47 protein-coding genes and 1 pseudogene (1 of these 48 running past the window's edge) are annotated in these 57,155 nt (G+C 72.6%); 23 read left to right on the top strand and 25 right to left on the bottom strand.

Going from position 1 to position 57,155, the window contains the following annotated elements; all coding sequences use genetic code 11:
• Positions 1-1,146 carry the beginning of a hypothetical protein gene (locus AB0898_RS25660; protein WP_366805335.1) on the bottom strand. It extends 1,221 nt beyond the left edge of the window, so 1,146 of the gene's 2,367 nt are visible here — the first part of the coding sequence; it begins with the start codon at positions 1,144-1,146; its stop codon lies beyond the left edge, outside the window.
• A gap of 374 nt (positions 1,147-1,520) precedes the next feature.
• Between AB0898_RS25660 and rox the strand changes: the two genes are divergently transcribed.
• A complete protein-coding gene (rox, locus tag AB0898_RS25655) occupies positions 1,521-2,951 on the top strand; it encodes a rifampin monooxygenase (RefSeq protein ID WP_366805334.1) in 1,431 nt (476 codons plus the stop codon).
• A 276-nt stretch (positions 2,952-3,227) separates the two neighbouring features.
• A complete protein-coding gene (locus tag AB0898_RS25650; RefSeq protein WP_366805333.1) occupies positions 3,228-4,340 on the top strand; it encodes a glutamate--cysteine ligase in 1,113 nt (370 codons plus the stop codon).
• A 36-nt stretch (positions 4,341-4,376) separates the two neighbouring features.
• Here the strand turns inward: AB0898_RS25650 and AB0898_RS25645 are convergent, their stop codons facing one another.
• Positions 4,377-4,820, bottom strand: a complete 444-nt coding sequence (locus AB0898_RS25645; RefSeq protein ID WP_366805332.1) for a universal stress protein — start codon at positions 4,818-4,820, stop codon at positions 4,377-4,379.
• A gap of 352 nt (positions 4,821-5,172) precedes the next feature.
• Between AB0898_RS25645 and AB0898_RS25640 the strand changes: the two genes are divergently transcribed.
• Positions 5,173-6,600, top strand: a complete 1,428-nt coding sequence (locus AB0898_RS25640) for an alkaline phosphatase family protein (protein ID WP_366805331.1) — start codon at positions 5,173-5,175, stop codon at positions 6,598-6,600.
• Positions 6,601-6,887: 287 nt separating this feature from the next.
• Here the strand turns inward: AB0898_RS25640 and AB0898_RS25635 are convergent, their stop codons facing one another.
• A complete protein-coding gene (locus tag AB0898_RS25635; protein ID WP_366805330.1) occupies positions 6,888-7,484 on the bottom strand; it encodes a ScbR family autoregulator-binding transcription factor in 597 nt (198 codons plus the stop codon).
• Positions 7,485-8,006: 522 nt separating this feature from the next.
• On the opposite strand from AB0898_RS25635, the gene AB0898_RS25630 reads away from it, so the two are divergent.
• Positions 8,007-8,729 (top strand): HAD family phosphatase, encoded by a 723-nt coding sequence (locus AB0898_RS25630; RefSeq protein ID WP_366805328.1) that lies wholly within the window; start codon positions 8,007-8,009, stop codon positions 8,727-8,729.
• 152 nt (positions 8,730-8,881) lie between these two features.
• Here AB0898_RS25630 and AB0898_RS25625 read toward each other — a convergent pair whose 3' ends face one another.
• Together AB0898_RS25625 and AB0898_RS25620 are read right to left on the bottom strand one after the other, a co-directional pair.
• Positions 8,882-9,184 (bottom strand): peptidase inhibitor family I36 protein, encoded by a 303-nt coding sequence (locus AB0898_RS25625; protein ID WP_366805326.1) that lies wholly within the window; start codon positions 9,182-9,184, stop codon positions 8,882-8,884.
• Positions 9,185-9,323: 139 nt separating this feature from the next.
• Positions 9,324-10,079, bottom strand: a complete 756-nt coding sequence (locus tag AB0898_RS25620) for an SDR family oxidoreductase (RefSeq protein ID WP_366805325.1) — start codon at positions 10,077-10,079, stop codon at positions 9,324-9,326.
• Positions 10,080-10,188: 109 nt separating this feature from the next.
• Here AB0898_RS25620 and AB0898_RS25615 point away from each other — a divergent pair, with 109 nt between their 5' ends.
• Positions 10,189-10,845, top strand: coding sequence for a TetR/AcrR family transcriptional regulator (locus AB0898_RS25615; protein WP_366805324.1), 657 nt, complete (start codon positions 10,189-10,191; stop codon positions 10,843-10,845).
• A gap of 44 nt (positions 10,846-10,889) precedes the next feature.
• Here AB0898_RS25615 and sbnA read toward each other — a convergent pair whose 3' ends face one another.
• The 7 genes from sbnA to AB0898_RS25580 form a co-directional block, all read right to left on the bottom strand.
• Positions 10,890-11,909 (bottom strand): 2,3-diaminopropionate biosynthesis protein SbnA, encoded by a 1,020-nt coding sequence (gene sbnA / locus AB0898_RS25610; RefSeq protein WP_366805323.1) that lies wholly within the window; start codon positions 11,907-11,909, stop codon positions 10,890-10,892.
• 39 nt (positions 11,910-11,948) lie between these two features.
• Positions 11,949-13,019: a 2,3-diaminopropionate biosynthesis protein SbnB gene (gene sbnB, locus AB0898_RS25605; protein ID WP_366805322.1), complete on the bottom strand. Its 1,071-nt coding sequence runs from the start codon at positions 13,017-13,019 to the stop codon at positions 11,949-11,951.
• Positions 13,016-14,020, bottom strand: coding sequence for a TauD/TfdA family dioxygenase (locus AB0898_RS25600; RefSeq protein ID WP_366805321.1), 1,005 nt, complete (start codon positions 14,018-14,020; stop codon positions 13,016-13,018). The genes sbnB and AB0898_RS25600 overlap by 4 nt, the downstream gene beginning before the upstream one ends.
• 96 nt (positions 14,021-14,116) lie before the next feature.
• Positions 14,117-17,377, bottom strand: coding sequence for an amino acid adenylation domain-containing protein (locus AB0898_RS25595; protein WP_366805320.1), 3,261 nt, complete (start codon positions 17,375-17,377; stop codon positions 14,117-14,119).
• Positions 17,378-17,388: 11 nt separating this feature from the next.
• Positions 17,389-20,019: a Pls/PosA family non-ribosomal peptide synthetase gene (locus AB0898_RS25590; RefSeq protein WP_366805319.1), complete on the bottom strand. Its 2,631-nt coding sequence runs from the start codon at positions 20,017-20,019 to the stop codon at positions 17,389-17,391.
• A gap of 284 nt (positions 20,020-20,303) precedes the next feature.
• Complete coding sequence (locus AB0898_RS25585; RefSeq protein WP_407078405.1) at positions 20,304-21,716, bottom strand: MFS transporter; 1,413 nt, start codon at positions 21,714-21,716, stop codon at positions 20,304-20,306.
• A complete protein-coding gene (locus AB0898_RS25580; protein ID WP_366805318.1) occupies positions 21,709-22,173 on the bottom strand; it encodes a MarR family transcriptional regulator in 465 nt (154 codons plus the stop codon). Before AB0898_RS25580 ends, AB0898_RS25585 begins: the two co-directional genes overlap by 8 nt.
• A 180-nt stretch (positions 22,174-22,353) precedes the next feature.
• On the opposite strand from AB0898_RS25580, the gene AB0898_RS25575 reads away from it, so the two are divergent.
• The 3 genes from AB0898_RS25575 (at position 22,354) to dnaK (ending at position 25,516) form a co-directional block, all read left to right on the top strand.
• Complete coding sequence (locus AB0898_RS25575; RefSeq protein WP_366805317.1) at positions 22,354-23,088, top strand: MgtC/SapB family protein; 735 nt, start codon at positions 22,354-22,356, stop codon at positions 23,086-23,088.
• 49 nt (positions 23,089-23,137) lie between these two features.
• Positions 23,138-23,560, top strand: a complete 423-nt coding sequence (locus tag AB0898_RS25570; protein WP_366805316.1) for a hypothetical protein — start codon at positions 23,138-23,140, stop codon at positions 23,558-23,560.
• Between the two features lie 72 nt (positions 23,561-23,632).
• Positions 23,633-25,516: a molecular chaperone DnaK gene (gene dnaK, locus AB0898_RS25565; RefSeq protein WP_366805314.1), complete on the top strand. Its 1,884-nt coding sequence runs from the start codon at positions 23,633-23,635 to the stop codon at positions 25,514-25,516.
• Positions 25,517-25,527: 11 nt separating this feature from the next.
• Here the strand turns inward: dnaK and AB0898_RS25560 are convergent, their stop codons facing one another.
• On the bottom strand, positions 25,528-25,740 hold the full coding sequence (locus tag AB0898_RS25560; RefSeq protein ID WP_366805313.1) for a hypothetical protein: 213 nt from the start codon (positions 25,738-25,740) through the stop codon (positions 25,528-25,530).
• A gap of 111 nt (positions 25,741-25,851) precedes the next feature.
• On the opposite strand from AB0898_RS25560, the gene polX reads away from it, so the two are divergent.
• On the top strand, positions 25,852-27,651 hold the full coding sequence (gene polX / locus AB0898_RS25555; protein ID WP_366805312.1) for a DNA polymerase/3'-5' exonuclease PolX: 1,800 nt from the start codon (positions 25,852-25,854) through the stop codon (positions 27,649-27,651).
• Positions 27,652-27,696: 45 nt separating this feature from the next.
• On the opposite strand, the gene AB0898_RS25550 is transcribed toward polX, so the two are convergent.
• Together AB0898_RS25550 and AB0898_RS25545 are read right to left on the bottom strand one after the other, a co-directional pair.
• On the bottom strand, positions 27,697-28,356 hold the full coding sequence (locus AB0898_RS25550) for a dienelactone hydrolase family protein (protein ID WP_366805311.1): 660 nt from the start codon (positions 28,354-28,356) through the stop codon (positions 27,697-27,699).
• 142 nt (positions 28,357-28,498) lie between these two features.
• Complete coding sequence (locus AB0898_RS25545; RefSeq protein ID WP_366805310.1) at positions 28,499-29,500, bottom strand: mechanosensitive ion channel family protein; 1,002 nt, start codon at positions 29,498-29,500, stop codon at positions 28,499-28,501.
• A gap of 245 nt (positions 29,501-29,745) precedes the next feature.
• Here AB0898_RS25545 and gcvH point away from each other — a divergent pair, with 245 nt between their 5' ends.
• Positions 29,746-30,129: a glycine cleavage system protein GcvH gene (gene gcvH, locus AB0898_RS25540; protein ID WP_366805309.1), complete on the top strand. Its 384-nt coding sequence runs from the start codon at positions 29,746-29,748 to the stop codon at positions 30,127-30,129.
• Positions 30,130-30,146: 17 nt separating this feature from the next.
• On the opposite strand, the gene AB0898_RS25535 is transcribed toward gcvH, so the two are convergent.
• Complete coding sequence (locus AB0898_RS25535; RefSeq protein ID WP_366805308.1) at positions 30,147-30,725, bottom strand: TspO/MBR family protein; 579 nt, start codon at positions 30,723-30,725, stop codon at positions 30,147-30,149.
• Between the two features lie 108 nt (positions 30,726-30,833).
• Between AB0898_RS25535 and AB0898_RS25530 the strand changes: the two genes are divergently transcribed.
• From AB0898_RS25530 to AB0898_RS25510, 5 genes are all read left to right on the top strand, one after another.
• Positions 30,834-31,877 carry a glutathione S-transferase C-terminal domain-containing protein gene (locus tag AB0898_RS25530; protein WP_366805307.1) on the top strand — a complete coding sequence of 348 codons (1,044 nt, stop codon included), beginning with the start codon at positions 30,834-30,836 and terminating at the stop codon, positions 31,875-31,877.
• A gap of 46 nt (positions 31,878-31,923) precedes the next feature.
• Positions 31,924-32,229: a DUF4235 domain-containing protein gene (locus AB0898_RS25525; RefSeq protein ID WP_366805306.1), complete on the top strand. Its 306-nt coding sequence runs from the start codon at positions 31,924-31,926 to the stop codon at positions 32,227-32,229.
• Positions 32,230-32,465: 236 nt separating this feature from the next.
• Positions 32,466-33,251 carry a hypothetical protein gene (locus AB0898_RS25520; protein ID WP_366805305.1) on the top strand — a complete coding sequence of 262 codons (786 nt, stop codon included), beginning with the start codon at positions 32,466-32,468 and terminating at the stop codon, positions 33,249-33,251.
• 144 nt (positions 33,252-33,395) lie between these two features.
• Positions 33,396-33,803 carry an FKBP-type peptidyl-prolyl cis-trans isomerase gene (locus AB0898_RS25515; protein WP_366805304.1) on the top strand — a complete coding sequence of 136 codons (408 nt, stop codon included), beginning with the start codon at positions 33,396-33,398 and terminating at the stop codon, positions 33,801-33,803.
• Positions 33,804-33,933: 130 nt separating this feature from the next.
• Positions 33,934-35,310, top strand: a complete 1,377-nt coding sequence (locus AB0898_RS25510) for an MFS transporter (protein ID WP_366805303.1) — start codon at positions 33,934-33,936, stop codon at positions 35,308-35,310.
• A gap of 51 nt (positions 35,311-35,361) precedes the next feature.
• On the opposite strand, the gene AB0898_RS25505 is transcribed toward AB0898_RS25510, so the two are convergent.
• From AB0898_RS25505 to lnt, 4 genes are all read right to left on the bottom strand, one after another.
• Entirely contained in the window at positions 35,362-37,314 is a 1,953-nt protein-coding gene (locus AB0898_RS25505) for a GAF domain-containing protein (RefSeq protein ID WP_366805302.1), read from the bottom strand.
• Positions 37,315-37,420: 106 nt separating this feature from the next.
• The gene (locus tag AB0898_RS25500; RefSeq protein WP_366805301.1) at positions 37,421-38,233 is read right to left on the bottom strand and encodes a 3-hydroxybutyrate dehydrogenase; all 813 of its coding nucleotides are present in this window, start codon (positions 38,231-38,233) and stop codon (positions 37,421-37,423) included.
• Between the two features lie 55 nt (positions 38,234-38,288).
• Positions 38,289-38,768, bottom strand: coding sequence for an NUDIX domain-containing protein (locus tag AB0898_RS25495; protein ID WP_366805300.1), 480 nt, complete (start codon positions 38,766-38,768; stop codon positions 38,289-38,291).
• 66 nt (positions 38,769-38,834) lie between these two features.
• Positions 38,835-40,439 (bottom strand): apolipoprotein N-acyltransferase, encoded by a 1,605-nt coding sequence (lnt, locus tag AB0898_RS25490; RefSeq protein WP_366805299.1) that lies wholly within the window; start codon positions 40,437-40,439, stop codon positions 38,835-38,837.
• A gap of 375 nt (positions 40,440-40,814) precedes the next feature.
• Between lnt and AB0898_RS25485 the strand changes: the two genes are divergently transcribed.
• Positions 40,815-41,876 carry an O-antigen ligase family protein gene (locus AB0898_RS25485; RefSeq protein ID WP_366805298.1) on the top strand — a complete coding sequence of 354 codons (1,062 nt, stop codon included), beginning with the start codon at positions 40,815-40,817 and terminating at the stop codon, positions 41,874-41,876.
• 208 nt (positions 41,877-42,084) lie between these two features.
• Here AB0898_RS25485 and AB0898_RS25480 read toward each other — a convergent pair whose 3' ends face one another.
• Both AB0898_RS25480 and AB0898_RS25475 read right to left on the bottom strand, forming a co-directional pair.
• Entirely contained in the window at positions 42,085-42,636 is a 552-nt protein-coding gene (locus AB0898_RS25480) for a hypothetical protein (protein ID WP_366805297.1), read from the bottom strand.
• Positions 42,637-42,889: 253 nt separating this feature from the next.
• A complete protein-coding gene (locus AB0898_RS25475; protein WP_407078404.1) occupies positions 42,890-43,684 on the bottom strand; it encodes a glutamate racemase in 795 nt (264 codons plus the stop codon).
• Positions 43,685-43,741: 57 nt separating this feature from the next.
• On the opposite strand from AB0898_RS25475, the gene AB0898_RS25470 reads away from it, so the two are divergent.
• Positions 43,742-44,917, top strand: a complete 1,176-nt coding sequence (locus AB0898_RS25470) for a glycosyltransferase (protein WP_366805296.1) — start codon at positions 43,742-43,744, stop codon at positions 44,915-44,917.
• A gap of 16 nt (positions 44,918-44,933) precedes the next feature.
• On the opposite strand, the gene AB0898_RS25465 is transcribed toward AB0898_RS25470, so the two are convergent.
• A complete protein-coding gene (locus tag AB0898_RS25465; RefSeq protein ID WP_366805295.1) occupies positions 44,934-46,160 on the bottom strand; it encodes a TerD family protein in 1,227 nt (408 codons plus the stop codon).
• Between the two features lie 288 nt (positions 46,161-46,448).
• On the opposite strand from AB0898_RS25465, the gene AB0898_RS25460 reads away from it, so the two are divergent.
• The 3 genes from AB0898_RS25460 to AB0898_RS25450 all read left to right on the top strand — a co-directional run bounded on the left by AB0898_RS25460 (position 46,449) and on the right by AB0898_RS25450 (position 50,578).
• The gene (locus AB0898_RS25460) at positions 46,449-46,937 is read left to right on the top strand and encodes a DUF6643 family protein (RefSeq protein ID WP_366805294.1); all 489 of its coding nucleotides are present in this window, start codon (positions 46,449-46,451) and stop codon (positions 46,935-46,937) included.
• A gap of 359 nt (positions 46,938-47,296) precedes the next feature.
• A complete protein-coding gene (locus AB0898_RS25455; protein WP_366805293.1) occupies positions 47,297-47,902 on the top strand; it encodes a hypothetical protein in 606 nt (201 codons plus the stop codon).
• 228 nt (positions 47,903-48,130) lie between these two features.
• Positions 48,131-50,578 (top strand): right-handed parallel beta-helix repeat-containing protein, encoded by a 2,448-nt coding sequence (locus tag AB0898_RS25450; RefSeq protein ID WP_366805292.1) that lies wholly within the window; start codon positions 48,131-48,133, stop codon positions 50,576-50,578.
• Positions 50,579-50,598: 20 nt separating this feature from the next.
• Here AB0898_RS25450 and AB0898_RS25445 read toward each other — a convergent pair whose 3' ends face one another.
• Positions 50,599-52,971 (bottom strand): hypothetical protein, encoded by a 2,373-nt coding sequence (locus tag AB0898_RS25445; protein WP_407078403.1) that lies wholly within the window; start codon positions 52,969-52,971, stop codon positions 50,599-50,601.
• Positions 52,972-53,343: 372 nt separating this feature from the next.
• On the opposite strand from AB0898_RS25445, the gene AB0898_RS25440 reads away from it, so the two are divergent.
• Positions 53,344-54,195 (top strand): DeoR/GlpR family DNA-binding transcription regulator, encoded by an 852-nt coding sequence (locus AB0898_RS25440; RefSeq protein ID WP_366805291.1) that lies wholly within the window; start codon positions 53,344-53,346, stop codon positions 54,193-54,195.
• A gap of 94 nt (positions 54,196-54,289) precedes the next feature.
• On the opposite strand, the gene AB0898_RS25435 is transcribed toward AB0898_RS25440, so the two are convergent.
• A complete protein-coding gene (locus tag AB0898_RS25435) occupies positions 54,290-55,414 on the bottom strand; it encodes a PLP-dependent cysteine synthase family protein (RefSeq protein ID WP_366805290.1) in 1,125 nt (374 codons plus the stop codon).
• A 312-nt stretch (positions 55,415-55,726) separates the two neighbouring features.
• On the opposite strand from AB0898_RS25435, the gene AB0898_RS25430 reads away from it, so the two are divergent.
• Together AB0898_RS25430 and AB0898_RS25425 are read left to right on the top strand one after the other, a co-directional pair.
• Positions 55,727-56,050: a hypothetical protein gene (locus tag AB0898_RS25430; RefSeq protein WP_366805289.1), complete on the top strand. Its 324-nt coding sequence runs from the start codon at positions 55,727-55,729 to the stop codon at positions 56,048-56,050.
• 208 nt (positions 56,051-56,258) lie between these two features.
• A pseudogene (locus AB0898_RS25425) lies at positions 56,259-56,864 on the top strand (ATP-binding protein); the annotation flags it as partial.
• Positions 56,865-57,155 lie beyond the last annotated feature (291 nt).

The following is a 57,155-nucleotide window of genomic DNA, read 5'->3' as shown; positions in this document are numbered from 1 at the left end:
GTCGACCCGGGGCATGATGCCGAGGTGCCGGTAGAGCCGGGCGGCGTCCGTGGCGAGACAGGCGTAGCCGGCCTCCAGTGCGCTGGGCAGGTTCGGCGCGTCGTCCACGGTCAGCAGCTCCTGTCGCGAGGTCCGGTCGGCAAGTCGGGCGGTGATGTCCTCCAAGGTGCCCGGCACCGGTGACTTCAGGCGGCCCGCGACAAGACGCACGGCCAACGGAAGCCCGCCCAACTGCCGCACGATGGGACGGAGTCGCTCGGGGTGCTCGGTGCTGCGGCTGACCTCGACGAGGAGTTCGAGGGCGTGGTCGTCCTCCAGGGGTGCCACGTCGACGGATTCGAAGTCGAGCAGCGATTCCAGTGCGGGCGGCACTTGCTGACCGGTCATCAGCAGGACGCAGCCCGGCGAGTCCGGGAGCAGGGGCCGTACTTGGCCGAGTCTGGTCACGTTCTCCAGGAGGACGACCGCCGGCCGTCGGCGTACAAGCCGCCGTACCTCGGCCGCCTTGCGGTCCAGGGCGGCCGGGCGGTCCTGTCGCGGCACGCCGAGCTCGTCCAGCCAGCGCTCCAGGACGGCGGCGAGGTCGGCGGGGCGGCCGCGCTCGTCCGGCGCCAGGTCGGCGTGCAGGATGTTCCGGGGAAGCGCGTCCTGGTGGGACTGGAGCCACTGGCGGAGCGTCGTGCGCTTACCCACGCCCGGCAGGCCGGACAGGAACATCGCGGTCATGCGGTGCGCGGCGGTGCAACGCGCCCAGTAGTCGTTCATCGCGCGGAGGACGGCGGTGTTGTTGACGTAGTGGACGATGTTCGCGAAGGCGACCGGGGACGGGCTGCGTTCGATGGTCTCGCCCACGACGGCCCGGGCCCGGTCCGCGAGTTCGGGGTGCTGGGCGAGCAGGCCCTCGAAGCGCCGCGCCCACGCGGCGAACGCGGCCTCCACCGCCGCCTCGTCGCCGGTGCGGCGCGCGTCGAGCAACGCCTGCCTGAGTCCCTCCAGTTCCGTCTCGACGGAAGCGCGCTCTCCGCGCGCGCCGCGGTCGAGAAGCGAGACGAACCGCTTCTTGCCCCACCCCCACAGGTCCTGGAGAACCAGTCCCATGACGCTGCTGGCGCACATGGCGGCCAGCGCCATCATCTCGGCTTCCACCGTTCTCCCCACGCTCCGGTCGCCGTCGTCCACCGACGGGACCAACCGTAGAGATCATCCGGGGGTGTTGGCACGCGTTCCCGGCAAATGTCGGCCGTATCAAGACACCGGGGTGGGGTTCCGGGAGGAGGGCGTGTCCGCGATGAACAGGGCGGCTCGGAAGAAGGCCACTCCTCTCCCTATTAAACATATAGCGCAAGGGGGCCCTTGCGGCAAGGCCCCCATGGTGGCTCAGAATGGGCGGCCGACGCCCGGAGTCGGGGGAAATCGGAGCTTCACGAGGTATGGGCGCATTCGTCGGAGTCCGGGCGTTCGCGTCGGCGCCGTGCGTATGACCGGCGGGCGGGTGGGACGTTCTGTGGGACAGGGGATACATGGTTGACGTGATCGTGGTCGGCGGCGGGCCGACCGGGCTGATGCTGGCGGCCGAGCTGCGGCTGCACGGTGTGCGGACGGTCGTGCTGGAGAAGGCGGCGGAGCCGGGCCGGCAGTCGCGGGCGCTGGGGCTGCATGTGCGCAGTGTCGAGGTGATGGACCAGCGGGGGCTGCTCGACCGGTTCCTCGCGCTCGGGAAGAAGTTCCAGGTCGGCGGCCCGTTCGCGGGCTTCGCCGCGCCATGGCCGCAGGGTGTGGACACCGCGCACCCGTACGGCCTCGCCATTCCGCAGACCGTCACCGAACGGCTGCTGGCCGAGCGCGCCACGGAACTGGGCGCCGATATACGGCGCGGGTGCGAGGTCGTGGGGCTGAGCCAGGACGAGAACGGGGTGAGCGCGGAGCTGGCCGACGGCACCCGGCTGCGGGGGCGTTACCTCGTCGGGTGCGACGGCGGCCGCAGTCTCGTACGCAAGCTGATCGGCGTCGGCTTCCCCGGCGAACCCTCCACCGTCGACACGCTGTTGGGCGAGATGGAGGCGACGGCGGACGCGGCGACGCTGGCCGCCGTGACGGCGGAGGTCCGCAAGACCGAGCTCCGCTTCGGCGCGATGCCGCTCGGGGAGGGCGTGTACCGGATCATCGTGCCGTCCGGGGAGGTGGCCGAGGACCGTACGGCCCCGCCGAGCCTGGAGGAGTTCAAGCAGGGGCTGCGGGCGCTGACCGGCACCGACTTCGGGGTGCACTCGCCGCGTTGGCTGTCCCGGTTCGGGAACGCCACCCGGCAGGCCGAGCACTACCGGGTGGGCCGGGTGCTGCTGGCCGGCGACGCGGCGCACGTCCATCCGCCGGTCGGCGGGCAGGGGCTCAACCTCGGTGTGCAGGACGCGTTCAACCTGGGCTGGAAGCTGGCCGCCGAGGTCAACGGATGGGCTCCGGAAGGGCTGTTGGACACCTACCACGCCGAACGCCACCCGGTGGCCGCGCGGGTGCTCACCAACACCCGTGCACAGTTCGTGCTGTTGCGGACCGACCCGGGTGTGGTGGCGCTGCGGGAGCTGTTCTCGGATCTGCTGGACTTCGAGGAGGTGAACCGCCACGTGACCGAGATGATTACCGCGGTCTCGGTGCGTTACGACTTCGGCGAGGGCCACCCGCTGCTCGGGCGGCGGCTGCGCGACCTGCCGCTGAAGCGGGGGCGGCTGTACGAACTCCTGCACAGTGGACGGGGGTTGCTGCTGGACGGCACCGGCGGGCTGTCGGTGGCGGGCTGGGACGACCGGGTCGACCACGTGGTGGACGTGAGCGACGACCTGGACACGGCGGCCGTACTGCTGCGGCCGGACGGGCACGTGGCATGGGTCGGAGACGAACAGGACGGTCTGAACGGCCGGTTGGCGCGGTGGTTCGGTACGGCGACCGCCCACTGAGCGGGGCGGCGCGCTGAGCCGGACCCGGGGGCGGGCGCGTCGTGCGGCGGCGCCCGGAGCCGTCCCGCGCCGCCGCCGCGAGGCACCTCAGGACTGTCCCGTCCGCCCGAGGGCAGGCGGGAGATGACCGGGCCGCAGCCACGGCCCGGTGGCTCCCGTACGGCCGGTCGGCCGTACGGCGTGGCGTCACCCTGGCCGCCAAGGCTCCCGGCGCCGCCGCCCGTGCGAGAGTCGCCGCAGGGAGCCGGAGCCTGACCGGTCGAGGGAGGACGAGGCGTGCGGAGTCTGGGTGTGGAGGAGGAGCTTCTCCTGGTCGACGCGGAGACGGGCGAGCCCCGGTCCGTGTCGGCGGCGGTGCTGGCCTCGGCGGGCCGGGCGGCCGGCGACGGGGAGGACCAGGTGTTCGAGCCGGAACTCCAGCGCCAGCAGCTGGAGTTCGCCACCCATCCGCAGACCCGGCGGGACGCGCTCGCGGCCGAGATCCGCCGCTTCCGCGCGGAGGCGGCGCACCATGCCGAACGCACCGGGGCCGCCGTGGCCGCGCTGGCCACCTCCCCGCTGCCGGTCAGCCCCACACTGACCCCCGACCGGCGCTACCACTGGATGGCCGAGCGCTTCGGGCTGACCCTCCAGGAGCAGCTCACCTGCGGTTGCCATGTGCACGTCTCGGTCGAATCCGACGAGGAGGGCGTCGCCGTACTCGACCGCATCCGCCCCTGGCTGCCCGTCCTCCTCGCCCTGAGCGCCAACTCCCCCTTCTGGCAAGGTCAGGACAGCGGATACGCCAGTTTCCGCAGCCAGGTGTGGGGGCGGTGGCCCTCGGCCGGGCCCGCCGAGCTCTTCGAGTCCGCCGACCGGTATCACGCGCGGGTGCGGGACATGGTCGGCACCGGGGTCCTGCGGGACGACGGGATGATCTACTTCGACGCCCGCCTCTCCCGCCAGTACCCCACGGTCGAGATCCGGGTCGCGGACGTGTGCCTGGACGCGGACTCGACCGTGCTGCTGGCCGTAATGACCCGCGCGCTCGTCGAGACGGCCGCCCGCGCCTGGCGGGCGGGGGAACCCCCGGCCCGGCACGACGTGGCACTGCTGCGGCTGGCCGCCTGGCAGGCCGCCCGCTACGGCCTCGAAGGCCCGCTGCTCCATCCCGCGACCATGCGCCCCGCCCCCGCCGAGACGGTGGTGCGCGCGCTGTACGACCATGTCCGCGACGCCCTGGACGACCACGGGGACGCCAAGGTCGCGGGGGACGTCCTGTCCGGGCTCCTCCGGCACGGCAGCGGCGCGGCGGTGCAGCGCGCCGTCCTGGAACGGACCGGCAGCCTGCGGGACGTGGTGATCGAGTGCGCACGGCTCACACAGGAGGAGCGGGGCACGCCTCAGTGACTCGGTGACACGGCACGACCCTCCGGCCGGGCCGGCTCAAATGGTCTCCGCCCGCACGATCACCACCGGGCAGGTCGCGTGGTGCGACAGATGCTGGCTGACCGAGCCGAGCAGCGCGCGGGCGAACCCGCCGCGCCCCCGGCTGCCCACCACCAGGGCCGCGGCCCCCTCGGAGGCGCGCAGCAGCACGTCGGGGGCGTTGCCGTGCACGAGGTGCATCTGGACCGTGTCGAAGGCGTCCCCGCCGAGCACCTCGGTCAGTTCCCCCCGCATCCGGTCGCGGGCCTCCTCGGCGTCGACGTCCATGTCCACGGCGGGCGCCGACCAGCCGTACAGCCCCGGCAGCTCCCACACGGTGACCGTCTCGACGACTCCGCCGAGCAGACCGGCGTAGTGCACGGCCCAGCGCAGGGCCGCGTACGAGGACGGCGACCCGTCGACGCCGACGACGACCCTCGGTCTGGAGACATCCGCGTCCATCTGTCACACCTCTCGCCCGACCGGTCGCACTCTCCTCTCCACGCTGCGCGAGGCGACGCCGCACCGCCAGAGATGGACCTCCGGGCGCATGACGGACACGCCCGTTCGGCCGAATACACCTATGGCGGGCGCCTCCATGTGCGGCGCACCCATATGGGCCCGCTCGTCACCGCGCCCGCCCCACACAGGTCGCCCCCACACCCCGGTCCCCGCTTTCCCATCCGTTGACCACATGTTCACCACCCACCCCTGACGCGTCACGCCCTTGCGGGCGGAGAGTGTTCGGCGGCCCGCGGAGTCGCCCGGGCCGCCGTCGTTCCGGAGTGCTGCTCTCGCTCAAGAAGGGGTACACATGACCGAGTTGACTCGTCGTAGAGTCCTGGGTTCGGCCGCGGGCGCGCTGGGCGCCGCCGCGGCGATCTCCCTCCTCCCGCCGAGCGTCCAGAAGGCCGTCGCCGCCGAGCCGCCCCGGCACGGTTCACTGCGCGACATCGAGCACGTCGTCATGCTGATGCAGGAGAACCGGTCCTTCGACCACTACTTCGGCACGCTCTCGGGGGTACGGGGCTTCGCCGACCGGCACGCCCTCACGCTGGACAACGGCGACTCCGTCTTCTACCAGCCCGACACCGTGAACCCGAAGGGGTACTTACTCCCCTTCCACCTCGACACCCGCACGTCGAGCGCCCAGGCCATCCCGTCCACCAGTCATGCCTGGTCCGTACAGCACCAGGCCTGGAACAACGGCAAGATGGACCAGTGGCTGCCCGCCCACCGCAAGGCCGACGGCGTCAACGGCCCTTATGTGATGGGGTACTACACGCGCGAGGACATCCCGTTCCAGTTCGCGCTCGCCGAGACCTTCACCGTCTGCGACAACTACTTCTGCTCGGTGATGGGGCCGACCTGGCCCAACCGGCTGATGTGGATGACGGGTTCGATCGACCCGTCGGGCCAAAACGGCGGCCCGGTCACCAGCAACAAGGCGCCGTCGCCGTACCGCTGGACGACGTACGCCGAACGGCTCCAGGCGGCCGGGGTCAGCTGGAAGGTGTACCAGCAGGACGACGACTACGGCTGCAACATGCTGGAGCAGTTCGCCACGTTCCGTGACGCGCAGCCCGGTTCGGAGCTGTACGAGCGGGGTGTGCGTCCGCAGCCCGAGGGCACCTTCGAGGACGACGCCCGCGACGACCGCCTCCCGGCGGTGAGCTGGATCATGCCGACCAGCTACCAGTCGGAGCACCCCGACTATCTCCCGGCGGCGGGCGCCGACTTCGTCGCCTCGAAGATCGAGGCCGTCGCCGCCGACCCGAAGGTGTGGCGCAAGACCGCCTTCATCCTCAACTACGACGAGAACGACGGCCTGTTCGACCATGTGGCGCCGCCGACCCCGCCCGTGGGAACGCCGGACGAGTTCGTCCAGGGCCTGCCGATCGGCGGCGGCTTCCGCGTCCCGGCCATCGTCATCTCCCCCTGGACGGTCGGCGGCTGGGTCGCCTCCGAGGCGTTCGACCACACCTCGGCGCTGCGGTTCCTGGAGCGGTTCACCGGGGTCGAGGAGCCGAACATCAGCGCCTGGCGCAGGGAGACGTTCGGCGACCTGACGACGGCCTTCCGCTTCCGCGACACCCACCGCCGCCCGCCCCGGCTGCCCCACGACACGGCCGAGCAGCTGGAGAAGGCGAAGGAAGAGGTGGCGACGCTGCCGGAGCCCACCCTTCCGGGTGAGGAGCAGACCTTTCCGCGCCAGGAGCGGGGGCGCCGCCCACATGTGTGACAGCCATATGAGGGGCGCCCACATGTGCCGCGACCATATGTGAGCGGACCACGTGCGCGAGTCCCACACGTGGAGCGACCACATGTGAGAAGCCCACATGCGCGAGTCCCACATGTTCGACGACCACACGTGGAGCACCTACACGTGGGCCACCCACATGTGCAACGCCCACGACGCGTTCCGGGCGGTTCCCGCCGCCCGGGACGCACCCTCGCACCCACACCCACACCCACGCACCGAACCCCCGCCCCTTGCGTCACCCCACCCCACACCTCCGCACCCCCACCTCACCGCCCCGCCCGAAGCGCCGGCAGCGTCAGCTGCCACCAGTCCGCCACCCGGTCGTTCACGATCGCGGCGCCTTCGAGGGCCTCCGTCAGCGAGCAGAGGCCGAAGAACGCGCGGACCAGGCAGCGGGCGGCCCGGGCGGGGCGGACATGGGTGGCCAGGTCGCCGGCGAGCCGCGCCTGGGCGAGCAGCCGCGTGACGGCGGCGGTCCAGAGGGCGAAGGGGTCGGGGAGCGTGACGTTGATGGTGTCGCGCTCGGCCCACAGCCGGGCGCCCGCGCGGGTCACGGAGTCCTGGGCCAGGGCCTGGGCGATCTCGTAACTCAGGGCGACGAGCCGGTCCATCGGCGGAACCGCCTCGTCGGCGTAGCGCGGGACGAGCTCCGGCCAGCTGGCGAAGCGGTCCTGGACGACGGCGAGGGCGATGCCCTCCTTGCTGGCGTAGTGGAAGTAGATGGAGCCGCTCGTACGGCCCGACCTGGCGCTTATGTCGTTCACGCTGGTGCCCGCGTAGCCGCGTTCGGCGAAGAGTCCGGCGGCCGCATCCAGGAGTGATCTGCGGGTAACCCTGGCCCGTTCCTGCAACGTCCCGTCCACCCTCGCTCAGCCTGCGTGACAGCGGAGAATGTAGTGCGCCCGCGTGCGCCGGGAGCGCCCTGCGGCGATACTCGCGCGGTTATTGCGTATTTCTTTCGAGGATGAACGCCGACGAGTGGCAATGGGCCCGATCCGCCACCGTTTCAGCGCGTGGCCGGCCCCCGCCGGGCTCGGCGCCGCGACGCCGGACCGCCCGGTGAGCACGCCTCAACTCACCCCGAAAACAGCTGTTTTGGTGGCAGACACCCCCATCGCGCCCCACACCGCTCCCCCGCGCCTCATACACCCCGCCACCCACCCCCGTCGATAACTCCTTGTAGTCATTGCAGGGCTCTCCGGAGCGAAAATAACGTAACGACTGCGATGTTTCCGTTTGGTCACGGAAGGCCGGGAATGCCCTCATTCCCTGCGCGCAGGCTCAGCCGAGCAGGCACCCATTCCCGGCGCGTCCGGCACGCGGGACACCGCCAGACCGAAACCGCGGCCCTGCCGCGCGCGACTGCTCGCTCCCAGGAGGCCACTGTGACCACCACGGCCCATCCCCTCTTCAACTGGTCCCCCGAGGCCGTCGTCTTCGACTGCGACGGCACCCTGATGGACAGCGAACGCCACTGGCAGGACGCCCGCACCCAGGTGTTCCGGGACTTCGGGCTCCGTGCTCCCTCGGGGTTCGCGGAGCAGGTCAAGGGCGTGCACTACGCCGACTGCGGGCGGCTGATGGCCGAGTCGGTGCACAAACCCGAGCTGACCGCCGACCTGACGAGCGCCCTCCTCCGCCACTTCCTGTCCCTCGTCGCCGACGACCCGGTGACGATGCCGGGCGCCGTCGAGCTGGTGCGCTCGCTCTCCGGCCGGCTGCCGCTCGCGGTGGCCAGCAACTGCCCGTCGGAGGTGGTCGAGGGAAGCCTGCGACGGGCGGGGCTGCTGGAGCACTTCCAGCACATCGTCGTACCGTCCGCCGGGCCGGAAACCGCCGCGGTGCGCCCCAAGCCGTGGCCGGACGTGTACGCCACCGCCGCCCGCCTCTGCGGCGTCTCCCCGGCGCGGGCGCTGGCCGTCGAGGACTCCCTGACCGGCATGGAATCGGCGCGCCGGGCCGGACTGCGCGTGGTCGGTCTCGGCCCGCGCCCGGACGGTGAGCGGGCGGAACGCGCCGACCTGTGGGTACCGGCCCTGCACAGCCCCGAACTGCTGGGCTGGGCCGGCACCTGGACGCTCCGGGCGTCCGGCGGCGACGTCGAATAGCCCGCCCGGCCAGGACCGGGCGGACCGAACGAAGACGGCGGCACCGCTGCGCCGTCGGCGCGAGGGCGGGGGCGGGGGCGGGCGTCCTCGTCGCGGTCGCCGTGACGAGGGCCTCCGGAACTCAGCCCCTCACCACAAGATCTGACATATCGTCAGCAACTGTCGCCCAACGCGTCCATCTCCCCACCGAACCGCATCTGATAGTGCGCGGCGTAGTCGATGAAGGAACCGGCCCTGTTGGCGCGGAAGGAGCCCACGTGGTCCACGAACCGGCTGGGGAGGTCGACGTAGCCGCCCCGCCAGATGTACGACTCGCCCGTGCCGTCCTCGCCCCGCCACAGGCAGGTCGCGTTGCTCGGGCAACCCGGCAGTGCCTGTGCCTCGGTGGAGGTGCCGAGCGTCGCCGCCACCACCGTCCCGACGACCAGGGCGAAACTCGCCCACCGTGACCTCATGCGGTTCTCCTCACTGTTGGGGGAGGGTGACCTGCCCCGTTCTCCGGCGCGAAGAACGCAAAGCGCATATACGTCTCTTATTCGACAGTTCACCTGCGCCGGGGCAGCGGCTCCCGGGCGGCCGCTCCCCCGGTCACCGCTACACCGCCGTGTATCCCCCGTCGACGGTGAGCGTGGCGCCGTGCACATGCGACGCGTCGTCGCTCGCCAAGAAGGCGACGGCGGAGGCCACTTCGGCCGGGGTGCCGCCGCGCCGGTCGGGTGTCAGCGCGAGGATCGGCGCGAGGTGCTCCTCCATCGCCGCCACCTTCTCGGTCAGAGTGGGGCCCGGGGCAACGGTGTTGACCCGGACGCCGTACGGCCCGTACTCGTCCGCCCACGACGTGGTGAGGGAGTGCACGGCGGCCTTGGTCATGCTGTAGAGCGCCGAATGCGCCGCGCCCCGCAGGCCGCTGATGGAGCCGAGGTTGACCACCGCGCCGTGGCCGCGCTCGGCCATGGGCGGGGCCAGCAGGCCGGTGAGGAGGAAGACCGAGCGCACGCTGACGGCGAGCGCCTGGTCGATGGTCTCCTGGGCGACCTCGGCGGTGGGGGTGGGTGCGAGGAGGAGCGCCGCGTTGTTCACGAGGATGTCGATCCGTCCGCCCGCCGCGTCGAGCGCGTCGGCGGCGAAACGGCGGATCGCCTCGGCGCCGCCGGACAGGTCGGCCCGGACGAAGGCCGCCGCGCCGCCGTCCTTCTCGATGCGGGCCACGACCTCCGCGCCGCGCCGCTCGTCGCGCCCGCTGACGACGGTGAACGCGCCCTCGGCGGCGAGCCTCGCCGCGATGGCGGCGCCGAGGCCCGTGGTGGAACCGGTGATCAGGGCCGTGCGCCCGGTGAACCGCTCAGTCATGATGCCGTGCCTTCCATGCGGGCCGGATCTGTGGCGGAACCGGCCGGGGCTGCCCAAGCTGCCACCGGAAAAATGGACCCGCAAGTCCAGAAAATGGCAGGATGGCGGCATGGCACGACGACTCACCGCCAAGGGCACGGCCACCCGGCAGCGCATCGTCGAGGGAGCCGCCGAGGAGATCCGCGAGCGCGGCGCGACCGAGACGACCCTGGACGACATCCGTGCCCGCACGGCCACCAGCAAGAGCCAGCTCTTCCACTACTTCCCGGGCGGGAAGGAGGAGTTGCTGCTCGCCGTCGCCCGGTACGAGGCCGGCCGCGTCCTGTCCGACCAGCAGCCCTACCTCGGCGCGCTCACCTCCTGGCAGGCCTGGTGGGACTGGCGGGACGCGGTGGTCGAGCGGTACCGCGCGCAAGGCCGGCGCTGCCCGCTCGGCACGCTCACCTCCCAGCTCACCGGGGCCACGCCCGGCGCGCAGGCCGTCACCAGGGAGCTGCTGGCGTCCTGGGAGGCGCAGATCGCGGCGGGGGTACGGGCCATGCGGGAGCGCGGCGCGATCCCGCCCGAGGTCGACGCCGGCCGTACGGCGGCGGCCCTGCTCGCCGCGGTCCAGGGCGGTGTGTCGATCCTGATGTCGACCGGCTCCCTCACCCACCTGGAGGCAGCGCTGGACCTGGGCATCGAGCGGCTGCTCGGCGCCCCCGCGCGCTCAGCGGACCGACCGGACGGGAGCGGGGCGCCGCATCGGACCCCTGGCACCGTGTGAAGCACGAGCGCCCCGCGCGTCGCGCCGCCCCACCGCGTACGGCGTCACGGCCAGCGGTCCGGTTCGCGCGAGGCCGGGTCCTCCGGCTCGATGGTGGTGGCGATGGCGTCTCCGTCCAGGATCTGGTCGCCGTAGAGGTCCTGGAGCCAGTTGGTCTGGTAGATGGTGTCGAGGTAGCGCTCGCCGAGGTCGGGGGCGATGGCGACGGCGGTGACGTCGTCGGTGCCGTGGCGCGCCAGCCATTCCGTCGCGCCGCTGACCACCGTGCCCGTGGAGCCGCCGAACATGAAGCCGCGCCGGGCCATGCGGTGGCAGGCGCGGATCGTGTCGGCCTCCTCGACCCTGATCACCTCGTTGACGTACGACTCGTCGAGCAGCGGGGGTCTCATGCTCATGCCGAGCCCGGGGATCATCCGGCGTCCGGGCTCGCCGCCGAAGGCCACCGAGCCGACGCTGTCCACGGCGACGATGCGTACCGGACGGTGCCACTGCCGGAAGTAGCGGGCGCAGCCCATCAGGGTTCCGGCGGTGCCCGTGCCGACGAACAGCACGTCCAGGCGCGGGAAGTGGCGGGCGATCTGCGGCGCCGTGGTGCGGTAGTGGGCCTGCCAGTTGCCGGGGTTGGTGTACTGGCTGAGCCAGACGTACCGGTCGTCGGAGGCGCACAGCGAGCGGACGTATTCGAGCCGGGTGCCCAGGAAGCCGCCGTTCTCGTCCAGGTCGGCCACGATGTGGACGCGGCTGCCGAGGGCTTCCATGAGCAGCCGGGTCGAGAGGTTGCACCGGGAGTCCGTCACGCACAGGAACCGGTAGCCCTTGCTCGCGGCGATCATGCTGAGGGCCACGCCGAGGTTGCCGGACGAGGATTCGACGATGACGGAGTCCGGCTTCAGGATGCCGTCCCGTTCGGCGCTCTCCACCATCTCGTTCGCGGCCTTCAGCTTGATGGAGCCGGCGAAGTTGAATCCCTCGCACTTCAGATAGAGGGGCTGGTCGACGACCGAGGTGAGGTCGACGAAGAGGTGGCCTTCGTTGAAGTCATGGGGAGCGGATATGACGGGCACGGTGGGCCTCCTGGTGCCGGGGACGGGCGGCGGACCGACTCAGCCGTACCGGCGCAGGTCGTGGAAGAAGTGGTCGATGACGCGGAGGTCGCCGGCTCTCGCCGCCTGGTCGTAGACGTACTTGCCGACGGCGAGGTCGAGGACGCCGAGGCCGAACGGTGAGAAGATCACCGGCCGGTCGGCGGGCGGTGCGGCGCGGCCGAGCATCACGTCGTTGAGGGTGCCGTTGAGGAAGTCCCGGTCGCCGGTGCGCTGTTCGACCAGGTGCGGGGAGGTGTCGGCCTTGAGGCAGTGCTCGACGTCGTCCACGAAGTTGGCCGAGGCCAGCAGGACTTCGGGGGCGAGGTCGCGCAAAGAGATGTGCAGGACCACGGGGTTGTGCTTGAACAGGGCGGGGTCGGTGACGTGGGGCTCGCCCGCGATCGTGGCGAAGACGACGAGGTCGCTGTCGCGGATCAGGTCCTCGGGCCGCTCGTGGACGGTGACCTTGGCGGTGGTCCCGCTCTGCTCCAGGTAGCCGCGGAACCCGGCGGCGCTCTCGGGGGCGTGGTCGTGCACACCGATGGTGTCGAACGTCCAGCCGGTGCCGGCGAGGAAGGTGTGGATGTAGCGGGCGATGAGGCCGGTGCCGAAGAAGCCGACGCGGGTGGGGCGTTGGCGGGTGCGGCTGAGCCAGTCGGCGGCCAGGGCGGCGGAGGCCGCGGTCCTGGTCGCGCTGATGATGGAGCTCTCCAGGCAGGCGAACGGGTAGCCGGTCACCGGGTCGTTGAGGATGAGGACGGCCGAGGCGCGGGGCAGCCCGGAGCGCACGTTGTCCGGGAAGCTGGAGATCCACTTGATGCCGTCGACGGCCTCGGCGCCGCCGAGGGAGGCGGGCAGCGCGATGATGCGCGAGCTGGGGCGGTCGGGGAAGCGCAGGAAGTACGAGGGCGGGTTGACCGAGTCCCCGGCGCCGTGCAACCGGTAGGTCGCCTCGACGAGTTCGGTGAGCTGCTTCTCGCGTCCTTCGAGTGCCTGGCGCACCTGGTCGCCGGAGATCACGGCGAACGAGGGCACCGAGGGCGGCTCGGACGCCACCGGCTGTGCGGGGGTGGTCAGTTGGCTGGTCATCGCGTGCCTTCCTGCGGGTTCTGGGCGCCGTCGGCCAGGCGGCGGGGCTCGGCCATGCCGACCAGCACCCGGCGGTCTCCGGTGAAGGGCTCCCGGCTGTGCGCGGTACGGATGTTGTCGACGAGCAGCAGGTCACCGGCCTGCCAGGGCTCGCGCCGGGTGTGCTCCTCGTACGTGGCGTTGAGCACCTCGACGATGTCCTCGCCGATCGGACTGCCGTCGCCGAAGCGGGTGTTGAACGGCAGGCCGTCCGCGCCGTACTCGTCCACCAGGTATTCGCGGACCTCCGGGGCGAGCGTCCACTCGTTGAGGAAGGCGATCTGGTTGAACCAGCACCGCTCGCCGGTGACGGGGTGGCGGACCACGGCGGGGCGACGCTGCGTGGTGCGCAGGGAGCCGTCCGGCTGCCAGGTGAAGTCGATGGCGTGGGCCTTGCAGTAGCGCTCGATCTCCGCGCGGTCGGCGGTGCCGAACGACTCCTCCAGGGTGGCGCCGATCTCGTCGTTGTAGGAGCGGGTCAGCAGCCAGCCCTCGCGCTCGAAGCGTTCCGTCACCTCGGCGGGGAGCGCCCGCAGGATCTCGGTGGCGTCGGCCACGGCCGTGGCGCCGCCCTGTTCGGGTGCGGTCAGGCAGGCGAAGAGCATCAGGCCGGGAGGTTCCTGGGTGTAACTCAGCTCGTGGTGCATGCACATCGGCTGGTTGGCCGGCCAGGTGGTGGAGGAGTAGACGCCCGGGCCGAACTCCTCGCGGGGGGCGAAGGGCTCCCGTTCCGTCAGCAGTCCGCCGGTCAGCCGGGAGAGGACGGCGCCGGTCTGTTCCGGGTCGCGCAGTCCCAGACCCCGGATCAGCAGCGCGCCGTGCTCGGTGACCTGAGTGCGCAGCACCTCGCGGTACTGGGCCGCCCAACCGGCCGCGTCGGCCGGGGTGTCGACGTGGGCCACCGCCGGTCTGTCGGGCCGCGACTCGACATCGAACGGTGCGGCCAGGGATGAGGTCGACATCTCGGTTCTTCCTTTCGGTTGCCGGTCCGTTCGGTTGCCGGTCCGCGGCACCGCGGGTTCGGGGGACGGCGGGTTCGGAGGAGGGAGAGACGGGGATCAGGAGGAGGTCAGCGAGGCGGCGGCGAGGACCGCCTTGGCCGCCTCGTCCGGGCGCAGACGGGTGAAGTAGTGGCCCCCGTCGGGGAGTTCGTGCAGGTCCACGCGCTCGGCCAGGAGCCGCCAGTCCCGGTGGGTGTCGGCGTGTCCGGCGGTGTACGGGTCGTCGGCGGCCACGACCACCGTCACCGGGGCCGTGAGTTTCGCCCCGGGCGGGTTCTCCAGGGCGTCGAGGAAGTAGCGGTGTGCGGACAGGCAGTCGTGCCGGTAGGCGGCGCCGACGCGTGCGGTGTGCGGCGCGTCGAGTTCGGCCAGCTCGGTGTACCCGCCCTCCGAGGCCAGCCGGGCGGCGATCGCGGTGTCGTCCTGACCGTCCAACTCGGCGATGGCGGCCCGTCGTTCGGCCGGGGTGCCGGGCAACTGGGCGGCGAGGAACAGCCGGGTCACCTCGACGCCGCGTTCCTGGAGCCTGCGGGCGGTCTCGACGGCGGGCGCGGTGCCCGAGGAGTGGCCCCACAGCATGACCCGGGTCAGCCCGCGCGCGGTGATCTCGTCGGCCACCCGCCGCGCCACCTCGGCGACGGGGGCGAACGGCTCCTGGTGGGCGGCGAGATCGTGGCCCGGCAGCTCGACCGCGAGCACCCGCGTGCCGGAGGCCGCCAGCGCACCGGCCATCGGCTGGTAGTTGACGGCGTTGCCGCCCGCGTAGGGGAAGCACGCGAGGGTGCTCTCCGGTGTCCCGGCCGGCTCCGACAGCGGCTGGAGGAGTTCGCCGCGCGACCCGGTCGTGTCGGTGCGTGGACCGGTCGTGCCGTCGAGGAGGGCGGCCAGGTCGGCGAGGACGGGGTGGCGGGTGATGTCCTTGAGGGACACCGCGCGGTCGAGGGCGATGGTGAGCTTCACCGCCGTGAGGGAGGTGCCGCCCAGGTCGAAGAAGTGGTCGGTGCGTCCGATCCGTTGCTCGGGGATGCCCAGCAACTCGGACCAGACGGAGGCGAGTCGGCGCTCGGCCGGGGTGTGCGGGGCGTCGCCGGCCTCCTCCCGCGCGGGCGCGCTCTGTTCGGCCAGGGCGGTGAGCGCCTTGCGGTCGGTCTTGCCGTTGGCGGTCAGCGGCAGGGCGGACTGCCAGTGGAAGGCGGACGGCACCATGTAGGCGGGCAGGCCGGCGGCGAGCGCGTCCCGCAGCTCCTCCACGGGGAGTCGCCGCCCGGAGTAGAAGGCGATCAGGTGCTTGCCCTGCCCGGGCCGCTCGGCGACGACCACCGCCCCGTCGCGTACCCCGGGCACCCGCAGCAGGGTGTTCTCGATCTCCCCGATTTCGATGCGGAAGCCCCGGATCTTGACCTGGTTGTCCCGGCGCCCGAGGAACTCCAGTTTGCCGCCGGGGTGCCAGCGGCCCCAGTCGCCGCCCAGGTAGAGCCGTTCGCCGGGGCGGTACGGGTCCTCCCGGTACGCCTCGCGGGTCCGCTCGGGGTCGTTGACGTAGCCCCGGCCGACACAGACGCCGGAGAAGGCGATGAGACCGGGGGCGCCCAGTGGGACCAGCTCCAGTTGCTCGTCGACGACATAGACGCGCACGTTGTTGACCGCGTGCCCCAGCAGCACGCGCTCGCAGGGGCCGTCGATGATCTCGTGGTTGGTGTCGTCCGACGTCTCGGTCAGGCCATAGGCGTTGACGAGCTTGATGCCGGGCTGGACGGCGAACCAGCGCTGGGTGAGTTCGGGCTTCAGCGCCTCGCCGGTCACCGACACACAGCGCAGGTCGGGGAGTTCGCGGGGGTGCTGCTCCAAGTAGGAGACCAGGACCTCCAGATAGGAGGGGACGAGCTGGGTGACCTTGACCCGGCCGTCCACGAGCGTGTCGACGAACCGCTCCACGTCGACCAGCACGTCCTGTCCGACCAGCAGTGTCCGGCCGCCCACGAGCAGCCCGGACACCAGCTGCCACAGCGAGATGTCGAAGCACTGCGGTGCGGTCTGGGCCACGGTGTCGCCCTCGCCGAGCCCCAGGTCGTCGATCTTGGCGAAGAGGTGGTTGACCATGCCCGCGTGCTCGCACATCGCTCCCTTCGGCTCGCCGGTGGAGCCGGAGGTGAAGTAGATGTAGGCGAGCTGGCCGGGGTCCACCGCGATGCCGGGGTCGTCGTCGGCGTGCGGTTCGGCGTACGCGTCCTCGATGTGCAGCTTCTCGGTGTCGGGGACGGTGGTGAGCGCCTGGTCGAGGGTCTCGGTGCTGTCCTTCTCGGTCAGCACCAGCCGGCACCCGGCCCGCGACAGCGTGGCCGCGATCCGTCCGGGCGGGAAGTGCGGCTCGATCGGCAGGTAGGCGCCGCCCGCCTTGAGGACGGCGAGGGTCGCGGCCAGCCAGTCGAGGTTGCGTTCGGTGACGACCGCGACGACGTCCTCGCGGTCCACTCCCCGGGCGAGCAGCGCGCGGGCCAACCGGTTGGCGCGGGCGTTGAGTTCGCCGTACGTCCACTGCCGCTCGCCCTGCACCGCGGCCACCGCGTCCGGGTGGGTCCGTACCCGCTGCTCGAACAGTTCGTGCGCCCGTGCGTCGGGGAGCGTCCGCTCGGGGCCGGCATGCCCTTCGAGGAGTTCGCGTGTCTCCCGCTCCGACAGCAGGCTCTGCCGGGTGTGTTCGGCGTCCGGGCCGGTGGTCATCAGGTTCAGCGCCGTGAGGTGGTAGCCGGCGATGCGGGCCGCGCTGCCGGTGTACAGGACGTCCGTCCGGTAGCGCAGCCGCAGTTCCGGCGCTTCCCCGTCCCCTGTCCAGCCCACGTGCAGCACGACGTCGTCGGCGAGGGTGGCATCGCCCGCTCCAGAGGTGACCTCGTACGGCGGTTCGGCGAGGGCGAGTTCGCGCCGGAGCGCGGCCACCGGGAAGTCGCGGTGCGCGAGCACGCCGTCCCGCGCGCGTCCGGCCGCCGCGACCAGGTCGCGCCAGGTGCCGGGGGCGGCGGTCAGGCGGAGCGGCAGGGGTGCGCGGGCGGCGTCGGCGAAGTAGCCCGTGATCACGTCCTGTTCGCCGGAGAGGGCGGCCAGCACCTTGGCGTGGACCGCCAGCAGGACGGCGTCGAAGGGCACGTGAAGCTCGTGTGCCAGCGCGTGCACGGCGTCCGCCAGGGCCCCGGGCACGGGCACCCGATACTCGGCCGTGCCGGATACCGGTTCCCGGGCCCACCTCGGGACCTGGGTGAAGCCTCCGGCGGTGAGTACCCGGGTCCAGAAGTCCCGGTCCGCCTCCACGTGCGCTTCCATCGAATGCTCCCTCAACTCACGGTCGTTGCGGCGGCGTTGTCCAGGGACGGGGGTGTGCTGCGGCCGGGTGCGGCGGGGGGCACCGCGATCTCCGGCAGGTCGGCGGCGGGGTTGCCGCCCCAGCGCGCGTGCGGGGGGACCTCCTCGCCCTTCATGAGGAAGGAGTCGGGCGCGAGGACGGCGCCTTCGCCCACCTTCACGCCGTAGTGCACGTGGGCGGCGACGCCCAGCGTGCAGTCGGCGCCGATCCTGGTGACGGCGGACTTGAAGGTGCCGTCCTCCTGCGAGTGGCACTGGATCTTGCATCCGGCGTTCAGGGTGGCGCCGTCGCCGATGGCGGTGAGCGTGCGCTCGGTGATGAAGCTGCCGTCGTCGAAGACCATGCGGCCGATGCGGACGCCCATCAGCCGCCAGATCAGGGGCTTGTAGGGGGTGCCGTTGAAGATGTTCAGATGCCGGTCCGGGATCTTCCACAGCCGCTCCTGCTTCCAGAAGGTGCGGTCGTAGATGGAGCACAGCTGGGGGCGCAGCCTGCGGAAGGACAGCAGGCAGCGTTCCACCACGATGTAGTAGGCGGTGGACAGCAGCAGCGTGATCGCCATGTACACGGCGATCACGACGTGCCCGACCACGCCGTAGAGGTTCACGGTGGCCAGCGCCAGGAAGGTGAGCGCGAGGACGTGCAGCCAGCGCACGAACAGCATCAGGGCCATCGAGCGCAGGTTGTAGCGGTTCTTCGCGGCGAGCCCCTGGCGCAGCGCCTCGCCGCCCCTGAGGTGGTCGAACCGCGCGTCGCGCTCCACGGTCCGGGGGATCTCGAAGCACGGGGAGCCGAGGAGGCCGACGCCTTCACGGACCTCGCCGTCCAGGGGCACCATCACCTTGGTGGCCAGCAGGCAGTTCTCGCCGGTCCGGCCGCCGGTGGGGTAGGCGATGTTGTTGCCGAGGAAGTTGTGCGCGCCGATCGTCGCCCGCGAGAGGCGGAACGAGGTCGCGGAGTAGTCGGCGTTGATGACGGAGAGCCCGTCGGCCACCATCGTGCCGCTGCCCACGGTGACGAGCAGCGGGCTCTCGTGCTGCATCTCGGTGCCGAAGTTCGAGCCCGTCTGCTCGACGTGCGAGAGGTCGTAGCCGATCCCGCGCAGGTAGTTCACGATGTACGAGCTGTCGCCGAAGAGCCAGGCGAAGAACTTGACGTTGGTCATGCGGGCGGTCGCCCGGTGCACCGCGTACCGGAAGCCGTAGAGCGGGTACACCCGGTCCGGCCGGACGACCAGGCTCAGCAGGCGCGGGAGCACGCACAGCACGGCGAGGCCCAGGACCACGAAGCCGGCGAAGAGGATCAGGGAGAGGAGCAGCGAGTCCCACGCCAGCTCGGACAGCGTCAGCGCGGCCGCGGGCTCCAGACGCTTGCGGATCGCCGGCACCTCGGTGAACAGCATGTACATCCCGCCCACCCCGAGCGGGATGTACAGCAGGATCAACTGGACCAGGGAGGCGCAGCCGAACCAGGTCCGGCGCAGGGCGCCGCACGAGGCCGGGGCGACCCGCACATAGTCGACCTCGGTGGGCTGCGCGGGCGATCCGTGCCGGTGCTCGCCGTCGGGGACGGCCTGGCCCCGGTGCAGGGACGAGGAGTGGCCGAGCTGCGCGCCGTCGCCCATCGACGTGTCGATGTCCAGCACGGTCTTCTCGCCGATGTACACGTCGCGGCCGAGGGTGATGCGGCCGGTCTGGATGCGTCCCGCGTACGCCCGGTAGCCGAGCAGGAAGGTGTCCTTGCGGACGACGGTGCCCGAGCCGATCGTCAGCAGGTCGGTGCACACCGGCATGGAGTGGGTGAGGATCGTGACGCCCCTGCCGATCCGCGCGCCGAGCGCCCGCAGATACAGCACGTACAGCGGATTTCCGACGAAGAGAAGCATCGGGTTGGCGTGGAGCAGCGATTTGACGATCCAGAAGCGCAGGTACGCGAAACCCCACACGGGGAATTCAGTGGATTTCCAGCGGCCGATCAGCACCCATTTGGCGACGAGCGGTATGGCGCACAGGACCAGGAATCCGGCCCCGCCGAACAGCAGCGACCGCAGATAGATGTCCCACAGCCCCCTGCCGCCGGCGACCCATTCGTATCCGGCGGCGGTGCCGAATCCGGCGACCAGTGAATAGCCGAGGAAACACAGCGTCTGAAAAGTTCCGCACAGGACGTGGGAGGCCCGGCTCGCCCGGGCCACCGGCTCCGGCGGCGGCGTCCGCAGCAGCGGCGCGACGGCGGCCGGGGCGTCCGCCAGGGGTTCCGCGGACCGGTCGAGGGCCGCCGCCAGGGCGCGGAGCGTGGGGTGCTGGTAGACGTCCTTCATGGACGGGGAGGGCAGGTCTCCGCGTTTGCGGACCCGCGCGCAGAATTGCGCCATGACCAGGGAATTGGCACCGAGGTCGTCGAAGAAATTGCCGTCGGGGGGGATGTTCTCCGCTCCCACGACACCGGCCAGCACTTCCGCGAGGCGTGTTTCGGTGTCCGATCCCGCCGGAGTTTCGGTGTCCGCCCTTGCCGGACCGGGGCTCTCGCGCCTGATGACGGCGCCGCCTTCCGGTCCCTCTATATCAATCTCCGAGTGGACCTCCGAGGACTGCTCCACCATTTGATCTCCTCGAAGATGTCTGGATCGCTGGCCGCTTCAGTTTCGGCCCGCGACCGCGAGGCTGCCACTCCGAGTCGATCACCCCGGGAACGGGAATACGCCTGGCAAGCCCGTGATCCCTGGGTGCACGCGTGTGAGCGGCACTCCAGGGATCACCTGAACGGCGGAGCCCGGCGAGGGGCGGACAGGGGGTGCCCGGCCGGCTGCTTCGGGTGACCGCGTCCCTTCCGTGCGGGGAGTCGTTTCGTACGGGAGTCATTCCGTACGGAGAGTCACCGGCAGGGTCATTTCGCCGGCTGCGCGTCGGCCGCCGTAGCGCGGCCCAGCGTGCGGTCGGACACCGTCAGCAGCAGGTAGAGCACACCGGCGCCGAGCATGACCCAGGCGAGGTGGTGCATCCCGGCGGTGTCGGCGTGGCGGCCGAAGGACGCGGCGGTCGCGGAGGAGGCGACCATCGAGCCGAGGTAGGCGAAGGTGCGCAGCAGTCCGGCCGAGGAGGCGATGCGGTCGGGGTCGGCCTGGAAGTAGACGGAGTTCTGCAGGGCCAGGTTGTTCAGCCCCTGTGGGACGCCGAAGACCAGGGCGACCAGCGGCAGCGTCCAGAACGGGCTCTTCCCCGACAGCGTGAGGATCAGCAGGCAGGCGACGATCTGCCCCACCGCGCCGGTCAGCAGCTTGGCGCGCACGCCCTTGCGGCGCCCGGAGAGGATCGAGACCCCGATGGCCATGAGGAACATGGGGATCTGCGCCAGCCCGGCGTGGAAGGGGCTCAGCCCGTAGCCCTCCTCGGTCCACTGGCTGAAGCCGTAGAGGAAGGCGTAGGAGACGACGTAGGCGACGAGCGCGCGGCCGTACGTCGCGATCAGCGGGGTGTTGCCGCCGAGGACCCGCAGGTCGATGAAGGGGTCGGTGGCGCGCAGCTCCCGCAGCGCGAACGCGGTGCCCGCGGCGGCGGCGATCAGCAGCAGGTACCAGTCGCGCGGGTGCAGGTTCATCAGGAAGAGCAGCAGCGAGGTGAGCGTCGCGGCGAACAGGGCCATGCCGGGCAGGTCGAGCCGGGCGGCCGCGGGCCGGGGCTCGCCCGGCGCCGGGACGGTCCTGGGCAGCCGCCACAGGCCGAGCAGTACGGCCGCGACGGCCAGCGGGACGTTCAGCGCGAAGGTGGCGCGCCAGCCGCCGGCCGCGATCAGGAGGCCGCCGAGCAGCGGACCTATGACGGCGATGGTCTGGTTGGCGACCGCGAGCGCGGTCAGCACCCCGCCGGGGCTGTCCCGTCCGGTGCGCCGGGCCTCGCTGCGCAGCAGGGCCATCGCGGCGGGGTAGCCCGCGCAGGTGCCGAAGCCGAGCAGGACGCGCGCGACGATCAGTACCCCGAGGTTGGGCGCGAGGGTGCCGACGACACCGGCGACGCCGACGAGGCTCGTGCTGATCAGGAACAGTCTGCGCGGCCCGAACAGGTCGATGAGCCGCCCCACGACGGGCTGGCCGAGCGAGGTGGCCAGGTAGAGCGCGGAGACGAGCCAGGCGGTCTGGGAGACGGGCGCGCCCAGCGCCGTGCCGATGGGGACGAGCGCGACGGAGATGATCGTCGAGTTGATCGGGTTCAGGACGGAGCCCAGCATCATCGGCGGCAGCAGCCGCCGGTCGAAGCCGGGCCGGTCCGTCCCGGGTATCGCGTCCGTCTTCGCGTCAGTCACGGGTCAGCCGCTCCAGTACGGCCATGGCGGCGATCACGGTCTGCCGCTCGTCCTCGGTGCACTTCTCCAGCAGCCGCCCGGCGAGCCATTCCGTACGGGCCTGCCGGCCCTCCTCCACGCGGCGCCTGCCCTCCGCCGTCAGCACGATGAGCAGACGGCGCCCGTCGTCCGGGTCGGGGTGGCGCTCCAGCAGGCCCATCGCGGCGAGCGCGGCGACGGTCGCGGTCATCGACTGGTGCCGTACGCCCTCGTCGGCGGCCAGCTCGCTCGCCGTGACACCGCCCCGGTCGGAGAGGCGGGCCAGGACGGACGCCTGGCCCAGGGTGAGGTCGTCGACCTCGGACGCCTTCAGGATGCGGCGGCGCAGACGGCTGATGACGGTCCGGACGTCGCGCGAGGCCTGGATCGCGGAGGGCGGCAGCCCCGGGGCCGGGCTGGGGCTCGGGTGCTCACTCATGCGGCTTCTCACTCATGCGGCCCACCGTAATCTCTACAGGCTCGACTGTACAGCTTCACCTGTGGAACGAGATCATCAAGGCCCCACAAGGGTTACCATCCGTGACGGAACGCTTCTTTTCAGTCACGGGCGGCATGGCTCTCCGGCTGGGTAGGCGTAGGGGCCGGAGTGGAGGTGCACATGAGCCAACTGGCCGTCCCGCTGTGGGACGTGAGCAACGGGCAGGGTCTGCGGCAGCTGGCGGAGCTGGGACTCGCGCTGGTGCTGTCGAGTTTCATCGGCTGGGAGCGGGCGGCAAAGCAGAAGAGCGCGGGGCTGCGCACGCACACCCTGGTCGGCATCGCCAGCGCCCTGATGATGCAGGTCTCCCAGTACGGCTTCACCGACGTGCTGGGCCTGGACCACGTCTCGTTCGACCCCTCGCGGGTGGCGGCGCAGATCGTGTCCGGGATCGGCTTCATCGGCGGCGGCATCATCTTCGTGCGCCGTGACGCGGTGCGCGGTCTGACCACGGCCGCCACGGTCTGGCTCACCTGCGCGGTCGGCATGGCCTGCGGCGGCGGTCTGCCGATCCTCGCCCTCGCGGTCACCGCCTTGCACCTCCTCGTCGTGCGCGGCTACCCGCGCCTGGCCGCCGGGCTGATGCCCAGCTCGACGCCCTCCGCCTACGAGCTGCACATGACCTACCGCACCGGCACCGCGCTGCTGCCCCAGCTGATGGAGGAGTGCACCCAGCGCGGGTTCCGCATCGTCCAGGTCAAGGTCGAGCGGCTGCCCGGACAGACCGATCCCGCCGCCCACGTCCTGCTCGAACTGGAGGGGACGGGCGACACCGGCGAGCTGACCTCGGAGCTGTTCCAGAACCCCGGGGTGATCGACGTCGCGCTCAACGCGTCCACGGACGACGACGACTGACCGCCCCCGACCGGCGTCCGGCCGCCTCCCGGCGGAGAATGGGAGGGCCATGGCACGGATGTCGGTCGACGGTGACGAGCTGGTCGTACGCCTGTCGCTGCGGGAACGGGCGGCGGCCCGGCGCGCCGGTGTGCGCGTGCCGCTGGCGGCCGTACGACGGGTGACCGCCGAGCCCGACTGGTGGCGTGCCCTGCGGGGAGTCCCCCGGCGGGGCACCCGGCGGACCGGCACCCGCGCCCACCAGGCGGGGACGGACTTCACCGTCGTACGGCCCGGCAGGCCCGTCGTGTGCGTCGAACTCCGGCCGCCCGCGCCCTACCGCCTCCTCGCCGTGTCCGCGCGGACCCCGGCGGAGGCCCGGAGTACGGCACGGTCGCTCGGCCGGAGCGCGCCGGGGCTCGACACGTCCACGCGGTACCGGCAGCCGCTCCCCGTCCCCGGGGAGGGCCCGCCCAGAGCCGCGCTGACTTGAGGGTCCGCAGGTTTTGTTCCGGGTTTCCCGGCAACCCGGTCGCCGGGGCACAGGCGAGGAGGGTGAGCCCAGATGGCGCGTCCGGTCGGCATCGACCTCGGTACGACGAACTCGGTGGTCTCGGTCCTCGAAGGCGGGGAACCCACCGTCGTCACCAACACGGAAGGGGCGCGGACCACCCCGTCGGTCGTGGCCTTCGCCAAGAGCGGCGAGGTCCTGGTCGGCGAGGTCGCCAAGCGGCAGGCCGTGACGAACGTCGAGCGCACCGCGCGCTCCGTCAAGCGGCATGTCGGCGACCACGGCTGGCGGTTCCCCGACCAGGGGGACATCGACGGCAGGCGGTACACCGCCCAGGAGATCTCCGCACGCGTGCTGCAGAAGCTGAAGCGCGACGCGGAGGCGTATCTCGGCGAGGACGTCACCGACGCCGTGATCACCGTCCCGGCCTACTTCGACGACGCGCAGCGCCAGGCGACCAAGGAGGCCGGGGAGATCGCCGGCCTGAACGTCCTGCGCATCGTGAACGAGCCGACGGCGGCGGCGCTGGCGTACGGCCTGGACAAGGAGGACGACCAGACGGTCCTGGTCTTCGACCTCGGCGGCGGCACCTTCGACGTGTCGCTCCTGGAGATCGGCGAGGGCGTCATCGAGGTCAAGGCCACCAACGGCGACACGCATCTGGGCGGTGACGACTGGGACCAGCGGATCGTCGACCACCTGGTGACCACCTTCAAGAACCATCACGGGATCGACCTCGCCAAGGACAAGATGGCCGTGCAGCGGCTGCGCGAGGCCGCCGAGAAGGCCAAGATCGAGCTGTCCAGCGCGACCGAGACGAACATCGCGCTGCCGTACATCAGCGCCTCCGCCGACGGGCCGGTGCATCTGGAGGAGAAGCTGACCCGCGCCCAGTTCCAGCAGCTGACGGAGGATCTCCTGGAGCGCTGCAAGGGGCCGTTCCACAACGCGGTCAAGGACGCCGGGATCAAGCTGGCCGACATCGACCATGTGATCCTGGTCGGCGGTTCGACCCGGATGCCGGCGGTGACGGAGCTGGTGCGCGAGCTGACCGGCAAGGACCCGCACAAGGGCGTCAACCCCGACGAGGTCGTGGCGGTCGGCGCCAGTCTCCAGGCCGGTGTTCTCAAGGGCGAGGTCAAGGACATCCTGCTGCTCGACGTGACCCCGCTGTCCCTGGGCATCGAGACCAAGGGCGGCATCATGACCAAGCTCATCGAGCGCAACACCACGATCCCGACGCGCCGTTCGGAGATCTTCACCACCGCCGAGGACAACCAGCCCTCGGTGAGCGTTCAGGTCTTCCAGGGCGAGCGGGAGATCGCGGCGTACAACAAGAAGCTCGGCATGTTCGAGCTGACCGGGCTGCCGCCCGCCCCGCGTTCGGTGCCGCAGATCGAGGTGGCCTTCGACATCGACGCCAACGGGATCATGCACGTCTCCGCCAAGGACCTCGGCACCGGCAGGGAACAGAAGATGACCGTCACCGGCGGCTCGGCGCTGGCCAGGAACGACATCGACCGCATGGTCCGCGAGGCCGAGCAGTACGCGGAGGAGGACCACCGCCGCCGCGAGGCCGCCGAGACCCGCAACCAGGCCGAACAGCTCGTCTACTCCACCGAGAAGCTGATCAGGGACAACCCCGAGAAGATCCCGGCGGACGCGCGCCACGAGACGGAGACCGCGATCGCGGAGCTGAAGGAGCAGCTCAAGGGCGACGACACGACGGCGATCCGGTCGGCCCTGGAGCGGGCGAGCGAGTCGGCGCAGAAGCTCGGCGCCGCGCTGTACGACACCTCGCGGGCGGAAGGCACGGGGGGTACGGGGAGCGCTGAGGGCCAGGCGCCGCCGTCCGGCGCGGGTTCCGCCACCGGTTCCACGGACGACGACGTGGTGGACGCCGAGATCGTCGACGACGACAGGCGGGAGACGGGCTGACGGGTTCCGGCTCAGCGGGCGCAGCCCACGTCCAGCACCTCGATCACGTCCCCGTGGACGGTGTAGACGAGCCAGCACCACTCGCCGAACGCGGCGGCCAGGGCCGGGGGCTCGGTCTCCGCGTCCTTGGTGACCGCGTCGATGAGCATGACGATCTCCGCGTGCGTCTCCTCGGGCACGCCGAAGAGAACGTTCGCGGCCTGGGGGATCAGTTCGACTCGCATGGGCGCCTCGCGACCGTTCGGAGTCCCGTACGACCACCATAAGTCGACTTTCCGTGCCGCTGTCGGCCCGGGGACAGGAATGAACGCCGCGTTCCTGCCTACTCGGCCACCATGGCCCGGCCCAATGACGAAGTGGCGGCACTGTTCCAGGAGTACGCCGACCTGATCTCGATCACCGGCGGCGAGGCGTACAAGGCGCGTGTCTACGAGAAGGCCGCCCGCGCCGTAGGCGGCTACCACGCGGACGTGTCCACGCTCGACGCCAAGGGGCTGCGGGAGATCCCCGGGGTGGGCAGGTCGATCGCGGAGAAGATCGGCGAATACTTCCGCACCGGAAGCGTGGCGGCGGTCGACGAGCTGCGCGCGAAGATCCCGGACGGTGTCCGCCGGCTGACGGCCATCCCCACGCTCGGCCCCAAGAAGGCGATGGCGCTCTACGAGGAGCTGGGCATCTCCTCGGTCGGGGAACTGGTCGACGCGATCCACGCCGAGAAGCCGCGCGAGCTGAAGGGGTTCGGTCCGAAGACCGAGGAGAAGATCCTCCACGGCGTCGAACTCCTCAAGTCATCCGGCGGCCGCGTGCTGATCGACGTCGCCATGGACCTCGCGGACGAGATCGTCGCCGCGCTCTCCCGTGTGCCCGGCTGCCGCCGCCGCACCTGCGCGGGGTCGCTGCGCCGGATGCGGGAGACGATCGGCGACATCGACATCCTCGTCGCGGCCGAGAAGTCCGGGCCGCTGATGAAGGCGTTCACCCAACTCCCCTTCGTCACCGAGGTGATCGCGCACGGCCCGTCGAAGACCTCGGTCCGCACCGACCGGGGACTCGCCGTGGACCTGCGGGTCGTGCCCCCGGATTCCTGGGGCGCGGCACTGCAGTACTTCACCGGTTCGAAGGCGCACAACATCCGCACCCGGGAGCTGGCCGTGCACCAGGGGCTGAAGCTGTCCGAGTACGGCCTGTTCGACGCCGAGAGCGGGGAGAAGATCGTCTCCGAGACCGAGGAGGAGGTGTACGCCCGGCTCGGGCTGCCGTGGATCGCGCCGCCGCTGCGCGAGGACCGGGGCGAGATCGAGGCCGGGCTGCGCGGCGAACTGCCCGATCTGGTACGGGAGTCGGACCTGCGGGGCGATCTGCACGTCCACACCGATCTGACCGACGGACTCGCGCCCCTTGAGGAGATGGCGGAGGCGGCCGCGGCGCGCGGCTACGCGTATCTCGCGATCACCGACCACGGGCCCGACCTGTACATGCAGCGCATGACCGAGGAACGGATGCTGGCCCAGCGCGAGCGGGTGCGCGAGCTCGACGGCACCTACGGGAAGCGGGGCGGGCGGGGCGGGTTGCGGCTGCTGCACGGTGTCGAGCTGAACATCGGCCCGGAGGGCGACGTGGACTGGCCGAAGGAGTTCCTCGCGGGCTTCGACCTGTGCGTGGCCTCGGTGCACTCGCACTTCGACCAGAGCCGCAGGGCGCTGACCCGGCGCATCGTCCGGGCCTGCGAGAACCCGTACGTCACCATCATCGGCCACCCCACCACCCGCCTCATCGGCAAGCGGCAGCCGCTCGACGCCGACCTGGACGAGATCTTCGCCGCCTGCGCCCGCACCGGCACCGCCCTGGAGATCAACTCCCATCCCGACCGGCTCGACCTGCGCGACGAGGACATCCTGCGCGCCCGCCGCCACGGCGTGAAGTTCGCCGTCGACAGCGACGCGCACGCGGTGCTCCATCTGGCCAACACCCGGTACGGGGTGGGGACGGCGCAGCGGGGGTGGCTGGCCAAGGACGATGTGATCAACACATGGCCGGAGACGCGGTTGCGGCGCTTTCTGCGCAAGGGGCGTGAGGGGCGCGAGGGGCGGAAGGCGGGCAAGGGGCGGCGGTCCGGAGCCCGGCGGGCTTCCTGAGGATCCCGGCGTGCCTCCTCACGGTCCCGGCGTGCCTCCTGAGGGTCACCTTGCCGGCAACCGCTCCTCGCACCACTCCCCCGCCAGCCGCGCGACCTCCTCCAGGGCGCCCGGTTCCTCGAAGAGGTGGGTCGCGCCGGGTACGACGCGCAGCTCGTGCGGGACCCGCAGCCGTGCCGCCGCCTCCTCGTTGAGCCGCAGCACCTCGGGGTCGTCGCCGCCGACCAGCAGCAGGACCGGGGCGCGCACCTGCTCCAGTGCGTCCCCGGCCAGGTCGGGACGGCCGCCCCGGCAGACCACGGCGTAGACCCGCACCGGCCGCTCGGCCGCGGCCACCAGCGCGGCGGCGGCCCCCGTGCTCGCGCCGAAGAGCGCCACCGGCAGGTCCCTCGTGCTCTCCGGTTCCGCCAGCCAGTCGACGGCGGCGACGAGCCGGCGCCCGAGCAGCGGGATGTCGAAGCGGTGCTCGCCGGTGACCGCGTCGTCCAGTTCCTCGCGTTCGCTGAGGAGGTCCATCAGCAGCGTGCCGAGCCCGGCGTTCCGCAGCTCGCCGGCGACCATGCGGTTGCGCGGGCTGTGCCGGGAACTCCCGCTGCCGTGCGCGAACAGCACCACCGCCCGCGCCCCGTCGGGCAGCCCGAGATCGCCCTCCAGCGCGGCGCCCTCGGCGGGAATCAGCACCATCTCGGAGATCACCGCGACCATCTCCCTCCGGGGCCTGCCGGACGGCCCCTTCGTGCGGCTTCGTGCGGCTTCGTGCGGCGCCTCCCGCGTACCCGTACGGCGGGCGTCTGCACACGGCGCGAGGGGCCGGCCGCACGCCCCCGGACCAGCCGGGCCGCCCGGATCAGCCCGCGCGCCCGGCGAATTCGGGGGCCGTGTCCTCGTTGCGCAGCCAGATCGTGCGCTGGGGGAAGGGAATGTCGACGCCCGCGGCGTCGAGCGCCTCCTTCACGCGGCGGCGCAGCTCGCGGGTGACGCCCCACTGCTGGAGCGGGACGGTCTTGACCGCGAGGCGGACGACGACGCCGTCCGCGTCCAGGGACTGCACGCCCCACACGCTGGGGTCCTCCAGGAGGAGGTCGGCGAAGGCGGGGTCCTGGCGCAGCGCGCGGCCGGTCTCCTCCAGGACCTGGTAGACGGTGTCGAGGTGGGAGTCGTAGGCGACGGCGACGTCCAGGACGGCGCGGGCCCAGTCCTGGCTGTCGTTGCGGACCCGCAGGACCTCGCCGTTGCGGATGTGCCACAGGCCGCCGTTCAGATCGCGCACGTGCGTCAGGCGCAGGCCCACGTGCTCGACCTCGCCCACGGCCTCGCCGAGATCGACGGTGTCCCCCACCCCGTACTGGTCCTCGAACATGATGAGGAGCCCGGAGAGATAGTCGGCGACCAGGCTCTGCGCGCCGAAGCCGATGGCCAGGCCCACCACACCGGCGCTGGCCAGCAGCGGGCCGAGGGCTATCCCGACCTGGTCGAGGATCATGGCGGTGCCGAGCAGGGCCAGCACGATCGTGACCACGCTGCCGAGCACCGAGCCGATCGTCCGCGCCCGCTGCTCACGCCGCTGCGAGGCGCGGGAGCGGTCCCGCAGCAGCACGGCCGCCCCTCGCCCGGAGCGCGGGCGGCGCGGCTCGCCCTCCGCCCCGCCGGGCTCCAGGACGCGTTGCACGACACGGGTGATGGACCGCTGGGCAACCCAGCGGATCACCCCGAGGACGAGGACGATGAGCGCGATGCGCAACGGCACTTCGACCAGCGCCGTGGTGTGCTGCTCCAGCCAGTCGGGCCACGCGGCGAGCTGGACGGCGGTGGCTGCCTCGGGGTGCGAGGCCGGGTGCGGTGTCGGCACGATTACTCCGTTTGCTGACGACTTTCACGTTCGGGTGCCGCCCCTACCCCGGATCACGCGATGCATGATCGACCGGCTCGGAGCGGGTTCCCGGGCCCGCCGACGGGCGCCGCCTCCCCCACCCGTCAGCCACCCGTCAGCCCCTGTTGACACGTCGTCCGCCATACCGGGACGCCTCGGCCGATTCCGTGATCATCTCGGGCATGATGAGCCGGCCGACCGGCCACGACACCCCTGGAGCGAACATGTCCGACATCCCGTCCGAGCTGCGGTACTCCGATTCACACGAGTGGGCGCGCAAGGAAGCGGACGGCACGGTGACCATCGGAATCACCGACCACGCGCAGAAGGCTCTCGGCGACATCGTCTTCGTGGAGTGCCCGGAGATCGGGCGTGCCCTCCAGGCCGGCCACCCCGCCGGTGTGGTCGAGTCGGTCAAGGCCGCGACGGAGCTCTACGTGCCGCTGGGCGGCAAGGTGGTCGCGGTGAACGAGGAGCTGTCCGAGGCCCCGGAGCTGATCAACGAGGAGCCCTACGACACCTGGCTCGTCAAGCTCCAGCCGTCGGACATGGCCGAGTACGACAAGCTGCTCGACGCCGCCGGGTACAAGGCCCTCATCGAGGAATGAGCCGTGCCGGGCCCGGCCTACGCCCCGTTCCGCGCGTCGCGCCGCAGGAGTTCGGCGTTCAGGGCGGTGGCGAACAGACACCAGGCCGTGTACGGCACCAGGGCGACGGCCGCCGCGCGGTCGGTGGCGGCCGTCCGCCGCAGGAGGTGCGCGTTGGCGAGGTCCAGCAGGATCGTGCCGGCGAGCCCGGCCCGCAGGTTCCTCTGCCGGAAGCAGAGCCGGCTCCAGGCCGCGTTCAGCGCGAGATCCGCTCCCAGGGCGGCGGCGAGGCGTACCCGTTCCCGGCCGCGCGCCCGGGCGAGCCCCCTGCCGCCGGCCCAGGCGACCGACGCGTACAACGGCGTCCAGACCACGGCGAACGCCCAGCCGGGCGGCTGCCACGCGGGCTTGTCCAGTAACCGGTACCAGGTGCTGTCGGCGTCGACCGCGCGGGCACCGGCCACGGCGGTCGCGGCGACCGCGACGGCGGCGCAGGCGGTCCACCGGCGCGTGGTCGACCGGTGTGTGGTCCACCGGCGGGTGGTCCACCGGCGGGTGGTCCACCGGCGGGTGGCGGCCGGGGGCGGATTCTCCCGGGTGGTTCTCACAAAGCTCATCCGTACCCTCTTTCCCGGTGCGGCCCACGCGAACGGATCTTCCGCCGGCAACGGGGAACCCGTCGACCGGGGTACGCGACCGACGGGGCACGCGGCCGAGGAGGCGACATGGGTGACAAGGAAGAGCGGGGCGGCGACAAGGACCAGGGCAACCGGGCGTACGGCCACAAGCCGTTCAAGCGGTCCCGCAGCCACTTCACGGACCGGATCACCACGGACGGCCGCGACGGCTGGCCGGTGGAGTCCGGCCGCTACCGGCTGGTGGTCTCGCGCGCCTGCCCGTGGGCGAGCCGGGCGGTGATCTCCCGCCGGCTGCTCGGCCTCGAAGAGGCGCTGCCGATGGGGGTGACGGACCCGGTCCAGGACGACCGGAGCTGGCGCTTCACCCTGGACCCCGACGGCCGCGACCCGGTGCTCGGCATCCGCTACCTGGCCGAGGCGTACGAGAAGCGGGAGCCCGGCGCGCCCGGCGGGGTGAGCGTCCCCGCGATCGTGGACGTGCCCAGCGGGGAGCTGGTGACCAACGACTACCAGCAGCTCACCCTCGACCTCGCGACCGAGTGGACCGCCCTGCACCGCGCGGGCGCGCCGGACCTGTACCCGGAGCGGCTGCGCGACGAGATCGACGAGGTGATGGAGGACGTCTACCGGGACCTCAACAACGGTGTGTACCGCGCCGGGTTCGCCACCCACCAGAAGGAGTACGAGGAGGCGTGCGCCGGGGTGTTCCGGCGGCTGGACGCGCTGGCCGAGCGGCTCGCCGGGCAGCGCTACCTGGTCGGCGACACGATCACCGAGGCGGACATCCGGCTGTTCACCACCCTGGTCCGCTTCGACCCGGTCTACCACGGGCACTTCAAGTGCAATCTGTGGAAGCTGACGGAGAACCCGGTGCTGTGGGCGTACGCGCGGGATCTGTTCCAGACGCCGGGGTTCGGCGACACGGTGGACTTCGACCACATCAAGCGGCACTACTACCAGGTCCACTCCGGCATCAACCCGACCGGCATCGTGCCCCTCGGCCCGGACCTCGCGGGCTGGACGACCCCGCACCACCGCGAGCAACTGGGCGGCCGCCCCTTCGGCGACGGCACACCGCCGGGTCCCGTGCCGCCGGGCGAGCGGGTCGGCCCGCCCGGGCAGGCCGGGTAGACCGGGCAGCCCGCATGAGTAGCGCCTGGCGAGGAAGAAGCCTCCCATGGCGAAGAACACGACCACACGCAAACTGCCGCTGGCCTACAAGCCGGTCGGCTTCGTACTGAGCTGGACCGGCGGTGCGCTGGCCGGGCTGGCGTTCCGCAAGGCGTGGATGGCGATACGGCACGAGGAGGACGCCCCCGACGCGCTCGACCGCGACCGCGGCTGGGGCGAGATCCTGTTCGCGGCGGCACTCCAGGGCGCGATCTTCGCGGTGGTGCGCAGCGCGGTCGACCGCACGGGGGCGAAGGCCATCGAGCGGTCGACCGGGGTGTGGCCGGTCGCGGACCAGGGCGGCCGGGACTGACCCGGGCGGGCGCCGTGGGCCGGCGCGGTGCGGTTCGGCGGATGGACGGGCGGCGTCGGCTCCGGCTTCTGCTTGGACTTGGGCTTGGGCTCCGGCCTTGGCTCCGGCTCGTCCAACTGCCGGACCGGGCCGCCGGGATGGGCGTGGGGCCGGACGGGGGTGCGCCTCGTGCGCGGCTTAGCCCGGATGCCGCGTCAGGATGCGGCGCCCCGCCGTGCGGCCGGAGGATCACGATCATGCGTCTCCTCACTTTCGCCCCGTCATGCGTCCCGCCCGCGCGACCCCGTGGTGCGCGGCTCCTCATATCCGCCCTCGCCTGCGGCGCCCTGCTGACGGCGGCCACGGGCTGCGGCGGCGCCGACGCCCGGACGAAGTCCGGTGGCCCGGCGCACAACGGCAACCCGGCGGCGGCCGGCTCCGCGCACCCGGCTTCCCGTGCGGGAGTTCCCGGCATCGGAGAGCGCACCGGAGCCCGTATCCCGGCCGGTACCCGTCAGCTCGTGGTCGTCTACGGCGACGGCCGGAACTCCCCCGACAGCCTCGCCGTGCTGTACGAGAAGCGCGGCACGAAGTGGGAACGCACCGCCGGCTGGCCCGCGCACAACGGCCGCCTCGGCTGGACGACGGACCATCAGCTGGACGACGAACGCAGTCCCGTCGGCGTCTTCACCCTCACCGACGCCGGAGGCTCGCTCAGAAGCCCGGGCACCAAGCTGCCGTACTGGTACGACGACAACGCCTTCGCCGCCTCCATCAACCAGGACGACGAGAACCACGCCCACGACTTCGACTACGTCATCGCCATCGACTACAACCACCTCAAGGGCACCCCTCCCTTCGACTGGAACCGCCCCGAAGGCGTCGAGAAGGGCGGCGGCATCTGGCTCCACGTCGACCACGGCGACGGCACGTCCGCCTGCGTCACCGTCCCCGAGCCCGCGATGAAGACCCTGCTCCACACCCTCGACCCGGCTCAGCATCCCGCGGTGATCATGGGCGACCGGGAACGTCTGATGCAGTGAGGGGCTCGCGGCAGCGGTCGTCGCGCCCTGGTCGCGAGGGCTGCCCGTCCCGCGTTCTCGGTAGCGTGAGCAGCTGACGCGTGGAGTGTCCACGCGTCCGGCCGGTCCGTGCGACGGCGGCCGGCGAAGAGTGATGAGGCTGCGATGAGTGAACCGACGAAGCCCGAGGTCCATGTCCCGGAAGGTGACGCTCCCACCGAGCTGACCGTCCGGGACCTGGTCGTCGGGGACGGGCCCGAGGTGAAGCCGGGCATGGTGGTCAGGGTCCACTACGTCGGGGTGACCTTCGGGTCCGGCAAGGAGTTCGACGCCTCCTGGGACCGGGGCGAGCCGTACAAGTTCGGCCTGGGCAGCGGCAAGGTCATCAAGGGCTGGGACCGGGGAGTACGGGGCATGAGGGTCGGCGGCCGGCGCGAGATCATCGTTCCCCCGCGTCTCGGCTACGGCGATCAGTCGCCCACGCCGCTGATCCCGCCGGGCTCGACCCTGATCTTCGTGGTGGACCTCCTGGACGCGTATTCCCGCACCACCGGGTGGAGCAAGGCCCAGTAACCGGTATGGGGGCCGCACGCACACTCCCCGGCCGAACTATGGGGTCCCACCACATACGACCCTGACCTGTGCGTTCCTACCGTGTGGCGACACGCAATCCGTCCCCGTCACACGCCAGGAAGTGGTGCCGATGTCGTCACCCATAAGCGCCCCGCCCGCTCCATCGAAGCTCCCCCGCATCGTCGCCGCCAGTCTCATCGGGACCACCATCGAGTGGTACGACTTCTTCCTGTACGGCTCGGCCGCCGCGCTGGTGTTCAACAAGCTGTTCTTCCCGGACTCCGATCCGCTCGTCGGAACACTGCTGTCGTTCCTGACGTACGCGGTCGGGTTCGCGGCGCGGCCGCTCGGGGCCCTGGTGTTCGGGCACTACGGTGACCGGCTCGGGCGCAAGAAGCTGCTGGTGCTGAGTCTGCTGCTGATGGGCGGTGCGACCTTCGCCATCGGTCTGCTGCCCACACACGCGACCATCGGAAGCGCCGCGCCGGTGCTGCTGACGCTGCTGCGTCTGGTGCAGGGCTTCGCCCTCGGTGGCGAGTGGGGCGGTGCCGTCCTGCTGGTGTCCGAGCACGGGGACGCGCGCAGGCGTGGCTTCTGGGCCTCGTGGCCGCAGACCGGCGCGCCGGCCGGGCAGCTGCTGGCCACCGGTGTGCTGTCGCTGCTCACGGGCGTCCTCTCGGACGACGCCTTCGGCGACTGGGGCTGGCGCATCCCGTTCCTGCTCTCCGGTGTGCTGGTGATGGTCGGTCTCTGGATCCGTCTCTCCGTCGACGAATCGCCCGTGTTCAAGGAGGCGCTGGCCCAGGCCGAGTCCAGGAAGGACGACCTGGAGGAGAAGCTTCCACTCGTCTCCGTGCTGCGCCATCACTGGCGGGACGTGCTCGTCGCGATGGGCGCCCGTATGGCGGAGAACATCAGCTACTACGTCATCACCGCCTTCATCCTCGTCTACGCCACCACGTCCGCGGGCGTCTCGAAGCAGACCGCGCTCAACGCCGTACTCATCGCCTCCGCCGTGCACTTCGCCGTCATCCCGGCCTGGGGCGCCCTGTCCGACCGGGTCGGACGCCGGCCCGTGTACCTCCTCGGCGCGGCGGGCATCGGGCTGTGGATGTTCCCGTTCTTCCGGCTCGTCGACAGGGGGTCGTTCGGCTCTCTGATCCTGGCCGTCACCGTCGGACTGGTGCTGCACGGAGCCATGTACGCGCCCCAGGCCGCCTTCTTCGCCGAGATGTTCGCGACCCGGATGCGCTACTCCGGTGCCTCCATCGGTGCCCAGTTCGCCTCCGTTGCGGCCGGTGCGCCGGCCCCGCTGATCGCCACCGCGCTGCTCGAGGAGTACGACAGCTCCACGCCGATCGCGCTGTACGTGATCGCGGCCGCCGTCCTGACGCTGATCGCCGTGGGTGTGGCCCGCGAGACCCGGCACCGTGACCTCGCCCAGGTGACGGAGCGGGGCGGGGATCAGAGCGCCGCGAGTGCGGCCGCCGAGGCGCGGACGGCGTGAGCCGTACATGACCTCGGCCGGCCTCCACCGACCGGCCCCGCGCGGGGCCGGTCAGTGCCGTCCCGGTCCCGCCAGCCCGTGCAGCCGCAGGGCGAGTTGGATCTCCAGGGCGCGGGACGGTGTCTGCCAGTCGGCGCCCAGGAGCCGGCCCACCCGCTCCAGCCGCTGGGCGACGGTGTTCACATGTACATGGAGGGTGTCCTTGGTCCGGGCCGGGCTCATGCCACAGGCGAAGTAGGCGTCCAGGGTGCGCAGCAGATCCGTGCCGCGCCGTTCGTCGTAGTCCACGAGCGGGCCGATGGTGCGCTCGACGAAGCCGCCGATGTCCCGGTCGGCGGCGAGCAGCAGGCCGAGGAAGCCGAAGTCCTCGGCCGCCGCGCCGTCTCCGCCGCGTCCGAGGAAGTGCAGCGCGTCGAGGCAGCGGCGGCCCTCGGCGTAGGCGGCGGCCACCTCGTCGGGCCGTTCGGCGAGGCCGGTGACGGGCGCGGAGGCGCCGACGGTGACCGGCTGCCGGACGGCGGTGCCGAGATCGCGGGCCGTGCGGCGGGCCAGCTCGGTGGCACCGTCGCCGTCGGCCAGCGGGAGCAGCAGGACGGTCCCGCCGTCGCGGGCGGCGGCCAGGCCGTGCCGGGTGGCGGCGAGGTGGGCGGCGGCGGACCACAGGCGCCGGCGGGCGGCGGCCTCCTCGTCGGCGTCGGCCGTGGGCGCGTCGAGCCGGGCCGCGAGGACGACATGGGTGGCGTCCAGGTCGGCGTGGAGCCGTGCGGCGCGTTCGCGCAGCAGGCGTGGGTCGCGGTCGCGGGCGTCCAGCAGGTCGTCCAACAGCTCGCCGCGCACCCGGCGTTCGGCCTCGGCGGCGGTACGGCGGGCGAGCAGGAGCAGTGAGGTGACCATGGCGGCGCGTTCCAGGGTGAGCTGGTCGACCGGGTCGAGGTCCGGGTGCCCGCGCAGGACCAGGGCGCCGAGCAACTCGCCGCCCGCGACGAGGGCGGCGACCCAGTCGCTGCCGTGCCGTACCCCGTGGCCCTCCGCGCGCGATGCCTCCAGGGCCTCGGCGGGTGCCGCGCCGGTCTCGGTGAACTCGACGGTGGCGCCGAGGACTTCGGAGACGGCGGCGGCCACGTCGGCGACTCCCCCGCCGCGCAGGACGAGTTCGGCGAGACGGTCGTGCACCTCGGAGGCGCGCTCGATGACGGAACTGCGGTCGCGGATGATCTCGTTGGCGCGTTCGAGCCCGGCCAGGGCCGTACGGGTCTCGGTGAGCAGGTTGGTGGTGTCGATGGCGGCCGCGGCGAGGGCGGCGAACGAGCCCAGCAGGGCGCTCTGTTCGCGTTCGAAGACCCGGGCACGCCGGTCGGCGGCGTACAGGACGCCGATGACGTGCGGGCCGAGCATGAGCGGTACGCCGAGGATGGCGACCAGTCCCTCGTCGCGCACCGCGGCGTCGATGGTGAGGGTGTGCCGGAAGCGGGCGTCCTGGAAGTAGTCCTCGGTGACGTACGGCCGGGCGGTCTGGGCGACGAGTCCGCCGAGCCCTTCGCCCATGCCGAGGCGGAGCTGCTGGAAGCGGGCGGAGACGCAGCCCTCGGTGACCTGGAGGTAGGTGTCGCCGCGCTCGGGGTCGTTGAGGCTGAGGTAGGCGGTGTCGGTGCCGAGCAGGGAGCGGGCGCGCTGCACGATGGCCCGCAGGACGGCGTCCACGTCCCGGAGTCCGGCCAGATCGTGGGCGGTCTCGAAGAGCGCGGAGAGTTCGGCCTCGCGGCGTCGGCGCCCTTCCAGCTCCGCGCGGACGCGCAGCGCGAGGAGCTTGGCGTGCTCCAGCGCGGCGATCCGCTCGGCGGGCAGTCCCTCGGCGCGGGCGAGAAGCACCGGGCGTTCGTACATCTCCGGGGAGGCGCCCCGGGCGAGGAGTTCAAGATACGGAATCTCCGTACCTGGTGGTGGCGGTGCCGCGACGGTCCCGGTGCCGGGGCCCGCGGCCAGGTGGGCTTGATCGCGAGACATGGTCACAGCATCGCCCATCGGCCGCCGGGCGCGTCAGCCCTGTGGATAACTCCGCCGCCGGCCGCCGCGAGGCCGTTCGGCCGTGGACCGTTAGGCCGGGGGCCGTTCAGTGGGCCGTCCATCCGCCGTCCATCACCAGGGAGGAGCCGGTGATGAAGGAGGACTGCGGGGCGCACAGATAGGCCACGGCCTCGGCGACCTCCTCCGGTTCGATGAGCCGCTGGAGGGCGCTGTCCTTGAGGAGGATCTCGGAGAGCACGCGTTCCTCGGGGATGCCGTGGGCCCGGGCCTGGTCGGCGATCTGCTTTTCGACCAGTGGGGTGCGCACATAGGCGGGGTTCACACAGTTCGACGTCACACCGTGGGGGGCGCCTTCCAGGGCGGCCGTCTTGGACAGTCCTTCGAGACCGTGTTTGGCGGCCACATAGGCGGACTTGAAGGCCGAGGCGCGCAGCCCATGGACGGAGGACACATTGACGATGCGGCCCCAGCCCTGCGCGTACATGTGGGGCAGCGCACCCCGGATGAGCCGGAAGGGCGCCTCCAGCATGACGGTCAGCACGGTGTGGAAGACGTCGGGCGGGAAGTCCTCCAGCGGGCGCACCAGTTGGAGCCCGGCGTTGTTGACCAGGACGTCGGTGCCCGCGGCGGCCCGTTCGGCGGCGTCGAGGTCGGTGAGGTCGAGGACGTACGGGACGACCGCGCCCCCGCCCGCGAGGTCTCCGGCCCGCTCGGCCAGTTCGGCCAGGCCCCTCGCGTCCCGGTCCACGGCCCGGACCTCGGCGCCGGCGGCCGCGAGCCGCAGTGCGCAGGCCCGGCCGATCCCGCCGGCCGCCCCGGTGACGAGGGCGACGCGGCCGCCGAGGTCCAGGGGGACGGAGGAGGGGCGGGGGCCGGGCTGCGGACTGGGCGAGGTCATGTGCCGAACCCTAAGTGGAAGCCATGGCTCACCACATGTGGTGATGACCCATACTTCAGCCGCTGGTCATAGGGTCGAACCATGTGGGTGCATCGGACATGGCCTGCTTGATCCGGAACAGCGCGAAGTCGTTCAGGTCGGGCAGCGCGTCCACCGCGTACCAGCCGACCTCCAGCGACTCGTCGTCGTTGACCCGCGCCTCGCCTCCGGTCGCCCGGCAGCGGAAGGTGATGTCCATGTACTGGCAGACGTCACCGTTGCCGTAGGTGACCGGCTCCAGCGCCTGGACGAGGACGACCCGCTCGACGGCGCAGTGCACCGCCGTCTCCTCGTGGACCTCCCGTACGGCGCAGGCCGCGGGCTGCTCGCCCGGCTCCGGGATGCCGCCGATCACCGACCACTGGCCGGTGTCGGAGCGGCGGCCGAGCAGCACCCGGCCCGCGTCGTCGAAGACGATCGCGGTGACTCCGGGGAGCCAGAGCAGCTGATGGCCCGCCGAGGCCCGGAGCGTGCGGATGAATTCAGGTGTAGCCATGGGCCGACCCTATGGCTCCGTACGTCCCCCGCGTACCGATCGCGGGGGCGTACGGCGGTCGTACGGCTACGCGCGCCCGGCGCGCCGACCGCGCATCCCGGCGCCGACCGCCCAGCCGAGGCCGCCCGCGGCGACCAGGACCAGCGCGAGCTCGGGCAGGACGCCGAGGCGGGTCGCGGGCGTCTCGGAGGAGCGCAGCGGGATCTTCTGGTCGAGGTAGGCGGGCACGAACATGCCGGTCTTCCCGGTGATCTTCCCGTCGGGCATGATGACGGCGCTGACGCCGCTGGTGACCGGCACCGTCACGGCCCTGCTGTGCTCGACGGCGCGGACGCGGGACATGGCGAGCTGCTGGTAGGTCATCTCGCTGCGGTCGAAGGTGGCGTTGTTGCTCGGCACGGAGATCATCTGCGCGCCATGGGTGACGGTGTCGCGCACGGCCCAGTCGAACGCGGCCTCGTAGCAGGTGGCGAGCCCGACCTTGGTGCCGTCCATGCGGAACACGCCGGGCTTGTCGCCCCGGCTGAAGTCCTGGCGGACCATGCCTGTCCACTCGCTGTTGATCGCTCCGACGAGCGAGCGCAGCGGCAGGTACTCGCCGAAGGGCTGGATCTGGCGCTTGTCGTAGGTCTGGGTGGGGCCCTTGCCCGGGGTCCACAGGATCTGCTCGTTGTAGAGCTTGCCGTTCCGCTCGGCGACCGAGCCGACCGAGATCGGCACGCCGACCGCCTTGGCGGCCTCGTCGACGACGATGGCGGCGTCGCGGTAGGTGAGGGGGTCGATGTCGGAGGAGTTCTCCGGCCACAGCACGAAGTCGGGGCGGGGCGCCTTGCCCGCCTTGACGGCGGCGGCGAGCTTGAGGGTCTCGCGCGCGTGGTAGTCGAGCACGGCCCGGCGCTGGGCGTTGAACTCCAGGCCCGAGCGGGGCACGTTGCCCTGGATCAGCGCGACCGTGGCGGTGCCGTCCTCCGCCTTGTCGCTCACCAGGGTGCGGGCGGCGACGGCGCCCACGACGGGCACGGCGACGCTGAGCAGCGCGGCCACGGCGGCCGAGCGGCGCACCTCCAGAGCGCGGCGGCGTGCGGTGACGAGCCGTACGGCCTCGTACAGGCCGAAGCCGCACAGGACGACCGCGAAGCCGAGCACGGGGGTGCCGCCCACCGCGGCGAGCGGCAGGAAGACGCCGTCCGCCTGGCCGAAGGCGATCTTGCCCCAGGGGAAGCCGCCGAACGGCATGCGCGCGCGCACCGCCTCGCCGGCGGTCCACATGGCGGCGGCCCACACAGGCCACGGGGGCAGCCGGGACACGGTGGCGATGCCCGCGCCGACCAGGGCGACGAAGACCGCCTCGATGGCGACCAGCGCAAGCCAGGGGCCGGGACCGACCTCCACGCCGGTCCACACCAGCAGCGGCAGGAGGAAGCCGAGCCCGAAGAGGTAGCCGAGACCGAGGGCCGCCTTCCAGGTCCGGCCGCGCAGCACCCACGCGAGACCGGCGAAGGCGGGCAGGGCCAGCCACCACAGGGGGCGCGGCGGGAAGCTGAGGTACAGCAGCACACCGCACAGGGCGGAGACTGCGGCCGGGATCAGGCGCAGCAGACGGCGGCGGCCCGGCGCGACGGGCGGCCGGAGCTGTTCCGGCTGGTCCACGGAGGTAGCGGTGACGGTCACGCGGGGAGTCTACGGCGCGGTGCCCGACCGCCGACAGCGCGGGCCGGGGCGCCGACCTGCGATGTCTCATGGCGCGGGGCGGAATGTCGGCGGGCCCCATGTGCTGCGCCACCATGTGGTCCGCGTACGTGTGGCGACACCACATGGTCCGCATATGTGCGCCGACCCCATGTGGTCCGCGTCCCGGACCGCAAGGCCAACGGCCCACCGCCACCCGGAATCGCGACCTTCCCGCGCAACTCATCCACAAAGCGGCCATCAGCCGTTACGGTGTGGCCCAGTCTCGGCGGTGCGGCCGGTCCCGGTGCGCGCGGCGAGACCGCGGCCACAGGTCGGGGGACCGGGTGCGAGGGGCGACGGGTGGGGTCGACGGGGATGACGCGCGCGACGGAGACGGACGCGGGGCGTTCAGGGCGGAACCTTTCGGACGGGGCGGGCATGATCCTGCTCGGGCTGTGCGCGGCGTGGGCGCTGATCACGGCGGCGGGGCACGACGGGCGTCCCGAGGGCGTGCTGCTCGCGGTGCTCGCGGCGGCGGCCGGGTGCGCCACGGGCCGGATATCGGGGGCGCTGCTCCCGGTGGCGGCGCCGTGCGCGGGGGCGGCCGCCGGGCTGGTACTGGCGGTGACGATGCCCGCGCTGCTGCCCGGACCGCCGTATGCCGTCCCGCTCGGGCACACCGGTGCCACCGCCGCCCTGCTGGCGCTGGCCACCGGCGCGGCCTGCTGTGCCGCGTGGGCGACGCCGGTACCGGCGCTCAGGTCGGCGCTGCGGCTGCTGGCCGCGCTGATCGTACTGACCGGGGCCGTCATGGGGTCGCCGCTCGGCTGCGCCGCGAGTGGCGCGGTACTGCTCTGCTCGCTCGCCGCGGGCTCGATGCGGCACCGGGGTGTCGGGGTGGCGGGGCTGGCCCTGGCGGCGGCCGGCGCGGCGGGCGGGGTGTGGGCGGTGGCGGCGGGCGCGCTGCCCGGGGGTCCCGCGGAGGCGGTCGCCGAGCGGCTCGGCCCGTACCGCGTCCACATGTGGCAGGACGCGCTGGGGCTGGCGGGCCGGGCACCGCTCGCCGGAGTCGGCCCCGGCCTCTACGGCCGGCCGGACGGCACGGATCCCGGCGTGCCGCCCGAGGTCAAGCCGCACTCGGCTCCGTTGCAGTTACTGGCCGAGCAGGGGGTCGTCGGGGTGCTGCTGCTCGCGGCCGTCTACTGCTGGGTGCTGCACGCCCTGTGGCGGGCCCCGCGGGCGACCCCGGTCGTGCTGACGGCGGGCGCGGCCCTGACGGTCCTGGCGGTGCTCGCCTCACTGGGCAACGCGCTCAGTTTCACCACGGTGACGGCGGGCGCGGGGCTGCTCGCCGGATGGGCCACGGCGCGGCCCTGGGTGGATGAGGAGCCCGCGGTCCGGGAGGAAGCGGTGGCTGGGGAACGGACGACGATCTGAGCGGGGGTGCCGCCAGACGTGTGGGGCCGCTACGTGTGGGAGCCGAACGGGTGAGAGCGCCACATGTGGTGACCAGACATGTGACGACCGAACATGTGGGCAGCGGAGACGTGGCGGTGCTACACGTGGTGACCGCACACGTGGAAGCGTCACATGTGCGGGCCGGACACGTGCGAGTCCCACACGTGGGAACCCCACACACGCGCCCTCAGCGCGCCGACCCCGCAGACCCCGCCGCCCCCGCCCGCAGCCGGGACCGGATCACCCGCACCGCCGACTCCGCGTTGTCCACGGTGACGGTGAATGTGTGGCCGTCCCACAGGCTGAGCTCGATGCCCTCGCCCCGGCGCACCACGACGGCCGTGCCGCGCTCCGGGCGCCAGCGGTAGCCCCAGCCGCCCCAGTGGCGCGGGGTGACGTGCGGGATGAAGTCGGCGCCGACGACGTCGGACAGCGGGATGCGACGGCGGGGCACACCCACATGGCCACAGCGCACTTCCAGGCAGTCCCGGTCGAGGATGAGGTCCACATGGACGAAGGCGAGCGTGCCGTAGAGAACGAGCAGGCCGGCCGCGATGCAGCCGACGACGGACATGACGAGCGGGGCGATGCCGGACGTCCAGGCGGACTGGACGGCCAGCGCGATGCCGAGCGCCAGGCAGGCAGCGCCGGCGAGCGCCAGCAGCCATTGCACCCGGTTGGTGGCGCGACCGGTCCAGACGTCGGGGTGCGAGTCCTCGGCGTCGTCGTACTCCCTCATGCCTATGAGGTTACTCAGGTTTCGCTGCGCCGGTACCCGGTCGCGCTCGGTGACTGCTCCGGGCGGCCCACCGGGACCGCTGCCCGCCACGCTCCGTCACCGCCGACGCGCCACATGGCGCCGAGCCACATAGCGCCGAGCCACACGGTGCCGGCCCACATAGCCCCGAACCACATGGCACCGAGCCACACCACACCCGCCCACATAGCCCCGAACCACACGGCCCCAAGCCACACCGCCCCCGGCCGCCCCCTCAGCCCCGGTCGGCCACCCGCTCCGCGGGCCGGAGGAGTCGTCCCTCCCCGTAGTGCAGGGCGGCGGCGGGCAGCTCGCCCTCGCGGCCGCTGAGGATCACGGTCAGCGTGCCCTCGGCCGGGGCGTCCGGCGCGGGCTGTTCGCCGATGCGGCGCAGGGCCTGGGCGGCGATGGCTCCGGCGGAGGCGTGCAGGACGAGCGGGGCGGCGCCGGGCCGCTGGACGGCGGTGCGGATACGTTCCGCCACCAGTTCGTAGTGGGTGCAGCCGAGGACGACGGTCGTCACGTCGTCGGGGGTGAGTGACGCGGCGGCGGCGACGGCGGTCTCGATGGCGCGCTCGTCGGCGTGTTCCACTGCCTCGGCCAGGCCCCAGCAGGGCACCTCGGTGACCTGGACGCCCTGCGCGAAGTCCGCGATGAGTCCGCGCTGGTAGGGGCTGCCGGTGGTGGCGGGGGTCGCCCAGATGGCGACGGAGCCGCCCCCGGCGGCGGCCGGCTTGATCGCGGGGACGGTGCCGATGACCGGGATGCCGGGTTCGAGGTGGGCGCGGATCGCGGGCAGGGCGTGCACGGTGGCCGTGTTGCAGCCGATGATCAGGGCGTCCGGCCGGTGCGCGGCGGCGGCCTCGGCGACGGCGAGGGCGCGGCTGGTCAGGTCCTCGGGCGTGCGGGGACCCCAGGGCATCCCGTCGGGGTCGAGGGAGAGGACGAGATCGGCGTCGGGTCGCAGGCGACGTACTGCGGCGGTCGCCGCGAGAAGGCCGATTCCGGAGTCCATGAGCGCGATCTTCACCCGGCCACCATAGTCGATGGCCCCCGCACCGGCCGTCCCGTGGGGCAGACTGCGGCCGTGAGCGCCCTCGTGTGGATTGCCGTCGCCTCCCTCGTCGTCTGGTGCTGGCTGCTGCTCGGCCAGGGTTTCTTCTGGCGCACCGACGTCCGGCTGCCGCCCCGCCGCGAGCCGGACGTGTGGCCGTCGGTGTGTGTGGTCGTACCGGCCCGGGACGAGGCGGAGGTGCTGCCCGCGAGTCTGCCCTCGCTGCTCGCGCAGGACTATCCGGGGCCGGCCGAGATCTTCCTGGTGGACGACGGCAGCACCGACGGCACCGGGGAGCTGGCGCGGGAGCTGTCCCGGCTCCGCGGCGGGCTGCCGCTGACGGTGGCCTCGCCGGGTGAGCCGCCCCCGGGCTGGACGGGCAAGCTGTGGGCGGTGCGGCACGGCATCGGGCTGGCCCGCGCGCGTGATCCGGAGTATCTGCTGCTGACGGACGCCGACATCGCGCACGCCCCGGACAGTCTGCGCGTGCTGGTGGCGGCGGCCGGGAGCGGTGGCTTCGACCTGGTGTCGCAGATGGCGCGGCTGCGGGTGGCGAGCCCGTGGGAGCGGCTGGTGGTCCCGGCGTTCGTGTATTTCTTCGCGCAGCTGTATCCGTTCCGGTGGATCGGCCGCCGGGGCGCGCGTACGGCGGCCGCGGCGGGCGGGTGTGTGCTGTTGCGCGCGGACGCGGCCGAGCGGGCGCGGATTCCGGACGCGATCCGGCAGGCCGTGATCGACGACGTGGCGCTCGCGCGGGCGGTGCGCGGCGTGGGTGGTCACATCTGGCTGGGTCTCGCGGACGGGGTCGACAGTGTGCGGCCGTATCCGGGGCTGGGTGATCTGTGGCGGATGGTCTCGCGCAGTGCCTACGCGCAGTTGCGGCACAACCCGCTGCTGCTGCTCGGCACGGTGGCCGGTCTGGCCCTGGTGTATCTGGTGCCGCCGGGCACGGTGGTGGCCGGGGCCGTGCTGGGCGATGTGGCCGCGGCGGTCGTGGGCGCGGTGGCGTGGGCGGTGATGGCGGCGACGTATGTGCCGATGCTGCGTTACTACGGGCAGCCGCTGTGGCTGGCTCCGCTGCTGCCGTTCACGGCGTTCCTCTATCTGCTGATGACGGTGGACTCGGCGGTGCGGCACTACCGGGGCCGGGGCGCCGCGTGGAAGGGGCGGACGTACGCGCGGCCGGACGCGGTGGCCGACGAGGGCTGACGAGGACCGGCGAAGGCTACTTCCGGCCGGGGGTCCAGTTCATGCCCCAGCCGTAGGCGCGGTCGACGGTCCGTTGTGGGCTTGTGCCGCGTTCCGGTACGAGGTAGCGGGCCTCGCGCCGGACGACGAGGTCGCCGCCCTGGTTGGTGAGCAGCGCGAGTGCGCACACGGTGGAGGGCACCGTGCATTCGTCGAGGGAGAAGTCGACCGGGGCGCCGTGCTGGGGCCGCAGGGTGACGGTCGCGTGGAGTCCGGCGAAGGAGGTGGCGCCCTCGTAGATCGTGACGAAGACCAGGATGCGCCGGAAGTCGGGGGCGTGGTCGAGGTTGACGGTGAGGTTCTCGCCGTCGGCCGAGGCGCCGGTGCGGTCGTCGCCGTCGAGGTGGATGTACGGCGGGCGGTGCAGGGTGCCGAAGGCGTTGCCGAGGGCCTGTACGACGCCTTTGCGACCGTCGGCGAGTTCGTACAGGGCGCACAGGTCGAGGTCGAGGTCGCGTGCGGCACCCTTGGTCCATCTGGTCTCGCGCATGCGCCAGTTGAGGTTGACGCGCAGGGCTCCGGAGGTGGCGCCCTGCTTGGCGAGCGAGACGGCGGGGGCGGCCTTCGTGAGGGTGACTCTGGCGGGCGACTCGGGTGCGGTGGCCGGGGGTTCGGGAGTGGTTCGCCCCAACTCGGGTGCAGGACGCTCCGGTTCAGGTGTCACAGGGTCGGGCCGCCTGGCCGGGCGGCGCGGGCTGATGCCGTACTCCCTGGCCAGTCCGTCGAGTCCGTCACCGTACCCCTGTCCGACGGCGCGGAACTTCCAGCCGCCCTGGCGGCGGTACAGCTCGCCGAGGACGAGGGCCGTCTCCACGCTCGCGCCGGTGTCGTCGTAGTGGGCGACGGCCTCGCCGTCCGGGTCGGTGATCCGGACGGCGAGGCCGGGGACCTGCCCGAAGGTGCCGCCGTCCGCGGTGGCGGCGAGGACGATCCGTTCGACGGCGTCCTCCACGCGCGCGAGGTCGACGGTGAAGACGTCGGTGACGTGGTCGCCGTCGTGGCGTGCCGTCTCGTGCCGGACGGCGCCGGAGGGATGGGCGGGGTGGTCGCCGGTGATGTGGTCGGCGTCGGAGCGGGTCCTGCCGGAGGTCAGCAGCAGGGCGGCGATGTCCGTGGCGGGTGTGCCGGGGCCGGCGTGCCGGCTCGTCTCGACGCGCAGCACCGTGGTGGGCACCGGCGTGTTCGAGCCCTTCGACATGGTCATGTCCGCCCCCATCAGATCTCGCCGTTTCCGAGTTCCCGCGACCGCGCCGGGGATCATCCCGCCCGTCCGCGCACGGGGTGTCGCGAACTCCCCTGCCCAGCGGGGGAGAACCGCACGCCGATCATCGGCAACCCGCCGGAAACTCGCCCTTTACACGATCCAAACGTCGAATGACGTCCATTTTTGCCAAGTTCGCTCGGATTAGCGATCCAAGTTCGCCACCGACACGGAAAACAACCTTCTTATCGGTCTCCCCAACCAGCACATCGTGGGCTTAACTTATGTGCCATGACCTCCCCCCGCTCCACCTATGGCGGCGGCTACTACTCCGCCTCCTTCCCGGACACCCCGATCTACGACTCGCTCGTGGCCGAGCGGGGAACCCCGCAAATCGCCCCGATCCGTGTCCCGGCCGCCTACGACACGCCGGGCAACCTGCCTGTCGGCAACATGCCCGGCGCGGGCATGCCCAGCAGCAACCTCCCGGCGCTGCCCTCCGCGCTGCCCGCCCTCCCGGCCGCCCCGTCGCAGCCGGCGCCCGCGTCCTACGGCTACCCGCAGGCGCAGCAGCCCGCGCCGCTGCAGCAGGCGCCCACCGCGTACATCCCGCAGCAGGCCGCCGCGCCGCGCGGCTACCCGGGAGCGCAGCCGCAGCAGCCGCGTCCCGCCGCCGCGCCCGGCACCGGGTACGAGGCGATGCGCCCGGCCGCGCCGCGCCCGCCGCAGCAGCCGTACCAGGACCCGTACAACAACCAGCAGCAGTACCGGGGTTACTGATCGCACCACCCCGTGGTCGGTGCCGTCCGGCAAGGTGGCGACATGGGGAGCCGGCCGGACACCGCTCCGGGCGCTGACGGACGACGGGGGGAAGGTCGTCGCAGCGCGTGCGCACACGTCGGACGGACGCCGTCGCCGAGTCTCCACTCGGCGGCGGCGTCCGTCTGCGTACGCGGCGGCGGACGTCCGGGGACCGGTCTGCAGTTCGGGCCGCCGGCGGGGAACCGGGGGCGGGGTCCGGTCGTTCGCCAGGATGAGAATCTCGTGAGAGTCGTCCGCCGGACGTGGTGCCGCTCTCCCCCGGCGAGCCGGGGTCTGTGCGGCCGGGCGGTGCTCACGTCGGGCGAGGGGGTGGGGCCGTGCGTGCGATCAGCGGTCTGTGGCGGTGGCGGGGCAGTGCGCTGCGCCGGCCGACCGACCGGGCCGAGGCATGGGTGTGCCTCGTGGCGCTGCTGCTGATGTGCGCGGCCGCGCCGGCGATCGGCCGGCTGACCGGTAAGGCCGCCCAGGAGTCCCTGCGCCGTTCGGTGGCCGAGCAGCGCCACACCCGGCAGCGCGTCCCCGCGACCGTGCTGCGCCGGATGGCGTACCACCCGCCCGAGACCGACCCGGACGCCGGTGCCTCGCGCGCCGTGCGCAGCCGGGTCCTGGCCGGCTGGACGGCACCGGACGGCACGCGCCGGCGCGGCGCGGTCCTCACCGGTCTCAAGTCCCCGCGCCGGGGCGACCGTTTGATGGTCTGGACGGACCGGCAGGGCAACTTGACGAGCCGTCCGCTGGACTCGGCGACGGCCGACGCGCACGCGGTACTGGCCGGAATCGGGGCGGCGCTGCTCGCCGCGGCGCTGGTCGAGACGGGCCGCCGGCTGGTGCTGTGGCGCATGGTCCGCCGCAGGTACGCGGGGTGGGACCGGGCATGGGAGCGCGCGGGCCCGGACTGGGGCAAGGCCGGGACGGGCAGCTGACCTGCTTCGCGGCTCTGGTCGTCCCGGCGTCCGCGCACACGCTACGGTGGACCGGCCGACTCCCTATTCGGCATCGACCCGCGCGCGAGCGAGCCGAAGGCCGCGCCGGAGTCCGGAGCGCACCCGCGCCGGCCCCCGGGGCCGCGGGCGGTCGCCCTTCCGGCACCGGCGGCGGAGCCCCAGAGGCGGACGAGCACAAGTACCACGAGGTGGGGGCACAGCAACGCCATGGCACAGGGCACGGTCCAGGTGACGCACACCGGTACGTCGCGGTGGCGGCGCCGCACGGGTGAGTACGCATCGCTCGCCGCCGCCCTGGAGGCCGCCGCGGAGGGCGACGTCCTCACCATCGCCCCCGGCACCTACCGGGAGAACCTGGTGGTCGGCCGCCCGGTGACCCTGCGCGGTCCCGAGGGCGCGCCCGGCTCGGTGCGGATCGCGCCGGTGGACGGGGTGCCGCTCACGGTGCGGGCCTCGGCCGTGGTGCAGGGCCTGCACGTGGAGGGCCAGGACGGCACGGCGCCCGCGCTCCTGGTGGAGGACGGCACGCCCGAGCTGACGGACCTGCGGATCGTGACGCGCTCGGCCGTCGGCATCGAGGTGCGCGGCGGGGCCCGCCCGACCGTGCGCCGCTGCACGGTCGACAACCCGGCCGGTGCCGGCATCGCCGTGCTCGACGGGGGCGGCGGGGTGTTCGACGAGTGCGAGGTCGTCGCGGCCGGGCAGGCCGGGGTGGCGGTCCGGGGCGGCGCGCGTCCGCGTCTGGAGCGCTGCCGGGTGCATCACGCGGCGGGCTCGGGGCTGAGTGTGACCGGGGAGAACTCCGCGCTGGAGGCGGTCGGTTGCGAGGTGTACGAGGTCCGGGGTTCGGGCGTGCACATCACGCGGCAGGCGACGGCGCAGCTCACCGACTGCGCCGTGCATCGCACTTCGGGCGACGGCGTCACGCTGGACACGGACGCCTCGCTCACGCTGGCGGACTGCCGGATCCACGACATCCCGGAGAACGCGGTCGACCTGCGTTCGCGCTCGGTGCTCACGCTGACCCGGACGGCCGTGCACCGCTTCGGGCGCAACGGTCTGTCGGTGTGGGACGCGGGCACCCGGGTGGACGCCAACCAGTGCGAGATCTCCGACAGCACCGGCGACTATCCGGCGGTGTGGGTGAGCGACGGCGCCACGGCGGTGCTGGACTCCTGCCGGGTGCACGACGTGCCGGACGCCCTGTTCGTCCTGGACCGGGGTTCGCGTGTGGACGTGGTGGACAGCGATCTCAGCCAGGTGCGCAACACGGCCGTGTCGGTGAGCGACGGGGCGACGGCGCAGCTGGACGACTGCCGTGTCCGGGACGCGGCGACCGGCGCCTGGTTCCGGGACCACGGCAGTGGCGGCACGCTCGCCAACTGTGTGCTGGAGGGCACCCAAACCGGTGTGATCGTCACCAAGGGCGCCGATCCGTCCCTCGAACGCTGTGTGGTGGAACGCCCTGCCGAGGCGGGTTTCTATGTGTCCGCCGGGGGCCGGGGCAGTTTCCTGAACTGCCGGGTGAGCGGCAGTGGCGGGTACGGCTTCCATGTGATCGACGGCTGTCGTACGACGCTGCGCGGCTGTCGTACGGAGCGGTGTGCGCGCGGGGGGTACGAGTTCGCCGACGCGGGCCCCGATTCCGGTTCGGGCACCGGTCCGGTGGTGGAGGACTGCACGAGCGACGAGTCCGGCGGCGGTCTGCGGCCCCCCGAGCCGCCGCGCGCGACCGCGGTGCAGACGGCGTCCCCGTCGGCCGGCGGGCTGCTCGGCGCGATCCCGGGCCAGCGCGCCGTCGATCCGGATGCGCCCGTCGTACCGGACGTACCGGAGCCCGAGGTCCGCGGGTCCGAGGCGGTGCTCGGTGAACTCGACGCGCTGGTGGGCCTGGAGAGCGTCAAGCGCGAGGTGCGGGCGCTGACGGACATGATCGAGGTGGGCCGGCGCCGCCAGAGGGCAGGTCTGAAGGCGGCCTCGGTCAAGCGGCATCTGGTGTTCACCGGCTCCCCCGGCACCGGCAAGACGACGGTGGCCCGGCTCTACGGCGAGATCCTCGCCTCGCTCGGGGTGCTGGAGAAGGGGCATCTGGTCGAGGTGTCCCGGGTCGATCTGGTCGGTGAGCACATCGGGTCCACGGCGATCCGTACCCAGGAGGCGTTCGGGCGGGCGCGCGGCGGTGTGCTGTTCATCGACGAGGCGTACGCGCTCTCCCCCGAGGACGCCGGGCGGGACTTCGGCAAGGAGGCCATCGACACGCTGGTCAAGCTGATGGAGGACCAGCGGGACGCGGTGGTGGTGATCGTCGCGGGTTACACGGCCGAGATGGAGCGGTTCCTTTCCGTCAACCCCGGTGTGGCGTCCCGGTTCTCACGGACGATCACCTTCGGGGACTACGGTCCGGAGGAGTTGCTGCGGATCGTGGGGCAGCAGGCGGACGAGCACGAGTACCGGCTGGCGGAGGGCACTCCGGAGGCGCTGCTGAAGTACTTCACGGAGCTGCCGAAGGGCCCGGCGTTCGGCAACGGCCGTACCGCCCGGCAGACGTTCGAGGCGATGGTGGAGCACCACGCGGGCCGGGTCGCCCAGCTTCCCGACCCCAGCACCGACGATCTGACGCTGCTGTACGCGGAGGACCTGCCCGAACTTCCCTGAACTGTCGGCCTGTTGCCCTGTCAACCCGCGGGCTCCTCGGCCTCCCGGTCCGAGGGGCGCTGCGCCGGCAGCCCGGGGTGGAGGCGGGCGAGCAGGCGGGCCCGCGCGCGGGCGAAGGCGGGGTCGTCCTGGTAGTCGGAGTGGCCGAGGATCGGTGCGGGCAGCGGGTGTTCGGGGCTGCGGCCGTAGGCCCGGGGGTCGTCGAGCGGTGCGTGGTCCACATGGGGTTCGCCGGGGACGCGGAGCGGGCCGCCGATGGGGTCGGTGCGGCGGTAGAGGTTGGTCCAGGGGCCGGTGTCGCAGTGCAGCGCGGCCAGGGCGTCGGGGCCGAAGTGGGCGGGGAACCAGCGGCCGTAGAGACGTTCCAGTGGTGAGCCGTAGGTCAGCAGGGCGACCCGTTCGCGGGTGGCGGGGGTGAGCTGCCAGGCCGCGGCGGCGACGAGGACGCTGCCCTGGGAATGGCCGGAGAGGACCAGCCGGCCGCCGGTGCGCTCGGTCCAGGTGGCCGTGCGCCAGGTGAGGTCGGGTACGGCGCGCTCGGCGTAGCAGGGGGGCGCGAAGGGGTGGGCGGCGCGCGGCCAGAAGGTGCCCACGTCCCACAGGATGCCTATGGTGCGCCGGGCGGAGGCGTCCTTGTAGGCGCGGCGGCCCCAGGTGACGAAGAGCAGCAGCCCGAGGCCGACCAGCCAGGAGCCGAGGGCCTGCGCGGTCTCGGCGGCGATCCGGACCGGTTCGCCGGCGTCGTGCGCGGCGCGGGCGGGCGGCACTTCGGTGGTGAGGGAGCCGGTCAGGGCCGCCGCGCCGAGCAGCAGGGTGGTGACGGAGACGACGGCGAGGAGCAGGGGCGCGCGGTCGGTGAGGGTGGCCATGGCGCGGGTGCGGGCGATGGCGCGGGTGCGGGAGGGGTCCTCGGGTTCGCCGGGGTGCTGGTGGCGGACGCGCGCGCGTTCGGCGTGGGCGAGGCGCCCGACACGCGCGGCGAGCAGGGCGGTCGTGGCGAGCAGGACGAGGAGCAGCGGGGGGATCGCGGACGCCTGCCAGGTCAGGGTGACGGGTGGTCCGGCGAGTGAGGCGCGGGTGCCGTCGAGCCAGTCGGCGACGCGCTGGGCGACCCCGCCGGAGGCCACTCCGCCGAGGGCGCAGGCGAGCAAGACGACGGCCGGCCCGCCGAGGCCGCGCATGGCGGCGCGGGGGTCGGGGTTGCGGCGGTACAGGTCGTACGCGACGACGGCGAGCGTCACGGCGAGGACGCCCTGGGTCAGCATGAGCGCGCCGAAGACGGGGTCGCCGGGCAGCCGCCCGGCGGAGTGCCAGCCGGGGCGGGACCAGCCCGCGTAGAGGGCGGCGAGGAGCAGCAGGGCGAGGGCGCCGAGCGGGAGGCCGCGTACGAGGAGGCGGTCGGTCTTGGGGTCGAGGCGGGTCTCGCTGCGTCCCCGGCGGCAGACGACCACGACGACGGTGAGCGCCCAGCCGAGCAGGGCCGCGCCGAGGATCAGGCCGAGGGTGTGGAGGGGGGCGGGGTGGTGGTCGTGGTGGAGGGCGGGGACGGTGAGGGCGGCGGCGACGGTGAGCAGTCCGGCGGCGGTGTGGGCGGCGCGGAGCCGGGCGCCCAGGCGGCGGCCGTACCAGAAGCCGGGGCTGGCCAGGGCTCCGGCGTGGGGGTCGGGCTCGGGGGTGCGGGCCATCGGGCGGTGGGACTCGTACGCGCTCCAGGTGCGGTGGGAGAGGTACCAGAGCAGGGCGGTCAGCGCGGTGGGCGCCAGGGCGGCGAGGGCGAGGCGGCGGCCGGGCGCGCTCCACCAGCCGTGTCCGGCTGGCGAGAGGAAATGCAGCCAGGAGTGGCGCCCGGAGCAGGCGGTGACGCCCGCGCACTGCCAGGCGACCAGGTCGAGGGCGACCTCGCAGGCGGCGGCGACGAGCAGCACGGTGAGGGAGAGCGCGGCCAGGCGGACGAGGAGGCCGTAGAGGCGGACGGTGCGGGTGCGGCCGGGGGCGGCGGGGCGCATCCAGTGGGCGAGGTTGACGACCATGAAGGGCAGGAGCAGCAGCCAGAGGGCGCGGCTGGCGTTGCCGGAGGTGAGGTTGCACCAGACGTACGCCTCCTGGACCGGCTCGCCCCGGGGTCTGTCGCCGCGGCCCGGTGCGCCGTGGGGTCTGCCGTCGGTGGTGGCGTCGTCTGGGTCCCCGGGGGGTCCGGCGTCCTCGGCGCGGCGGAAGACGGCGGCCGTGTCGTCGCCGGTGACTCGGACCGTGCGCGGGTCGCCGAGCATCTTCTCCGGGGTCGTGCCGCCGACCCCGTGGACCAGCAGTTCCAGGTCCGGGCGTGCCGTCGGGGGCGCTGTGGGGGGAGGCGCCGGTTCCGGCGCGGTGGTGTGCTTCTGCGCGCCTGCCACTGTTCGCTCGCATTCGTGTGACGCGGTGGGGATGACGCGCACGGCGAGCGTTTCCCGTGCGGGCTCCGTGCGGGGTTGCCGTGCGGGGTTTTCCGTGCCGTGCGGGAATCAGGTTCTCCGTTTCGAGCGCTGTGTACACCCGGCGTCACTTTTCGTTACCGAATCTTCCCTGTGTGTGCGATGCCGGCCGGGGTGGGCGCGGCGCACATGTGGTCGCACCCCAGGTGGGCGGGGTGACAGGCGGTGGCGCGGCCTATGGGGCGGCGTGACAAGATGAGACGCCCGCATAGCCGCTGCCGGACGGAACGTCCTGGTCGGACCAGGTGTGCCGGGCGTGTCGGACGAGTGTGGGGCGAAAGGACCGGAGCGTACGTGAGTGAGAATCAGAACCTCCTCGCGGAGCAGCGTCGCGCCCTGATCGTGGACGAGGTACGGCGCCGGGGCGGGGTCCGGGTGAACGAGCTGACCCGCAAGCTCGGCGTGTCGGACATGACGGTGCGCCGAGATCTGGACGCGCTGGCCCGTCAGGGTGTGCTGGAGAAGGTGCACGGCGGCGCGGTGCCGGTGGTCGAGGCGAGCACGCACGAGCCGGGGTTCGAGGCCAAGTCGGGCCTGGAGCCGACCGCCAAGGAGGAGATAGCGCGGGCCGCGGCGCGGCTGGTCGCGCCGGGTGCGGCGGTGGCGCTGTCCGGCGGTACGACCACGTACGCGCTGGCCCGGCAGTTGCTGGAGGTGCCGGATCTGACGGTGGTGACGAACTCGGTGCGGGTCGCGGACGTGTTCCACGCGGCGCAGCGGGTCTCGGGTCAGCGGCAGGGCGCGGCCACGGTGGTGCTGACCGGCGGGGTGCGCACGCCCTCGGACTCGCTGGTGGGTCCGGTGGCCGACCGGGCGATCTCCGCGCTCCACTTCGATCTGCTGTTCCTCGGTGTGCACGGCATATCGGCCGAGGCGGGGCTGTCCACGCCGAACCTGGCGGAGGCCGAGACGAACCGGCGCCTGGTGCATTCGGCGCGGCGCGTGGTGGTGGTCGCGGACCACACCAAGTGGGGCACGGTGGGCCTGAGTTCGTTCGCGGCGCTGGACGAGGTGGACACCCTCGTCACGGACCGGGGGCTGCCCGCCGAGGCCCGCGCGGAGGTCTCGGAGCGGCTGCGGCGGCTGGTGGTGGCGGGCGAGCCGGAGCTGGACGAGGACGAGCCGGACGACACCGAGGACGCCTGAGCGCGGCTTCAGGCAGACCTGAGCGGCTCCGGGCGGGCCCGAGGACGTCTCCCCCGTCGCCCGCCCTGAGCTCCCACGGAAGCGGTGCCCCCGCTCAGTCCGGCCAGACCCCCGTCGCCAGCAGCGTCTCGATCGCGGCGGTGTACGGCGCGATGTCCAGGCCCTGTTCCGCCAGCCAGCTGTCCGAGTAGTACTTGTCGAGGTAGCGGTCGCCGGGGTCGCAGAGCAGGGTGACGACGCTGCCGGTGCGCCCCGCCGCGACCATCTCGGAGACGATCTTCAGCGCGCTCCACAGTCCGGTGCCGGTGGAGCCGCCCGCCTTGCGGCCGATGGCCCGCTCCAGGGCGCGTACGGCGGCCACGCTCGCCGCGTCCGGCACCTTCATCATCCGGTCGATGGCGCCGGGCACGAAGCTGGGCTCCATGCGCGGCCGTCCGATGCCCTCGATCCGGGAGCCGCAGTCGCAGGTGACGTGGGCGTCGCCGGTGGTCCAGCCCTCGAAGAAGCAGGAGTTCTCCGGGTCGGCGACGCAGACGCGGGTGTCGTACTGCATGTAGTGGACGTAGCGGGCCAGCGTCGCGGAGGTGCCGCCGGTTCCGGCGGTGGCGACGATCCAGGCGGGCACCGGGAAGCGTTCCAGGGCGAGTTGGCGGAAGGTGGACTCGGCGATGTTGTTGTTGCCGCGCCAGTCGGTGGCGCGCTCGGCGTAGGTGAACTGGTCCATGAAGTGGCCGCCGGTCTCGGCCGCGAGGCGCGCGGACTCCTCGTACATGGTGCGCGGGTCGTCCACGAAGTGGCAGCGCCCGCCGTGGAATTCGATGAGCCGGCACTTCTCCGCGCTGGTGGTGCGCGGCATGACCGCGATGAACGGCACGCCGATCAGGCTCGCGAAGTACGCCTCGGAGACGGCGGTCGAGCCGCTGGACGCCTCGATGACCGGGCGGTCCGGGCGGATCCAGCCGTTGCACAGCCCGTAGAGGAAGAGAGAGCGGGCGAGGCGGTGCTTGAGGCTGCCCGTCGGGTGGGTCGACTCGTCCTTCAGGTACAGGTCGATGCCCCAGTGCTCGGGCAGCGGGAAGCGCAGCAGGTGGGTGTCGGCCGAGCGGTTGGCGTCGGCCTGGACCTTGCGGACGGCCTCTTTCAGCCAGTCCCGGTAGGCCGCGTCGCTGCGGTCGACGTCGAGGGTGGCCCCGGCCCGGGCCGATGGGGTGGTGCTCACGGCGAGGCTCCTTACGCGGTCGCGCCGACGGCGCCCCGCGCGGCCGGCACCCCGATCATAGGCACCTCCCGTCACGCTTCTCACCTGCATCAACGCATCTTTCAGCCACCCAAAGGAAGCCTGGGGCACACTCGTTCGGGGGGCGCGGGGGGGGCGCATTGGCGTGAGTACCCGGGGCGCTCGCGGCGCACTTCTCCCGCACCCTGGTGCTCCGGTGCTCACGGAGGCAGACTGCCAACGGCACGCGGACGACGCACGAGACGCACACGACGTACGACACGCGGACGAGACGCGCGGGAGGGGACGGCGAGGATGGCGGAGCCCGAGTTCACGGCGAGAGGCGTGCGCATCGGCAAGGGGCTGCGCTCGCTCACCCGGGCCGGAAAGGTCCGGATCAGCGACGGCAGGGTGGAGCTGCTCAACAGCTACGACAGCGAGATCGACAGCGCGCCGGTCCAGTCGGTCCGCGCTTCCAAGCCGTGGTTCGCACCGGGCGGCCGGGCGCGTGCGGAGCTGAACGGCCGGCGCTACGAACTGACCCTGGGCGAGCAGGACCCGGCGCCGGGCGAGCCGGGGCCGCCCGCGGCCCGGCGGTTCATCGACGCGGTGCGCCGGGCGGCCCGACACGGCGACTGACCTGCGTACCGCCGCGGCGAGTTGCGGGAGGGCGGGCGCTGCGTCACGCTGATCTCACGTCACTCTGGGTTTACCTGAGGTAACGCTGAGGTCCAGTCCGCCGGCCGCGCAGTCGGGCCGCCTCCTGGACGCGAGCGCCCTCCTGGATTTCCGTTGTTCTCCGTGTTCTTCCGGTTCCTTCGGGACCTCACATCGGGGAGTCGCAGCCGTGATCAGTCACCCCAACAGGCACTGCGCGGTGGAGCTCCAAGCCCTGCCGTCGCGGATCGGACAGGTTCGCAGAATCGTCTCTGCGCAGTTGCGCTACTGGCATCTGGACCCCCTCATCGACCGCGCCGCGCTAGGCGTGACCGAGCTGCTGAGCAACGTCCACCGACATGCGCGTCCCGACAAGTCGTGCACCGTCGAACTGGAGCTGCTGCCCGACCGCCTCACCGTGTCGGTACGGGACCGCGATCCGCGGCTGCCCGTGGTGGCCGACGCGGCCGAGACCCTGGATCGGGCGCCCCTCGCCACCTGCGGGCGGGGTCTGGCGATGGTCGCGGCCGTCAGCGAGAGCTGGGGTGCGCGCCCGGACGGCGAGAGCGGCAAGGTCGTGTGGTTCACGCTGGCCGCCACCGTCGTGGAGCACGCCCGGCCGGACCGCGACCCGCGCCGCGCGGCGGAACGGGTCACCGTGACCCGCGCCACCGAGCCGCGCCCGGCGCCGGCCGGCCCGGTCACGCCCGTCGCCCCGGCCACCCCGAACCCGGTCCCGGCTCCCCTCCCGGTCACGCCGGTGACCCCTGCGCCCGCGCCGGCGGGTCCCGCACGGGAGCCCGCCCTGGCGACCGCCTCGACCGGCCCCGCGCCCGAACCCGCCCTGGCGGCCGCGTCCGCCGGACCCGCGCCGGAACCCGCCCTCGCGCCCGCCGGCCCGGCGCCCGAGCCCGCTCTCGCGGCCGCGCCGGCCGTGGCCCGGGCCGCGGCGGCCACCGCTCCCGCCCGGTCGGCCGTTCCCGGCTGACCGGGCGGTGACCTCCCCGATACGGCGGCGGGGGGGGGGGGGGGGGTGGGGCGCCGCCCCCCCCCCCCCCCCCCCCCCCCCAAAACCCCCCCCCCCCCC

The sequence above is a fragment of the Streptomyces sp. NPDC005435 genome, from assembly GCF_040703155.1.
GTDB lineage: Bacteria > Actinomycetota > Actinomycetes > Streptomycetales > Streptomycetaceae > Streptomyces.
The sequence above is the reverse complement of the archived record's forward strand: the minus strand, read 5'-3'. Positions and strand labels throughout refer to the sequence as shown.

Bases quoted from the DNA above. Each gene is read 5' to 3' on its own strand.
- gcvH (WP_366805309.1), top strand. From the start codon at position 29,746: ATGTCCGACATCCCGTCCGAGCTGCGGTACTCCGATTCACACGAGTGG.
- AB0898_RS25430 (WP_366805289.1), top strand. From the start codon at position 55,727: ATGGCGGAGCCCGAGTTCACGGCGAGAGGCGTGCGCATCGGCAAGGGG.
- AB0898_RS25570 (WP_366805316.1), top strand. From the start codon at position 23,138: ATGGCACGGATGTCGGTCGACGGTGACGAGCTGGTCGTACGCCTGTCG.
- AB0898_RS25510 (WP_366805303.1), top strand. From the start codon at position 33,934: ATGTCGTCACCCATAAGCGCCCCGCCCGCTCCATCGAAGCTCCCCCGC.
- AB0898_RS25580 (WP_366805318.1), bottom strand. From the start codon at position 22,173: ATGAGTGAGCACCCGAGCCCCAGCCCGGCCCCGGGGCTGCCGCCCTCC.
- AB0898_RS25620 (WP_366805325.1), bottom strand. From the start codon at position 10,079: ATGACTGAGCGGTTCACCGGGCGCACGGCCCTGATCACCGGTTCCACC.
- AB0898_RS25535 (WP_366805308.1), bottom strand. From the start codon at position 30,725: ATGAGCTTTGTGAGAACCACCCGGGAGAATCCGCCCCCGGCCGCCACC.
- AB0898_RS25550 (WP_366805311.1), bottom strand. From the start codon at position 28,356: ATGGTCGCGGTGATCTCCGAGATGGTGCTGATTCCCGCCGAGGGCGCC.
- AB0898_RS25500 (WP_366805301.1), bottom strand. From the start codon at position 38,233: ATGACCTCGCCCAGTCCGCAGCCCGGCCCCCGCCCCTCCTCCGTCCCC.
- AB0898_RS25520 (WP_366805305.1), top strand. From the start codon at position 32,466: ATGCGTCTCCTCACTTTCGCCCCGTCATGCGTCCCGCCCGCGCGACCC.
- AB0898_RS25525 (WP_366805306.1), top strand. From the start codon at position 31,924: ATGGCGAAGAACACGACCACACGCAAACTGCCGCTGGCCTACAAGCCG.
- AB0898_RS25495 (WP_366805300.1), bottom strand. From the start codon at position 38,768: ATGGCTACACCTGAATTCATCCGCACGCTCCGGGCCTCGGCGGGCCAT.
- AB0898_RS25590 (WP_366805319.1), bottom strand. From the start codon at position 20,019: ATGGTGGAGCAGTCCTCGGAGGTCCACTCGGAGATTGATATAGAGGGA.
- sbnB (WP_366805322.1), bottom strand. From the start codon at position 13,019: ATGACCAGCCAACTGACCACCCCCGCACAGCCGGTGGCGTCCGAGCCG.
- rox (WP_366805334.1), top strand. From the start codon at position 1,521: ATGGTTGACGTGATCGTGGTCGGCGGCGGGCCGACCGGGCTGATGCTG.
- AB0898_RS25515 (WP_366805304.1), top strand. From the start codon at position 33,396: ATGAGTGAACCGACGAAGCCCGAGGTCCATGTCCCGGAAGGTGACGCT.
- AB0898_RS25645 (WP_366805332.1), bottom strand. From the start codon at position 4,820: ATGGACGCGGATGTCTCCAGACCGAGGGTCGTCGTCGGCGTCGACGGG.
- AB0898_RS25625 (WP_366805326.1), bottom strand. From the start codon at position 9,184: ATGAGGTCACGGTGGGCGAGTTTCGCCCTGGTCGTCGGGACGGTGGTG.
- AB0898_RS25505 (WP_366805302.1), bottom strand. From the start codon at position 37,314: ATGTCTCGCGATCAAGCCCACCTGGCCGCGGGCCCCGGCACCGGGACC.
- dnaK (WP_366805314.1), top strand. From the start codon at position 23,633: ATGGCGCGTCCGGTCGGCATCGACCTCGGTACGACGAACTCGGTGGTC.
- AB0898_RS25615 (WP_366805324.1), top strand. From the start codon at position 10,189: ATGGCACGACGACTCACCGCCAAGGGCACGGCCACCCGGCAGCGCATC.
- polX (WP_366805312.1), top strand. From the start codon at position 25,852: ATGGCCCGGCCCAATGACGAAGTGGCGGCACTGTTCCAGGAGTACGCC.
- AB0898_RS25560 (WP_366805313.1), bottom strand. From the start codon at position 25,740: ATGCGAGTCGAACTGATCCCCCAGGCCGCGAACGTTCTCTTCGGCGTG.
- AB0898_RS25575 (WP_366805317.1), top strand. From the start codon at position 22,354: ATGAGCCAACTGGCCGTCCCGCTGTGGGACGTGAGCAACGGGCAGGGT.
- AB0898_RS25465 (WP_366805295.1), bottom strand. From the start codon at position 46,160: ATGACCATGTCGAAGGGCTCGAACACGCCGGTGCCCACCACGGTGCTG.
- AB0898_RS25600 (WP_366805321.1), bottom strand. From the start codon at position 14,020: ATGTCGACCTCATCCCTGGCCGCACCGTTCGATGTCGAGTCGCGGCCC.
- AB0898_RS25460 (WP_366805294.1), top strand. From the start codon at position 46,449: ATGACCTCCCCCCGCTCCACCTATGGCGGCGGCTACTACTCCGCCTCC.
- AB0898_RS25485 (WP_366805298.1), top strand. From the start codon at position 40,815: ATGACGCGCGCGACGGAGACGGACGCGGGGCGTTCAGGGCGGAACCTT.
- AB0898_RS25450 (WP_366805292.1), top strand. From the start codon at position 48,131: ATGGCACAGGGCACGGTCCAGGTGACGCACACCGGTACGTCGCGGTGG.
- AB0898_RS25595 (WP_366805320.1), bottom strand. From the start codon at position 17,377: ATGGAAGCGCACGTGGAGGCGGACCGGGACTTCTGGACCCGGGTACTC.
- AB0898_RS25640 (WP_366805331.1), top strand. From the start codon at position 5,173: ATGACCGAGTTGACTCGTCGTAGAGTCCTGGGTTCGGCCGCGGGCGCG.
- AB0898_RS25480 (WP_366805297.1), bottom strand. From the start codon at position 42,636: ATGAGGGAGTACGACGACGCCGAGGACTCGCACCCCGACGTCTGGACC.
- AB0898_RS25530 (WP_366805307.1), top strand. From the start codon at position 30,834: ATGGGTGACAAGGAAGAGCGGGGCGGCGACAAGGACCAGGGCAACCGG.